The following is a 51,619-nucleotide window of genomic DNA, read 5'->3' as shown; positions in this document are numbered from 1 at the left end:
CTGCGGCTCCGCGCTCTCGGCCTGCGGCTCCGCGCTCTCGGCCTGCGGCTCCGCGCTCTCGGCCTGCGGCTCCGCGCTCTCGGCCTGCGGCTCCGCGGGCGCCTCGACCGACTCGGCGGAGGCGCCGGTGGCCTCGGCGGCCGGGGTGTCGGTGCCGGCGGCGTCCCCGCCGGTCGCCTGCACGGCAGCCTTGTCGGCCTCGCCGGCGAGGAGCTCGCGCTCCCACTCGGCGAGTGGCTCCGCGGCGGCGGAGTCGTCCTCGCCGCCCTTGGCGCCGGAGCGGGCGATCAGGCCCTCGGCCACCGCGTCGGCCACCACGCGGGTGAGCAGGCTGACCGCACGGATCGCGTCGTCGTTGCCCGGGATCGGGTAGTCCACCTCGTCGGGGTCGCAGTTGGTGTCCAGGATGCCGATGATCGGGATCCGGAGCTTGCGGGCCTCCTCGACGGCGAGGTGCTCCTTCTTGGTGTCGACGACCCACACCGCGGACGGCGTTCGGGTCATCTCCCGGATCCCGCCCAGGGTCTTCTCGAGCTTGTCGCGCTCCCGCTTCATGTGCAGGAGCTCCTTCTTCGTGCGGCCGCTGCCGGCCACGTTGTCGAAGTCGATCTCGTCGAGCTCCTTGAGGCGGTTGATCCGCTGGTGCACCGTCTGGAAGTTGGTGAGCATGCCGCCCAGCCAGCGCTGGTTGACGTAGGGCATGCCGACCCGGGTCGCCTGCTCGGCGATCGCCTCCTGGGCCTGCTTCTTCGTGCCCACGAAGAGGATGCTGCCGCCCTCCGCGACCGTGTTGCGCACGAAGTCGTACGTCTTCTCGATGTAGTCGAGGGTCTGCCGCAGGTCGATGATGTAGATGCCGTTGCGCTCGGTCATGATGAAGCGCTTCATCTTGGGGTTCCAGCGACGGGTCTGGTGCCCGAAGTGGACGCCGCTCTCGAGGAGCTGGCGCATGGTGACGACGGCCATGCCGTGTCCTCCTTGTTTCGTGGTTGTCAGTTGGTCGTGAGGCCACCACCGCGACACCCAGCCCGACGAGCGGTCCGAGCCCAGCGGCATACACCTCACTCCTGGCGCCTGCACGCACCCCACCCAGCGGCGCTCGTGGAACTGTGCTGGGACTGCTGTGGTGCGCCCCGGGACGAAACCCGGCAGAAGACGCGCGAATTAGGTCGCGCGAGCCGGAGCACACGTGACCGTCGTCCATCGTAGGCCCTGACCCGGGGCACGGCGAAATCGCGGTGACCGACAGAATGACGGCCATGGAGAACGTGCTGGCGGGCTGGTCGAGCTGGTGGGACACCCTCGCGGCGTTCGCCGTCCTTCTCGTCGCGCTGTTTGCGCCGGGCTGGCTCGTCGTGCGAGCCCTCGGCGCTCGGGGACTTGAAGCCGTCGCCGTGTCGCCTGCTGTCTCGGTCGGCGTCATCGCAGCCTGGGCCACCATTGCCCAGCGCCTCGGCATCGGCTGGAACTGGCTCGTGCTCGCCGCCGTGACTGCAGTCACCGCCGGCCTCGGCTGGCTAGCAGTCCATGCCGTCGGAGGCCACGACCCCGTCCTGACCCCGCGACGACGCCTCCTCGGGCGACCTGATTCCCACGCGGTGGTCGCGATCGCCCTCGGCGTCGTCATCGCCCTCGTCACGATCCTGCCCGCGATCGGACGGCCCGACGAGCTGGTGGACAGCCCGGACGCCGTGTACCACCTGAACCGGATCCGCCTGTTCCTCGACACCGGCAACTTCTCCATCGCCCACCCGACCTTCTACCCCAACGGGTTCCACGCGTGGATCGCGACGGGCCTCCAGACCGGAGCCGCTCCGGTTCTTCCCGGCACGAACGTCGCGACCGTGGTCCTCGCGGCTGTCGTGTGGCCGATCGGCGTCGTCACGCTGGTCCGTCACGCCCTGGGCACGTCGCGCATCATCACGTATGCCGCTGGGCTGGCTTCCGCGGCCTTCGTGTCGTTCCCGACGATCCTCCTCGGCTGGGGGGTCCTGTGGCCCAACCTCATGGGCACGGCCCTCACGCCGGGTGCCCTGGCGATCATGCTCCAAGCTGCACGCAGCCCGAAGGGCCGGCTGCGACGGGGCCAGTGGCTCGGCTTCGCGGCCGCCGTGCCCGGGCTGGCGCTCATCCAGCCCAACTCGCTCGTGGCGCTCGTAATGTTCGCGCTCGTGTGGTTCGTCGCCGCGCGATTGCGCGCAGGGATCATCGGCCACGCCTCGTGGGCGTCCGTCATCCGGGACCTCGGCGCGGTCGCGATCGCCGGCATCATCGGGCTCGTGGCCGCTCCCCTGGTGTCCGACCGACTCGCGTTGACCCAGTCGTACGAGTGGACGGGGCACGTCTCGGTCTGGCGCGCGCTGATCGAGGTGGTCGGTGGACGTTTGCAGATCGGCGTCGTGCTCTGGGGGCTGCTCGGTCTCATCCTGCTCGGGATCGGCTGGATCGTGGTCCGGGCACGAGCCGCGATCCCGGTCGTCGCCATGTGGGGTGCCTGCGTGGCCCTTTACGTCCTGGCGGCCTCGTCCACGGCGTCGTGGACCGCACTGATCACGGGCTACTGGTACAACGACAAGGTGCGGCTCGCCTCGCTCGCCGCGGTGCCGGGCGTCGTACTCGTCGCGGCGGCCGCGCCCGCTGTGCGCGACCTGCTCCTCACGGTGCCCGTCCTCCGCAGCCAGGTGCCGGCGGTCACCCTCGTGGCACTGGCGGCCATCCCCCTGGCGACGGTGGTCTGGCAGGCGCCGACGCGCTCGACCATGCTCGACGGGTTCTTCCGGCCCGCTGACCCCGCCCGCGTGATCCTGTCCCGGCAGGCCCAGGCGGACCTCGCTGTCCTCGCGGGCGAGATCCCCCCCGGGGAAGGGCTCATCGGCCGACCGGAGAACGGCTCTCCGCTGATGTATGCGCTGTTCGGGACGAACACCTTCTATCGCTCCATCCCGATCCCCGACACCGGCGACGAGAACCTGCTCGGGACCGGCTTCGCCCAGCTCACGACGCGACCCGACGTCTGTCAGGCCCTGGCCCGGCACGGCATCCGCTGGGCGATCGACTCGCCCCACGTGTACTGGCTCGACCGCCCGGAGCGGTCCTCCGGGCTCGTCGACCTGGCCTCCGTGGACGGGCTGGAGAAGGTCCGCACCGTGGGCGACTACACCCTCTACCGGATCACGGGATGCCGCCCGGCCTGATCGGGTTCACCCTCGCTGAGCCGTCCGCTCCCGTGCGCGTCGGTAGGGTTCGGCCCATGAGCTCGCCGCTGATCTCGCGCATGCAGCCATTCGGGACGACGATCTTCGCGGAGATGTCCGCGCTCGCGACGCGGACGGGTGCGATCAACCTGGGTCAGGGGTTTCCGGACACGGACGGGCCACGGGAGATGCTCGAAGCCGCAAAGGCCGCGATCGACGGCGGGCGCAACCAGTACCCGCCGGGGCCCGGGGTACCGGAGCTGCTCGAGGCGATCGCACTGCACCAGAAGCGGTTCTACGGGTTGCCGCTCGACCCGGACAGCGAGGTGCTGGTGACGGTCGGCGCCACGGAGGCGATCGCGGCGGTGGTGCTCGCGCTGTGCGAGCCCGGCGACGAGGTGGTGACCTTCGAGCCGTACTACGACAGCTACGCGGCGACCATCGCGCTCGCGGGCGCGACCCGGCGGACGTCGGTCCTTCGCTTCCCGGACTTCGCGGTCGACGAGGCCTCGCTCCGGAGCGCCTTCTCGGACCGGACCCGGCTCGTCCTGCTCAACACGCCGCACAACCCGAGCGGGAAGGTCTTCACCCGCGCCGAGCTGGACCTGGTGGCGGCGCTGGCTCGCGAGCACGACGCCTGGGTCGTCACCGACGAGGTCTACGAGCACCTCGTCTTCGACGACGCCGAGCACATTCCCATGGCCACCCTGCCGGGGATGGCGGAGCGGACCATCACGATCTCGTCCGCGGGCAAGACGTTCTCCGCGACCGGCTGGAAGGTCGGCTGGCTCACCGGGCCGGCCGCTGCCGTGGCCGCCGCCCGGACGGTCAAGCAGTTCCTCACCTACGTCGGGTCCGGGCCCTTCCAGCCGGCCGTCGCCGTCGCGCTCGGACTGGGGGACGAGGTGTATCGCGACCTCGCGTCATCGCTGCAGGCAAAGCGCGACCTGCTGTGCGACGCGTTGCGAGCCTCTGGCTTGACCGTGTCCCAGCCCCGGGGCACCTACTTCGTGATCGCCGACGCGGCGCCGCTCGGTGCGGTCGACGCACTGGAGTTCGCCCGCGCCCTGCCGGGCCTGGCCGGTGTGGTCGGAGTGCCGGTGTCCGTGTTCCACGACGACCAGGAGGCGGCCCGGACCTTGGTCAGGTTTGCGTTCTGCAAGCGCGACGAGGTGCTGAGGGAGGCGAGCCGACGACTCGCCGCAGCCGGGCGGAGCTGACCCGCCTGGTCGTCCACATCCCTTGCGACGGTGGCCCCATCGTCCCCAATCGGTTTCGCTGGACCAGCGTCTCTGTAGCTGTCGAGAGAGTCTCTGGTCATGGATCCCCGCAGCCAGCTCGTCGCTGTCCTGACCGGTCTCGGCCTCACCCTCGGGTGGTCGGCCGCCCCACCGATCGTGGGCGCCGTGAACACCGCGGGCACCGGGGGCGCCGTGGGCACTCTGGGTGCTGTGAGCGCCGTTGCCACCGGGGGACGAGGTGCGCCCTCCGCGGCAGCAGAGTCCGGCTGGGCGTGGCCGCTGACCCCGACTCCCACCATCGCGCGACCGTTCAACCCTCCGCTGCGCCGCTGGGAGCCGGGCCACCGCGGCGTGGACCTCGTCGGCTCGGTCGGCGACGAGGTACGGGCGCCCGCATCGGGCCAGGTGGTCTTTGCCTCGCAGCTCGCCGGTCGTGGGGTGGTGGTGGTGCGGCACGAGAGTGGGCTTCGCAGCACCTTCGAGCCGGTGACGGCCAGCGTCGGGCTGGGGACGGCCGTGACCAAGGCACAGGTGATCGGGCACGTGGCCGAAGGCCCGAGTCACTGCGCACCGCAGACGTGTCTCCACTGGGGAGTGCTGCGTGGGCGCGAGTACCTCGACCCGCTCGCCTTCCTGGGACGTGCGCCCACCGTCCTGCTACCGCTCGGCTGAGTCACGCGCGGGGATGCGCCTGCTCATAGCTCGTTCGAAGGCGGTCCACCGAGACATGGGTGTAGATCTGGGTCGTCGCCAGGCTGGCGTGACCCAGGACCTCCTGGACGATCCGCAGGTCCGCTCCCCCCTCGAGCAGGTGCGTGGCGGCACTGTGCCGCAGGCCATGGGGGCCGAGGTCCGGCGCATCGGGCAGGTGGCGCAACACGTCATGCACCACTGACCGGACCTGGCGGGGGTCGATTCGCGCCCCTCGACGACCGAGGAACAGCGCGGGACCGGAGCGCGGGCCGAGGAGCGCTCGGCGCGCAGCCAGCCACTCCGTGAGCGCTCGGGCAGCGGGGATGCCGAAGGGCACCATTCGTTCCTTCGCCCCCTTGCCCATCACTCGGGCGACCCGCTGGTCCAGGTCCACATCATCGACGTCGAGGGCGACCAGCTCCCCGACTCGCATCCCGCTGGCATAGAGCAGCTCGAGCACGGCCCGGTCCCGGACGTGGATCGGGTCCGCGTCGTCGGCGCGGACGGCCGCGACGTCGAGCATGGCGCTGGCCTCGCGCTGCTTGAGGACTCCGGGCAGCGCGCGACCCCGTCGCGGCGCGACCAGCCGCCGCGACGGGTCCGAGTCGATCCGCCCCGTGCGAGCCGCCCAACCCAGAAAGGTGCGTGCCGCGGCGGCTCGGCGAGCGATCGTCGAGCGCGCCGCGCCACGGTCCGCCTGCTCGCCGAGCCAGGAGCGCAGGTCCGCCAGGCGGAGCTCGCCCAGCTCGCTCACCCCACGGTCCATCGCGAAGGAGAGCAGCTGGCGGACATCGGACACGTATGCCCGCGTGGTGTGGTCCGAGCGTCCGCGCTCAGAGCGCAGGTGTCTCTCGAAGTCGGCCAGCACGGCCGAGTCCGTCCCGTCAGCTCCAGCGGCCATGGACGCACCATCGCAAACCCGGCACTGCTGGGCAAGGACCGCGGCCGAGGCCTGGTGCTCAACGACTCAGCGACGACTCAGCGACGCGGGGCACGCGCCTTGCGCCAGGTCCCGTCGCGCCGCTCGGCCAGGCCGAGCTCAACCAGCCGCGCGAGCACTGCCATGGCCTGCATCGGAGCGAGCGCGGAGACCAGCGACACCTGGGCGAGGTCCACCCAAGCCCGGTGTGGCAGCCCCTCGTGGACCCGCGTCTCCTCCGGGTCGAGCTCATCGGTCGGGAGCGTCTCGCCCCGCGGTTCGTCACAGGCATCAGCGCCGAAGTCGCCGACGAGGTCGATGACGTCGGCGGTCCCGGTGACGAGAGTCGCCCTCTCGGTTCGGACCTGCTCATGGCAGCCAGCCGACATCATCGACGTCACCGGGCCGGGGAAGACGCCCACCGGACGGCCGAGCTCGTGCGCGGTCCGCAGGGTGTTGAGTGATCCGGAGCGCAGGTCCGCCTCGACGACGATGGTCCCCCTCGTCATCGCGGCGATGAGGCGGTTGCGCTGGAGGAAGCGAGTGCGCATCGGCGCGGAGCCTGGGGCGACCTCGGACAGGACGATGCCCGCGTCCGCGATGCGCTCGATGAGTCTCGCGTGTGCGGACGGATAGGCCCGATCCACCCCACCGGCGAGAGCAGCCAACGTCTTGCCCTCGACCGCGAGGGCCCCTCGGTGAGCGGCGCCATCGATGCCGAAGGCCGCCCCCGACACGACCGTCCAGCCGCGGTTGGCCACCCCTGCGGCCACGTCTGCAGCAAGCTGCTCGCCGTAGGCGGTGCAGAGCCGCGAGCCGACGATGGCGACGGATCGGCTGGTCATCGCTGCGAGATCCGCGGGTCCGCGCAGCCAGAGGCACCACGGGGGCACCGGAAGGTCGTCGAGCCGCTCGGGCCACTCGCCATCCCCCGGGACGACGACCCGCGCACCGACCTTCGCGGCGGTCGTCAGGTCTCGGTCCACGTCGAGGCGCCTGACCCGCTCTGCGAAGCGGGCGAGCCGGCCATGCCCCGCCCGGATCCGGTCGAGCGTCTCCGGGGCGCCATGTCGATCCAGCAGCTCGTGAACCCCCTTGTCACCCGGCTCGACCAGCCGGGACAGCGCGACCCGGGCCAACCGTGCGTCGTCGAGGCCACCACTCATGCCGCCACCACTCATGCCGCTACCCCCGCCTGCCGGCGCAGGGAGAGGGCCAGCTCGACCTGGTCCCGGCCCGGACGCTGCAGCCCGGAGAGGTCGGCCACGGTCCAGGCGCACCTGAGGCTGCGGTCATAGCCGCGCAGGCTGATGTTGCCTCGCTCGAGTCTGCGGTCGAGCGGAGCCGTGGCGCTGGCCGGGAGCCGCCAGGCCGACGACCGAAGGAGGGATCCCGGCACGTGCGCATTGAGGGCCCACCCGTCGACGAGCAGGCCGCGCCATCGCTCGCGTTGCACCGCCCGGGCGGCGGCTACCCGCGCAGCGACGACGCGGCTGGTCTCCGCGGACGGCTGGGCGGCCATGGTCAGTCCTGGCGGCTGCACGTGCACCTGCAGGTCCACGCGATCGAGCAGCGGTCCTGACAGCTTGCCGAAGTAGCTGCGCCGCATCGCCACCGAGCAGGTGCAGTCGACCCCCTGCCCCCAGCCGTTGCCGCAGGGGCAGGGATTGGCTGCGAGGACGAGCTGGAACCGGGCCGGGAACGTCACCGACTCAGCCGCACGGGCGATGGTGACGGTGCCACGCTCGAGGGGTGTGCGCAGGGCCTGGAGGACGGCCTTGTCGAACTCTGGCGTCTCGTCGAGGAAGAGCACGCCGCAGTTGGCCTGAGTGATGGCACCCGGACGGATGTGGCCGCTGCCGCCACCGATGACCGCGGCCTGCGAGGCGCCGTGGTGTGGCGCCACGAACGGAGGCCTGGTGATGAGGCGCACGTCATCGAGGAGCCCGAGGACCGAGTGGATGGCCGTGACCGACATCGCCTGCTCCTCATTGAGCGGCGGCAGCACCCCGGGGAGCCGCTCGGCGAGCATCGTCTTGCCGGCACCGGGTGGTCCGGCAAGGAGCAGGTGGTGTCCGCCCGCGGCGGCGATCTCGAGCGCGATCTTCGCCTCTGACTGCCCGAGCACGTCGGACAGGTCGGTCGTCCTCATCGCCGCGGAGGGCTCGGCCTGCGGCGGCTCCGGGACGGGGTCGACGGCGCGGCCCCGGGCCAGGTCGCGGTAGCGCTGGACCAGCTCTCGCAGGTCCGCCACGGCGTGCACCTTGATGCCAGTGACCAGCCGGGCCTCGGCGGCGTTGACGGCCGGGACGACGACATGACGCACCCCGGCGAGAGCGGCGGCATGGACCGATGGGAGAACGCCGGCGACCCCGCGAACCGAGCCGTCCAGGCCGATCTCGCCGATGTGCACGACGTCCCTGACCACCGTCCGCGGGACGATCCCCATGGCCGCCGCCACGGCGACGAAGATGGCGAGGTCGAAGCCGGTGCCGACCTTGCGTCGACCCGCCGGCGAGAGGTTCAGGGTCACGCGACGCTGGTTGACGAGCATGCCCTCGACCAGCGAGGACACGGCCTTGATCCGCTCAGGCGCCTGTTTGACGGCCGAGTCGCCGAGTCCGCTGATGACGAAGCCCGGCAGTCCGCCGGCGACGTGCGCCTCGACCTCGACGATGAAGCCGTTGACCCCGCTCAGGCCGACCGCCCGGGTCCTCCCGAGACTCACTGGACGCCCCTCAGGTGAGTGATGCGCGCGGTGTCCGTCCCGCGCTTGACGATCGACACGACGTCGATCCGGATGGTGAGGACCGAGAGCCCGCTGCGCTCCACGGGTGGCAGCGCATCGAGCCAGAGCATCGCCAAGCGGCGCAACCGTCGCAGCTTCTGGCGGGTCACGGCCTCGAACGGCGCCCCGAACTGAGCGCCGGAACGCGTCTTGACCTCGCACACGACGAGGTCGGCATCCTCCCGGGCGACGATGTCTATCTCGCCGCGAGCGCAGCGCCAGTTCCGATCGAGGATGCCAAAGCCGGCGTCCGAGAGGTAGCGGCACGCCAGCTGCTCGCCGTACCTCCCGAGGGCTCGGGTCGCTGGGATGTCCATGCGACCACCCTTGCGGCGAGAGCCTTCTCGCGGCCCCGACACCTCATCGGCTGTGTACGACGGAGGCTGGTCCGAGAGGATGTGGACAGCCCCCGAACCGAGCCGAGCCGACGCGGGACTCTGGCGATCAACAGCTCAGGGCGTCACGTGAACTCTCCGGAGTCCGGCAGCTTGATGTCCGGCTTGGGCAGCTCCTCGATGTTGACGTCCTTGAACGTCACGACCCGCACGTTCTTGACGAACCGCGCCGGTCGGTAGATGTCCCAGACCCAGGCATCGGCCATGGCCACGTCGAAGAAGACCTCTCCCCCATCGGTGCGCACCTTGAGGTCGACGGAGTTGGCCAGGTAGAAACGGCGCTCGGTCTCGACGACGTGGCTGAACAGACCGACGACATCGCGGTACTCCTTGTAGAGCTGCAGCTCCATCTCGGTCTCGTACTTCTCGAGGTCTTCCGAACTCACCGAACCGCCGTTTCTGTCTGGTCCGCCGTCACGAAGGGCGTTGCGAGGTCATCCGTCACTTCATTCAACACCTCTTCGGGGAGCAGGACCGTGTCCTCTGCGTAGACCCCGGGTAGCCGCCACGAGCGGCGGTGCAGGTCGCACGGCCCGTGCCGGGCCAGCGCGTCCATGTGCTCGGGCGCCGCATAGCCCTTGTTCAGGCTCCAGGCGTATGCCGGGTGCTCGGCTCCCAGCCGGATCATCAGCTCGTCCCGCTCCACCTTCGCAAGCACGCTCGCGGCGGCGACGGACGAGCACTTGAGATCGGCCTTGATCATCGTCGTCACCGGCGGCGTGGCCGGCGTCGCGCCGTCGGCAAAGGCGAGGAGCCCCACGTCGTAGGGAGCGGTCAGCCAGTCATGGTTGCCGTCGAGGATGACGAGGTCGGGGACGACGTCGATCGCCGCGAGCGCCCGCAGGCCGGCCAGACGGAGGGCGGCCATGATGCCGATCGAGTCGATCTCCTCGGGACCTGCGTGTCCCACGGCATGACTGACCGACCAGCGTTGGATACGCGGCACGAGTCCCTTGCGAGCGCGCTCGGTGAGCAGCTTGGAGTCCTTGACCCCGGTCGGCGCGGACCGCACGGTCTCGTCGATGACGACGACACCGACACTCACCGGCCCGGCGAGAGCGCCACGGCCGACCTCGTCCATGCCGGCGAGGAGCCGGTGACCGGCACGCTGGAGCTGCCGCTCGACCCTGAGCGATGGCTTCTTGGATGGAGTCGCACCAGCCATGACGACTCTCAGGAGGACGCAGCCAGGCGCAGCTCGGCGGAGGCGGCTGCGCCAGCGGAGGTTGCCGAGGCCGCCGAGGCCGCGGAGGATCTGACCGAGCCGGGAGCCGGAGCCAACGCCCCCTCGGTGGGCGTGGTCGCCCCGGGGACCGGAGTCTTGTGGGAAGGCGCCGGCACGTCCTGGAAGGTCCGCTCCGGCACCCCGAGCCACGTCACGTGGTCGACGGGCCAGATGATGAACAACGCGCGCCCGACGATCTTGTCGATGGGCACGGAGCCGTCCGTCCCATTGTTGGCCGGGGCGTCGTGATACCTCGAGTCGGCCGAGTCGGAGCGGTGGTCGCCCATCACCCAGACGTGGTCCGGCGGCACGACGATGTCGAAGGGCTTGCCCTCGCTCGGCGCGTCGCCGGGCTTGAGGTAGGTCTCGTCCACGGGCTCGCCGTTGATGGTGATGGGTCCGGTGCCGCCGTCGGAGACGACATGGTCACCGGGCAGCCCGATGACACGCTTGATGAGGTGGTTCTCGGCGTCCTCGGGAAGCAGTCCGACAAAGACCAGCAGGTCGTGCAGCGGCCCACCGACGTCGGAGGTCCCGTTCGTGCTCGCCCCGCTCAGCCAGGGGACGGGATCCGCCGGGTCCTCGAACACGACCACGTCTCCCCGACGCAGGTCGAAGGGCCCAGGTGTCAGCTTGCTGACGATGACCCGGTCATCCTTGACGAGCGTGTCCTCCATCGACCCGGACGGGATGTAGAACGCCTGGAAGAGCCAGGTCTTGACGACGAACGAGAGTGCCATCGCCAACACGACGACGATGACCAGCTCCTTCAGCGCGCTGACCAGACCGGCTCCGAAGCCGCGTCGCTCCTCGTCGTCGTCCCCCATGTCCTCCCCCAAGTCATCACCCAGGTCGTCCCCGGCACGGTCGAGGTTCTCGTTCCTCGAGATCTCGCCAGGGTCACCAACACGATCGGGGTTCTGGCCCGATGAGTCGGGACGGCCTGGGACTTTCGACATCACTCACCGTTCTTCTCGGGGGCGGACTGGATCGAGCCCAGCCGATCGAGCGGCCAGTATCGCACCCACACCTTTCCGATGATGTCCTCCCCCGGAACCATCCCGCCACCCGGCTCGCCGAGGTGCGCCCGCGAGTCCGAGGAGCCGCCCCGGTTGTCCCCCATGACCCAGAACCGGTCCGGCGGGACGAGCACGTCGAAGGTCATCGTGCTCGGGGCCTGGCCGGGTTTGAGGTACGGCTCGTCCACTGGCTCGCCGTTGACCTCGATCCGTCCGTCGGGATCACAGCAGCGGACGCGGTCGCCGGGCAGGCCGATGACCCGCTTGACGTAGTCGGTCGGGGCTCCCTGCCCGACCAGGCCCTCCAGGGAGTCGACGACGGACTCCAGCAGACCACGGTCGGGGACCTCGAGGTTGAACGCGCGGGAGGCGTCGAAGACGACGATGTCGCCGTGCCTCAGGTCCTCGGCCTGGGTGGTGCGGGTCACGAGGAGCCGGTCGCCGACGTCAAGGGTGTCCTCCATGGACCCGCTCGGGATACTGAACGGTGCGACGAGGAACGCCCGCAGCCCGAGCACGAGCAACAGCGCCACGGCGGGTCCGATGAGCCAGCGCAGGCTGCGATCCGCGTGAGCGGGCGGCTCCGCTGCGCCCGGTCCATCGGCCCCCGCGGCCTCCCGCGGGGACGAGGAAGGCGCGGCGGAACCCGATGCCTCTGGCGTCTCCTCCATCACGTGGAGCCGCTCGACTCGGGGACCACCGCGCCTCTCGTCGCCAACGGGCTGAGAACTCTGGAGGAGGTCAGTCGGTCTTGGCCGCGGCCTTTGCCGGCACGGTCTCGCGCTTCTCGCGGATCTTGGCCGCCTTGCCGCGCAGCCCGCGCAGGTAGTAGAGCTTGGCGCGACGCACGTCACCGCGGGTGACGACCTCGATCTTGTCGATGATCGGGGTGTGGAGGGGGAAGGTGCGCTCGACGCCGACGCCGAACGAGATCTTGCGGACCGTGAAGGTCTCGCCGATGCCACCACCGTGGCGGCGGATGACGACTCCCTGGAAGACCTGGACGCGGGAGCGGGTGCCCTCGACGACCTTGACGTGAACCTTGAGCGTGTCGCCGGCGCGGAACTCGGGAATGTCCGAGCGGAGCGAGGCGGCGTCGAGCGCGTCAAACGTGTGCATGATGCTTCGCTTTCCTGGGCGCCACAGGTCACCCGTGAGATGTCTCGAGCTGCAGTCCGTCAGGCCTCGTCTGCCAACCAGCCGAGCACGCTCGGTCTTGCTGGCTCGACTCCCCCTGTGGCAGGGGCCATCGTCAGCCGGACGCAAGGACCAAGTTTGCCAGAGCAGGCCACCATTGCAGAAATCGAGCCGTATGCCGCTGTGCTTGGTCACGAGCTCACGGATCCCCCGGAGGGGCCGGGTTGACCGCCCCAAGCGGGGCGAGGGGATAGCGTCGGGCCGTGACCGTCAACCCGGGATGGCCGGTGGCCATCGCTCTGGTGGCCCTCATGGTCGTCACGGTCCTCGCGAACCAGGTCTTCCACCACGGTCTCGGCCGTCAGGCGGTCGTGGCCGGACTCCGGGCGGCCATCCAGCTGACGATCGCCGCGTCGATCATCACCGCGGTCATCGGCTCGCTCTGGCTCTCGGGCCTCGCCCTCCTCGGCATGTTCATCATGGCCGTGGTGACGACGTGCAGACGGATCGAGAGCCCGGGCGCACTGTCCTGGGCGGCGGTGGCGATGGCGTGCGGCATCGTGCCCGTCGTTGCCATTCTCCTGCTCAGCCGGACCATCCCCTTCGAGGGCATCGCCCTCATTCCTGTCGTCGGGATCGTCCTCGGCAACACGATGACGGTGCACACCCTCGTCGGCCGGCGGTCGTTCGCCGCCCTCCGCGAAGAGCACGGCCAGTACGAGGCGGCGCTGTCCTTGGGCCTGCTGCCGGCGCAGGCCATCGAGGAGATCATCGCCCGCCGCGTGCCCGAGGGGATCCTGCCGAGCCTCGACCAGGTGAAGACGTCCGGAGTCGTGACCCTGCCGGGCGCCTTCATCGGCGTGATGCTCGGCGGGGGCAGCGCGGTGCAGGCTGCCACGGCGCAGGTGCTCGTCCTCTTCGCGATCATGGCAACCCAAGCCATCACGGCCGGTGTCGAGGGCCGGCTCATCCGGGCGCGCCACATCCTCCCGGACGACCTGAGGAGCGCCCTGATCTCCTAGTCGGCCAGCCGACGCTTGACGAGACTGACCTGTCCGGGCACCTCGGGCTCACCGCGCGAGCGCCGGTAGCCGGCCTTGCGGTACCTGCGGATGACGTCGTCACTCCCGGCACGGGCAACGAGGGAGAAGGTCCGTATGCCGCTGGGTGCGCTCTGCTCGGCAAGGCCGAGCAGGTGCGACTCCAGCCCAACGCTGTCCACGTCGGGAGCCAGGAGCACCTCCGAGATACGCAGCTCGTCGCCGCACACCTCGGTGCGCACCGACCCGACGAGGCGGCCGGCCTTGCGCGCGACCCACGTGCGCGCCCCCTCCAGGCCGTCCCGGAAGTCGTCGATTGACGGGGTGAGCTCGGGCAGCTCGCGCACGTCGGCGACGAGAGCCGCGTGGGCCGCGGACGCCAGCGCCAGGGTGAACAGCTCAGGGACGTCAGCGGGCACCACGAGTGCGACATCGACGTCGGGCTCGCCTGGCACGGCAACCTGGGAGGGATGGAGCAGGTCGGGGCGCCGCTCCGCGGTCCGGGCGAGGCGCTGGGCATGCCGCCAGGTCCCGATCGCCGCATGGTTCCCGGAGAGCAGGACGTCCGGCACCGCGCGGCCGTTCCAGACTCGCGGCTTGGTGTAGATGGGGTACTCGAGCAGCCCATCCTCGTGGGACTCCTCGACGAGGGACTCGGCGTTGCCGACGACGCCGGGCAGGAGCCGGGCGACCGCCTCCACCATCGCGAGGACGGCGACCTCGCCGCCGTTGAGGACATAGTCGCCCAGGCTCAGCACGGAGACCTCGAGCCCGAGGTCCTCTCTCGCATGGTCGTAGACGCGCTCGTCGATGCCCTCGTAGCGGCCACACGCGAAGGCGAGCCAGGGCTCGGCGGCGAGCTCCCTGGCTCTGGCCTGGGTGAACGGCGCGCCCCCAGGACCCGGCACGATGAGGTGCGGACGAGTGTCGGGCACGGCCAGGGCGAGGACGTGGTCCAGGGCCTCGGCCCAGGGCTGGGGCTTCATCACCATGCCCGCACCGCCGCCATAAGGCGTGTCGTCGACGGTGTGGTGCCGGTCGTGGGTGAAGTCCCGCAGGTCGTGGCTGGCGATGGTGAGCAGGCCGTCCTGCCTGGCCTTGCCGATGAGCGACAGGTCCAGGGGCTGGAGGTACTCCGGGAAGATGGTGATGACGTCGATGCGCATCGCGACCTCACTCCCCCGATTCGCGGTACAGGTCGAAGAGGCCCGGGGGCGCGTCGACGACGACATGGTCCTCGGCGATGGTCGGCACGATGGCCTCGACGAACGGCACGTAGGCCGTGACCCCGTCGGTCAGCTCAATGACGAGCCGGTCCTGGGCGGACCCGACCTCGAGCCCGGTCACCTCGCCCAGCACCTGCCCTGCCGGGTCGCGGACCTGCAGGCCCAGCAGCTCGTCCTCGGACCATGCCTCCTCGTCCGGGTCGGTTGCGGCCTCCGCCTCGTCGAGGACCAGGCGCGCGCCGCGAAGGCCCTCGGCACCGGTGCGGTCCGGGATCTCCTCGAACGCGAGCAGCCAGACCCCGTTGTGCACGCGGGTCGATCGGATCGTGAGCTGCAGGGGCACGCCCGACCCTCGCGCCGCCTCGGTGTCGACGACCTCCCCGACGGCAAACCGTCGCTCCGGCTCGTCGGTGTGCAGCTGGACGGTGACCTCACCACGCAGCCCGTGGGGTTTGCCGATCCGCGCCAGCACGATGCTCATTCCCAAATCCTGTCAGTACCGTTACTGGATGGGCGAACCGGCGAGCTACGACGCGGTCTTCATCGGATGGGGAAAGGGCAACAAGACGCTGGCGGCGTTCCTTGCTGCCCGGGGCGAGAGCGTGCTCATGATCGAGCAGTCCGATCGCATGTACGGGGGGACCTGCATCAACATCGGTTGCGTGCCCACCAAGGCGCTCGTCGAGTCGGCGAACCATCCGTCAGGGGCAGGAGCCCCCGCGGCGCGCTACGCCGACGCGATCGAGCGCAAGAACGCGTTGACCGCCCTGCTCCGAGGCAGGAACTACACGATGGTCGACTCGCACGAGACGGCGACGGTGATCACGGGTCGCGCCCGTTTCGTGGGGAGGCGAGAGCTCGAGGTGAGTGCCGGCAACGAGACGGTCTCCGTGCGCGGCGAGAAGGTCTTCATCGGGACGGGCTCGGTCCCCGTGCTGCCGCCGATCCCCGGCCTCGACGGACCACGGGTGGTCACGTCCACCGAGCTCATCGACCTGACCGAGCTGCCACCTCGGCTCGCCGTCGTGGGCGCCGGCTCGATCGGGCTCGAGCTCGCCGCCGCCTACGCCACGTTCGGGTCGACGGTGACCGTCGTCGATGCGGTCCCCGACCTGCTTCCGAGCCAGGACCGGGACGTGGCCGACCTCGTCGCGTCCGTTCTCGCCGATTCGGGCATCGAGGTGATCCTCGGCGCCACCGTCGACCACATCTCGGACGACGGGTCGACCGCCGCCGTCCACCTGACGACAGGCAACGAGAAGCGGACCATCGAGGCCGACCTCGTGCTCGCCGCCCTCGGACGACGACCTGACACCGCCGGGCTCGACCTCGAGGCTGCTGGGGTCGCGGTCACCGAGAAGGGGGCGATCCTCGTCGACGAGCACCTGCGGACCACGGCCAACGGCGTCTGGGCGCTGGGCGACGTCAACGGCGGCCCCCAGTTCACCTATGTGTCACTGGACGACTTCCGCATCGTGCGCGAGCAGCTGGTCGCCGACGGAGCGCGCGCGACGACGGACCGCCGCGCCGTCCCGGCAACGACCTTCATCACTCCCCCGCTCGCCCAGGTCGGGCTCACCGAGCAGGAGGCGCGTGAGGAGGGCTTCGAGATCAAGGTCGCCGCGAAGCGCGTCGACACGATCGCGGCGATGCCGCGCGCACGGATCGTCGGCGACGCGCGCGGCATGATCAAGGTCGTCGTCGATGCCAAGACGGACCTCGTCCTCGGCGCCACCATCTTCTGTGTCGACAGCCAGGAGATCGTCAACCTGGTCGCCCTCGCGATGCGTCACGACGTCACCGCGACCGAGCTGCGCGACACGATCTACACCCATCCGTCCTCGACCGAGGCACTCAACGAGGTGCTGTCGACGATCTGAGCCCCCGTGGAGCCGCGCGTGACCACGCGACCGAGCTCAGCGGCATACGGCTGGAATGCGAAGGGGCGCCCCGGAAACCCGGGACGCCCCACTCACCTGAAGGTGACGCTCAGCGCAGGCGGTCCGTGTCGACGATGTCGACGCGGATGTTTCCGTTGCCCGCGAGCGCGCTGACAACGGTGCGCAGGGCGCTGGCCGTGCGGCCGGATCGACCGATGACCCGACCGAGGTCGTCGGGATGGACCCGCACCTCGAGCAGCTCGCCGCGGCGAAGCTCCTTGCGGCGCACGACGACGTCCTCGTCGTGGTCGACGATGCCCTTGACGAGGTGCTCGAGCGCCTCCTCGAGCATGCTCAGGACTCGCTCTTCTCAGAGGTCTCCGACGTGGCGGTGTCGTCGGCGACCTGCTCGGCGGTCTCCGAGGGGCCGTCGGCCTTCTTGGCGGCCTTCTTGCGCGGGGCCGGCGAATTGTCCGTGGCCTTGCCGGCGGCTGCGAGGGCGGCCTCGTAGCGCTCCTTCTTCGACGGACCCTGCTCCTTGGTCTTGAGCGTGCCGTCGTTGATGACCTTGAGGAGGGCGGCGACCGCCTCCGTGGGCTGGGCGCCCTGGCCGATCCAGTAGTTCGCGCGGTCCATGTCGATCTCGATGAGCGAGGGCTCCTCGGTCGGGTGGTACTTGCCGATCTCCTCGATCGCACGGCCATCACGCTTGGTGCGGGAGTCCATGACGACGACGCGGTAGAACGGTGCACGGATCTTGCCCATGCGCTTCAGACGAATCTTGACTGCCACTGGTGTGGTGTCTCCTGTTTCTTGGTTGTGAGCACGGCAAGACCGGGTGGGGAACACGCGGGGAGCCGACGCTCGGTGTAGGCGTCCAGATCAGGCGAGAGGGTCCTGGCCCGACGGGTACAGCCGACCATTGTGCCAGACGCGCAGCGGTGTCCCGGACGCTCGCGGGCGGGCACCGGGTCATCCTTCGGGTTCCGGAGCGCCCGTTCACCGCTCCTGCACGGCGAAGGCGGCCCGAACCCGGAGCGCCCTCTCGACGACGTCTCGCTTGCTCGCGTCCTCCATTGCCTCGAAGACGGGAGCGACGGCTGGGTCGACTCCGGCACGCGCGAGCCCCATGCGCAGCTCCGGTCCGGCCAGCTTGCCCTCCACGACTCCGCCGATGGATGAGCTGCGCAGCAGCTCGAACAGGGCCGCCGGCGGCCCCACCTTCGACGTCGAGTAGAGCGGCACGCCGAGCTCGACGGCCAGCTGGGGAGCCAGCCCGGTCGGCGCCATGGCCGGCAGTCCCGCAACCACGGCCACGAGGCGCCGGGCGACCGGGTGGCGATAGGGCACGGCTGGCCAGTCGGGCGAGAGCATGGTGTAGCGGTCGTGGTCCCGCCACGCGCGGCGGCCGTCGTGGCCGGGGAGATGGAGGAAGTCCCTGGAGAACCCCTCGTGCACGAAGCCGAGGGACCGAACGAGGCCGGCGGATCGGACGTTCGCCGGCTGGATGTTGGCCTCGATCCGGTGCAGCCCCATGCCTTGGGGTTCGTCGGCGAAGACGAGGTCGAGGATGAGCTGGAGCCCCTCGGCGAAGAGACCCTGGCCGACGTAGGGGTCATAGGCGTCATAGCCGATGCTCGCGCTGTGGAACGCCCCCCGGACGACGTTGCTGACATTGGCGCGCCCCACGAGGCCGTGATCGCCCTTCGGCTCCAGGGCATGAACCATGAAGGTGCGATAGGTCGGGGACTGGCTCGCGATGACTGCCGGCAGGTTGTGCGGGTCCGGGACGGCGAACTCCGACAGCCGAGCCGCCGACCGCGTGACCGCCGCCGCGTAGGCCGGCTGGTCCGCAGCGGACGGCGGGCGGACCTCGACCCGGTCCCCGCGGACGGCGGCGAGGACGACTGAGTCAGCGGACAAGGCGGCCTCGCAGGACGATGCCCTTGGGCTCGGCGACCACCGTCACGTCCTCGCGAGGGTCTGCTCCGTAGACGACGAAGTCGGCGTCCTCGCCCTCCTCGATGCCGGGCCGTCCGAGCCACGCCCGGGCCCCCCAGACGCCGGCATCGAGAGCCTCGATGGTCGAGAGCCCCGCCCGGGTCAGCTCAAGCATCTCCTGGGCCACGAGACCGTGCGGGAGGCTGCCGCCCGCGTCAGTGCCGACGAAGATCGGGATGCCGGCCTCGTGCGCCGTGCCGATGGTCGCGTGGCGTCGAGCATGGAGGTCGAGCATGTGCTGGTGGTAGGCCGGGAACCTCTCAGCCGCGGGCGCCGCCAAGGCCGGGAAGTTCGCGATGTTGACGAGAGTCGGGACGATGGCGATGCCCTGGCGAGCGAACTGGTCGATCGTGTCCTCCTGGAGCCCGGTCGCGTGCTCGACGCAGTCGATGCCGGCATCCGCGAGGTCCCGGAGCGACTGCTCGCCGAAGCAGTGGGCGGTGACACGGACGCCCTCCTCGTGCGCCGCGGCGACGGCGTCTGCGACGGCCCGGCGCGACCAGCTCGGAGCGAGGTCGCCGACCTCGCGGTCGATCCAGTCGCCGACGAGCTTGACCCAGCCGTCACCCCGGTGCGCCTCGAGCCGCACGTGCTCGACGAGCTCGTCCTCCTCGACCTCGTGGGCGTAGTTGCGGATGTAGCGGCGGGTCCGCGCGATGTGGCGCCCGGCGCGGATGATCTTCGGCAGGTCCTCGCGATCGTCCACCCACCGCGTGTCACCCGGCTGGCCCGCATCACGGATGAGCAGCGTGCCGGCGTCGCGGTCGGTGAGCGCCTGCTCCTCGGCAACCTCCCGAGGAACCGCGCCGTGGGGGTCGAGGCCGACGTGACAGTGCGCGTCGACGAGTCCGGGCAGCACCCAACCGTCGACGGTCTGGACATCGGTGCCGGACTGGGGCGGCGTGAACGACACCTTGCCGTCGACGACCCAGACGTCGTCGCGGGTGGCGTCGGCGTCCCTCCCCACGAGGATCTGACCACGGACATGAAGTACCGGCGCACTCATGCCCAGACCCTACCCACGCCGAGCGCTTCACCATCGCGGCACCGCACGGGTCCGTGCTCAGGTCCCGACCAGGCTGCGATCCGACGCCCGACGTGCCCTTTTCGACACCCGCCCCACTCGGAACTCCGCCGAGGTGAGAGCCGACGTGGTCGTGGAACCCAGCTCAGCGGCATACGGCCCGATGGTCCGTATGCCGCTGATCCTCGGTCAGGGGTAGCGAATGATCAGCCGTGATCGAGCCCGGACAGTGCCGGTTCCGTCGACCTGCCCGGCCCGGCATGGGCCGTCCGGCCGTCGACCGGAGACCCGATCCCCCGAAGCCCGACGAACCCTGCGAGCAGCAGGACGAAGGTCGGCACCCCGGAGACCGCCTCGGGTGCGACGAAGTCGCTGATCATCGCCAGCACGAGGCTGGCGGCGGCCCAGATCGGCGCGTGACCGGCGCGCCACAGGGTGATGCCGGTTCCGATCGTGCCGACCACGCTCAGCGCCAGCATCGGCACGAGCAGGCCCAGGAAGACCGGCCCGGCATAGATCTGCGTTTTGAGGTCGGTCGCGGCCGCGCGGTCGGGCAGCAAGGCCAGCTCGTACGACACCGCGTTGTGCGCGATCAGCGCCGTGTGGAGCAACCAGCCGACGCCGGCGATCCGTGAGAAGGCGGCGGATGCCCGGTGGCCGTGACGAGCGCAGTGGTGCCCGATGACGAGCAGGCCGGCTCCGATCAGTGCCGTCCCCACGAAGGTGAGTGCGTTGCCGAGCAGGAAGCTCGTGGACGCAGCGGCGATCGCGGCGAGCGCGCTGTCGTCGGCGCTCGGCAGCGTCGTCAGGATGACGACTCCAGCGAGTCCGATGACCGAGCCGATCGCGGCCCAGCGTGTCGAGAGGGTGTTCATGGTTCTCCTGATTGAGGTCGTGCAGCCCGACCCCCTCATCGGGGTTCGGCAGATGACGTCTCGAAGGTAGGAGCGATGCACCACGCCGTCGTCGCCACCGGAGCTGAACCGGGTCCGACCTGCGATGTACGTCCAGTCAGCCGGACCGCCGATGCCCACGACGGGTTGCCGCCCTACGGTTGGCGCGTGACCCGGTTCCGACGTCCTCCGCTGCTGGATGCGGTGCTGGCTTGCGGGCTGGCCGTTCTCGGTGTCGCGCAGCTGTGGTACGAGGCGGCGGGCCTGGCGTCCGTGGTGCTGATGATCGGCATCACGCTGCCGGTGGCGCTGCGACGCATCGTCCCGCTGGCCGCGGTCGTCGTGAGCTGGACCGTCATCCTCCTCGAAGGCGGCCTGGGTGCCGACGTGACGAGTCAGGGACATGCGGCGATCCTCGCGCTCTGGATCACGGTGTACTCGGTCGCACGGTACGGGCCGGGCGCGCACCCGCGGGCCGGCCTGGTCTGGGCAATGGCCTGTGTGCTCGGCTCGGTGATCACGACCACGGGCTTCGACGTGCCCAGCATGCTGCTGACAACGGTCATCACCGTCGGCCCGTGGCTGGCCGGGTACGCCGTGCGTCGCTCGGAGTCGGGCCGGGCTCGGGCCGAGGACGACGCCGAGCTGGCGCGCGCCGAGAAGGAGCGACACGCGAGGGACGCCGTCGACGACGAGAGGACTCGGATCGCGCGCGAGGTGCACGACGTGCTGGGGCACACGCTCGGGCTGATGGTGCTTCAGCTCGGCGCCGCGGAGCAGAACCTGGATACCGACCCGGTCCGCGCCCGCGCGGCGGTCCGCTCCGCGCGGCAGTCAGGCAAGGCCGCACTGGCCGAGGTCCGCTACCTGATCGGTCTGGACGGCGACGTCATCGCCGCCTCCGCGCCGCCCACGAGCGGTCTGCTCGACATCCCGGACCTCGTCGAGCAGAACCGCAGGGCCGGCGTCGATGTGACGCTCGAGCTCGACCTGGGGGCGACGGCCGCAGGCGGGGAACCGCGGGACTCGACGCCCTCGGCGACCGATCTCGCCGCGTACCGCATCGTGCAGGAGTCGCTGACGAACGCGTTACGGCACGGCTGCGGTCCGGTGCGGGTCGATCTGCGGCGCACCCCCACCGAGGTCACCGTCGCGGTGCACAGCGCGATGCAGGAGCCTGCCGGCGTGGGGGATCGTGCGGCAGCCGATGTGGGCGGTGCCGGCCGACGGGACGCTGCGCACACGGGGCGCGGGATCATCGGGATGACCGAGCGAGCGCGGTCGTGCGGCGGCACGCTGACGGCGGGCCCGGTCTCCAACGGCTTCCTGGTCGAGGCGCGGCTACCGACGTGGACCACGGACGAGAGATGACGAACGATCCACGATGACGACGAGCGGGACGTGAGCGTGACGTGAGCATGACGAGCGTGGTGATCATCGACGACCAGTCCCTCGTCCGTGCCGGGCTGCGGATGATCCTCGACCAGGCAGCGGAGGTCGAGGTCGTGGGCGAGGCTGCGGACGGCCGCCAGGCCTTGGACCTCGTGGCACGGACGCGGCCCGACGTCGCGCTGATGGACATCCGCATGCCGGTGATGGACGGGATCGAGGCCACCAGACGGATCGCCGGCACCGACGCCGGCACGCGGGTGCTCATGCTGACGACGTTCGGGGAGGACAGACAGGTGGTGGAGGCGCTGCGGGCGGGTGCCTCCGGGTTCCTCCTCAAGGAGATCGACCCGCCGGACCTGCTGCACGCCATCACCGGGGTCGCCCGCGGTGACGCGCTGCTGGCACCCACGATCGTGCGACGCCTGATCGAGAGGTTCACGGCCGCGCCGACCCGCGACCCCGCGATGCTGGCCCCGCTCACCGCTCGCGAGCGCGAGATCCTGGTCCAGCTGACCCGGGGGCTGAGCAACGACGAGATCGCTGCAAGGCTGTTCATCAGCCCGGCGACCGTCAAGACCCACGTCACGCGGATCCTGACGAAGCTCGGGCTCCGCGACCGTACTCAGGCCGTGGTCTTCGGCTACGAGACCGGGCTGGTGACGCCCGGCCACCCCGGATAGCGGTCCCTAGTTCTTGCCGAGGAACTTGTCGAAACCCTTGGGCAGCTTGGACAGGTCGAGGTCGGCCATGGGGTCGCCACCGTCCTGACCGGCGCGCGGCATGCCGAACGCCGACGCTGCGGCCTTGCTCCGACCCTCGGCGGCCCGCTGGGCGGCAGCCCGCTCCTCCGCCGCTCGCTTGGCCGGGTTGCCGCTCTTGCTCTTCTTGCGCTGCGGCTGCTGGCGACCGCGCTTGCCGGAACCGGGCACCCCCGGCAGGCCCCCACCGCCGCCGCGAGCCAGCGACTTCATCATCTTCTGCGCGTCGCGGAACCGCTCGAGCAACTGGTTGACGTCGGTCACGGTGACCCCGGAGCCCTTGGCGATGCGGGCCCGCCGTGACCCGTTGATCTGCTTCGGATGAGTGCGCTCGAACGGCGTCATCGAGCGGACCATCGCCTCGACCCGGTCGAACTCGCGGTCGTCGAAGGAGTCGAGCTGGGCGCGCATCTGCTGCATGCCCGGCATCATCTTGAGCATCGACTTGAGCGAACCCATCTTCTTGATGGCGTTCATCTGCTGGAGGAAGTCCTCGAAGGTGAAGTCCTCCTCGGCGAGGAACTTGCGCGCCATCTCGTCGGCCTGGCGCTTGTCGAACGCCTTCTCGGCCTGCTCGATGAGCGTGAGCACGTCACCCATGTCGAGGATGCGCCCGGCCATGCGGTCCGGGTGGAAGACCTCGATGTCGGTGACCTTCTCACCCACCGAGGCGAACATGATCGGCTCGCCGGTCACCTCTCGGATCGACAGGGCCGCACCACCGCGCGCGTCGCCGTCGAGCTTGGACAGGACGACGCCGGTGAAGGCAACACCCTCGTGGAAGGCCTGCGCCGTCTCGACGGCGGCCTGTCCGATCATCGCGTCGATGACGAACAGGACCTCGTCCGGCTGGATCGCCTCGCGGATGTCGGCGGCCTGCTGCATGAGGTTCGCGTCGACCGCGAGACGGCCAGCGGTGTCGACGATGACGACGTCGTGCTGCTGGGCGCGGGCGTGCTCGACGCCGGCCCGCGACACGGCGACCGGATCGCCGAAGCTTCGCGTTCCCTCCCCCGACTCCGCGACCGCGTCGTGGCCGCCGATGTTGCCCCGCTCCGGAGCGAAGACCTTCAGACCCGCCCGCTCACCGACGACCTCGAGCTGCATGACGGCGTTCGGGCGCTGGAGGTCGGCTGCGACGAGCAGCGGCGTGTGGCCCTGGTCCTTGAGCCAACGGCCCAGCTTGCCGGCGAACGTCGTCTTGCCGGAGCCCTGCAGGCCCGCGAGCATGATGACGGTCGGCGGGCTCTTGGCGAACCGGATCTGTCGCGTCTCGCCACCGAGGATCGCGACGAGCTCCTCGTTGACGATCTTGACGACCTGCTGCGCGGGGTTGAGCGCCTGGTTGACCTCTTCACCGAGCGCGCGCTCGCGAACCGCATGCGTGAACCGCTTGACGACGGGCAGCGCCACGTCGGCGTCGAGGAGCGCCAGACGGATGTCCCGGATCGCCTTGTTGACGTCGGACTCCGAGAGGCGGCCCTTGCCGCGGAGGTTCTTGAAGGTGGCGGTCAGCCGATCAGACAGGGTTGCGAACACCCGGCAACTTTAGCCGTTGGAGCGTGCAGTTCCGATTCGGCTGGGTCCCACGACCATTCGGTATGCCGCTGAGCTCGCTTCCCGACGCACGCTCGCTCCCGCGCCTCCCGCCCAGAGATGGGTCACGCTCCGTCGCAGGTGTCGATGATCATGGCCACCGCCTGGGCCGCCCTCGCCGGGGCCAACCGGCCACCGCCGAACTCGGTGACGTAGAACGTGTCGAGGGTCTGCCCGGCATAGGTCGCGATGTGTGCCGAGCGGACGACCAGTGCGGCGCGGGCCAGGGTGATGCCGATGTCTTGGAGCAGTCCCGGGCGGTCGGTCGCCCGGACCTCGATGACTGTGGCCGATGCCGAGGCGCCGCTGACCACGATGGCCCGAGTCGAGTCGGGGGCTCCCGAGCCGGGACTGCGGACCGGTCCGGTCCCGATCGCAGCGGTTGCCTTCCGCCGCTGCAGACGACCGAGAGGTGAGCGGTCACCGGAGCCGATCCGGACCAGGTCGCGGGCGATGGTGTCGGGCAGGGGCCGCTCGCCCCCTGGCGAGTCGACCCACCATTCGTTGACGGCCACGCCATCGATGGTCCGGACGAGTGCGGACCGAACGACGAAGCCGTGCGAGGCGAGCAGGCCGGCACTGTCGGCGAACAGGCCCACCCGGTCTCGGTCGACGATGTCGACGCGGTAGGCGCCGCCCATCGACGTCACGGTGACGTGGGGGTCTCCGACGGCGACCTTGTCGAGCGCATCCGGACCGAGGACCAACAACTCGACCGGCTCGACCGGCTCGACCGCGCAGGTACTTTCAGCGCCGTTCGCAGCGAGGAGAGCCGCACGGCACGCCGCGTAGAGCCGGGCGACGAGACCGGCTCGCCAGTCGGTCCAGGCCTTCGGCCCAGCGGCCGACGCGTCAGCCTCGGTCAGAGCGCGGAGCAGGTCGAGGGTCATGGCCGATCCGCCGACGGCCTCCGAGAGGACCGCGATCGTCGACGGGTCCTCCGGGTCGCGCCGCGTGGCGAGCTCGACGAGGGTGAGGTGCTCACGGACGAGCCGGACGACGACCTCCCGGTCCCGGTCGCTCGTCCCCATCCGGCGCAGGATGCGGTCGGCCAGACCGGCTCCAGTGCGGGAGTGGTCCATGGCGCCCGCAACCTTGCCGATGTCGTGGAGCAGGGCTGCGAGGACGAGCAGGTCGGGTCGGGCGACGTCCCGCACGAAGCCGCTCGCGGCCACGACGGTCTCGACGAGATGCCGGTCGACGGTGTGCCGGTGTACCGCGTTGCGCTGGGGCCGGCTCCGCACGGCGGCCCATTCGGGGATCCACCGCTCCACGATCCCGGCGAGGTCGAGCCCCTCCCACACCGTGACGAGACCAGGACCCGCCGCCAGGAGGTCGGCGAAGACACCGCGGGCAGCCTCCGGCCAGGGCTCACCCGGGCTCGGCGAGTGGGCGGCGAGATTGCGCAGCGTGGCCGGCGAGAGCGGGATGGCGTTGCGAGCCGCGACGACGGCAGCTCGAAACGGGATGACCGGGTCGGACGTGACGTCGGCAGAAGGCCCGAGGACCGCCTCGCCGTCGTGGCGGTACAACCCGAAGCCGAGGGGCACGAGCTGCGGTCGCCGCGGGCCGACCCGCAGGGTGCGAGCTCGTTGCGACTGGAGCCCCCGTCGGAGCGTGCCGTCCACCGCATAGGCGATGATGCGCGCCGACCCCGACAGCTCGGTGAGCATGGCGTCCGCGTCCGGGTGGCCGAGCAGCGCGGCGCAGGCGTCCTGGTCCTCTCGGGTGAGCCGGTCGCGGCCCCGACCGGTGACGACGTGGATGGCATCGCGGACGTCGAGGATGCGCTCGTACGCCTCGTCCACCTCGCCGTGCGGCCGGTCCGTGAGCCACGCCTCCGTCAGGGCTCGGAGGACGGTCATGTCGCGGAGGCCGCCGTGTGCCTCCTTGAGGTCCGGCTCGACGAGGTGGGCCAGATCGCCGTGCCTCGCATGTCTTGACAGGACGGACTCCTGGAGCTCCGGGAGCCGGGTCCGGGCGTTGGCCCGCCAGTCGTGCGCCACCGTGGACCGTGCGGCGTTCACCACGTCGGCGTCACCGGCGACGTGGGTGAGGTCGAGCAGGCCCATCGCAGCAGAGAGGTCGGCCGACGCCACCGCCCTGCACTCCGCGACGGTGCGGACGCTGTGGTCGAGCCGCACCCCGGCATCCCAGATCGGATACCAGAGCCGATCTGCGAACGCACCGACCTCCTTGCCCGACAGGCCCCGAGGGTGGTGAACGAGGACGAGGTCGTAGTCGCTCAACGGCCCACCGTCGCCGCGGGCGAGCGAGCCGACCGCCGCGAGGGAGACGCCCTCGTGGCGCCGGCCGGCACAGGCCTCGCGCCAGAGGTCCTGCAGCCAGCCGAAGCCGAACTCCGCGATCGCCCGTCGGCGGTCGCGCCCCGCCCCCGGGGTCGCGAAACCGCGGGTCCCGGCGAGGTCCAGTCGTCGTGTCGTCACATCGCTCATGTGGTCCTCGCCGGGCCGTTCTCTCGAAGGGTCGGGCCACTCCGGTTCGATCGGGAGCCCGCTGTCTCGGGGAGCCGCGGTCAGAGTGCGGCCGGGCCCCGCTCCCCTGTGCGGACCCGGACCACCTCGTCGACGGGGACCGACCAGATCTTCCCGTCGCCGATCCGACCGGTCTGGGCCGACTTGAGGATCACCTCGATGACGTCCGACGCGTCGATGTCGTCGACGAGCACCTCGAGCCGAACCTTCGGGACGAAGTCGACGGTGTACTCGGCGCCGCGGTAGACCTCGCTGTGGCCACGCTGGCGGCCGTAGCCGCTGGCCTCGCTGATCGTCATCCCGGTGACCCCGAAGGCCTCGAGAGCCTCCTTGGTGTCGTCGAGCTGGTGCGGCTTGATGATGGCGGTGACGAGCTTCATGCGTTGACCTCCTTGGGGACTGCCGGTGTGGCGGCCGGTGCGGCCGGTCCAGCGCCACGACCGATCGCGGCGCCGAGGCTGCCCCAGTCGTAGCCGGTCTCGGCGTGGACGTTCTGGTCGATGCCTGCCGTCTCGTCGTCCTCGGAGACGCGCCAGCCCATGGTTGCCTTCAGGCCGATGGCGACGACGGTGGTGACGAGCCCCGAGAGGGCAACCGCGACGAGTGCGATGACGGCCTGCACGACGAGCTGCCGGATGCCGCCGCCGTAGAAGAGGCCCGTGTCGGTGCCGAGGAGCCCGATCGCGACGGTTCCCCACAGACCGGCGACGAGGTGGACGCCGACGACGTCGAGCGAGTCGTCGTAGCCCAGACGGTACTTGAGGCCGACAGCGACGGCACAGAGCGCGCCGGCGACGAGCCCGAGAGCGAGCGACCCGACGGGGGAGAGCGCACCGGCAGCCGGCGTGATGGCGACGAGGCCGGCGACGACTCCCGATGCGGCGCCGAGCGAGGTGGCGTGCCCGTCACGCAGCTTCTCCGTGATGAGCCAGCCGAGCATCGCGGCACACGTCGCTGCAGTCGTGTTGATCCAGGCGAGCCCGGCCGTGCCGTTGGCGGCGAGCGCCGAGCCGGCGTTGAACCCGAACCAGCCGAACCACAGGAGGGCCGCACCCAGCATGACGAAGGGCAGGTTGTGCGGACGCATCGCGATCTTGCCGAAGCCCTTGCGCTTGCCCACGACGAGAGCGAGGACCAGGGCGGCCATGCCGGCGTTGATGTGGACGACCGTGCCGCCGGCGAAGTCGATCGGGGCCACCGCCGCCGCGGCGTCCGCGCCGGTGCCGGTGACCCCGAACAGTTTGGCCGCCAAGCCGTCGACCGAACCGGAGAGCAGGCCGCCCCCCCAGACCATGTGGGCGAGGGGGAAGTAGGCGAGCGTGACCCAGACGCCGGCGAACACGAGCCACGTGCCGAACCTGGCCCGGTCGGCGATGGCGCCGCTGATGAGTGCCACGGTGATGATGGCGAAGGTGATCTGGAAGGCGACGTTGACAATGGCCGGATAGGAGCCGGTCAGGATGTACTGCCCTGAGGAGTCGGTGATCGTGCCGTTGAGGCCGAACCAGTCGAAGGGGTTGGCGAAGAGCCCACCGATGGACGTCGGTCCGTAGGACATCGAGTAGCCCCACAGGACGTAGACGACACCGACGACGCCGATCGCGCCGAACGACATCATCATCATGTTGAGGACGGACTTCGCGCGCACCATGCCGCCGTAGAAGAAGGCGAGGCCGGGAGTCATCAGCAGCACCAGCGAGGCGCTGATGAGCATCCAGGCGGTGTCGCCGCTGTTGAGTGCGTTTTCCATGTCGAGGATCCTGTTGAGGACCCGTTTCGACGGCTCGCGCGGCGTGTTACGTCCGTGTCAACAACGCGCCCGGACTGTTAGTGCTGCGTTTCGCACGAAGGACCCGCCCACGATGTGGACGCGTGTCCTGGCTGAGCGGCCCTCCGGCTCACTCCACGATGGCGTCGACGAAGGCCTCCGGGTCGAACGGCGCCAGGTCATCCGGCCCCTCACCGAGTCCCACGAGCTTGACCGGCACGCCGAGCTGGCGCTGGACGGCGACGACGATGCCGCCCTTGGCCGTGCCGTCGAGCTTGGTCAGCACGATGCCGGTGACGTCCACGGCCTCGGCGAAGACCTTCGCCTGCTGCAGCCCGTTCTGGCCTGTCGTGGCGTCGAGCACGAGGAGCACCTCGTCGATCTCGCTCTGCTTCTCGATGACTCGCTTGACCTTGCCCAGCTCGTTCATCAGGTCGACCTTGTTGTGCAGGCGTCCCGCCGTGTCGATGATGACGACATCGACCTCCTGCTCGATGCCTGCCCTGACGGCGTCGAAGGCGACGGCGGCAGGGTCGGCGCCCTCCCTGTCGGACCGGACGGTCGGCACTCCGACGCGAGCGCCCCACGTGTCGAGCTGGTCAGCGGCCGCGGCGCGGAACGTGTCCGCGGCACCGAGCAGCACGTCCCGATCCTCGGCGACGAGGACGCGGGCCAGCTTGCCGACCGTCGTCGTCTTGCCGGTGCCGTTGACGCCGACGACGAGGATGACGGCGGGGCGCACGCCGACGCGGGACGACGCGATGCGACGGTCCATGTCGGGTTGGACGAGACGGAGCAGGTCCTCCTTGAGCCACTCGCGGGCGGTGGCCTCGTCGGTCGTCCCGTCGACCTTCACCTTGGTCCGCAGTGACGCGATGAGCTCCTCGGTCGCCTCGACGCCGAGGTCGGCCCCGATGAGCGTGTCCTCGACGTCCTCCCAGGCCTCCTCGTCGAGCCGACCGCGCGACAACAGCGCCAGCAGCCCCTTGCCGAGAGCCGTGTTGGACCGGGCCAGCCGGGCACGGAGGCGCTGGAGGCGGCCGCGCGCAGACTCCGGGCGCTCGATGGTCGGCAGCGGCTCGGAGATGGGTGGAAGGGTCTCCTCCGGGACCTCGGTCGTGACGGTCCCCGAGGGTGGCGCCTCCGTCTCCGGCTGCCGCTCGAGCTCCTCCGTGGGCAGCCCCGGCAGCCCGGCCGAGGGCGGCGCGTCGACCTCCCGCTCCGGGCGGCCTCGCCCGCGCACGAGGCCGACGACGGCGCCAACCCCCAGGGCGAGGATGACGACGCCGATGATCACGTAGAGCCAGAGGTTTTCCACGTCGTCCATCCAATCACGGCCGGCCGACGGAGCCCTCCGGTGAGAGGGGCACCCCGCCCACCCCCTGCGTCGAGTGTGCAATTGATGCCGGCGCCTGAGGGAGATCGACGGGACCAGCCGTCGTGTCTGTGCGTGGACACTCGGCGTATCCGGACTGTGGTCCCGTCATTGCTCCCACGGCGACTGGCGCGAAGTGCACAGTCGACGACGAGCGAGCGGTCAGGCCGACTGCTGGGTGGCGACGTCCCGAAGGCGCTGCGAGACCACCGTCGTCACGCCGTCCCCGCGCATGCTCACGCCGTAGAGGGCATCGGCGATCTCCATCGTCTTCTTCTGGTGGGTGATGACGATGAGCTGGGAGCTGTCGCGCAGCTCCTCGAATAGCGTGAGGAGGCGCCCGAGGTTGGCGTCGTCGAGGGCCGCCTCGACCTCGTCCATGATGTAGAAGGGCGAGGGTCGCGCCTTGAAGATCGCGACGAGCAGGGCCACCGCCACGAGGGAGCGCTCGCCACCGGAGAGCAGCGACAGGCGCTTGATCTTCTTGCCCGGCGGGCGGGCCTCGACCTCGAGCCCGGTCGTCAGCAGGTTCGACGGGTCGGTGAGGACGAGCCGTCCCTCGCCGCCGGGGAAGAGCCGCTGGAAGACTCGTTCGAACTGGACGGCCGTGTCCTCGAACGCCTGGGCGAAGACCCGCTCGACGCGCTCGTCGACCTCCTTGACGATGTCGAGCAGGTCGCGTTTCGAGCTCTTGAGGTCCTCGAGCTGCTCGGTCAGGAACTTGTGCCGCTCCTCCAGGGCGGAGTACTCCTCCAGGGCCAGTGGGTTGATCCGCCCCAGGGCGTTCAGCTTGCGCTCGGCCTGCCGGAGCCGCTTCTCCTGCGCCTCGCGGACGAACGGCCCCGGATCGGGCAGCGGCGCCTCCGGGTCGGCGTCGGGGTCCGGCACGGCGGGCACGAGCTGGTGCGGGCCGTACTCCTCGACGAGGGACTCGGGCGAGATGCCCAGCTCCTCGACGGCCCTCTGCTGGAGCTGCTCGATCCGCAGGCGCTGCTGCGCCCGGGCGACCTCATCGCGGTGGACGCTGTCGGTGAGCTCGCGCAGCTCGTTCTGCAGGGTCGTGATGTCACGCCGCACGAGAGCCAGCTCGGCGTCGCGCTCGTTGCGGGCGGCCTCGGCGGCGCGTCGGACGGTGTCCGCCTCCTCGGCCGAGTCGACGAGCAGGGCGTGTGCCCACTCGGCCGCGACGCGAACCGCCTCGGCCACCCGGGCCTCACGCTGCCGCCGGGCCCGCCGCGCCGCCAGCCGCTGCCGGGCCTCCTCCTCCTGTCGCGCGTTCCGCTCCAGGGCATCGGCACGGTCGCGCAGGGCTCGGGCACGCTCCTCGCGAGTGCGCAGCCCGAGGCGCAGCTCGGTCTCCGCTGCACGGGCCTCCCGGGCGAGGTCGTCGAGCCGTTCGCGCTCCTCCGTCGACGGCTCGGCTTGCACGTCGCCGTCGGCGCTCGCCGCGTCGAGGCGGTCGAGCAGCACGGCATGCGCGGCCTGGTCCGCCTCGAGCGCGGAGCGTGCGTCGGCGATCGCCTTCTCGGTGCGCTCCACCTCGGCGCGCGCCGCGCGCAGCGTCTGTCCGAGGGAGCCGAGCCGCTCGGCAACGGCGGACATCCGGGCGTCGCTCTCATGGAGGCGCTCGAGGCACGCCTCGACCCGTTCGCTCAGTGCGGCTCGCGACGACTCGGCGGCGGCCACCGCGAACCGCGCCTGCTCGCCGTCCCTGGTCGCGCGCGCCACCTCGGCCTGTGCCGTCTCGAGCGCAGCCTGGAGCTCGAGCAGGCTGGGTGCGCTGAGGCTGCCACCGCGCACGAGGCCGGGCGCGTAGACGTCGCCCTCGCGCGTCACCGCGGTCACCCCTGGATGGGTCCGGACGAGGCGCGTTGCCTCGGCAGCGCTGTCGACCAGAGCGACCCGCTCGAGCGCCTGGTCCACCGCTGGGCGCACCGACTCGGCACACTGCACGACGTCCCGCGCCCACCGGGCCCCGCGGTCGAGAGCCGGCCACGTGGACGGGTCGACCGACGATGCGGCCTCCGCGACGAGCAGGCTCGCGCGCCCGGCGTCGTCTGCCCGGAGGCTGTCGAGGGCCCGGGCTGCGGCGTCGAGCGAGTGGACCGCGAGCGCCTCGGCCGCCGGGCCGAGCGCGGCGGCGACCGCGTTCTCGAGTCCGGGGTCGACGCTCACGAGGGAGGCCACGGAGCCGATGATCCCGTGCGACTCGAGATCCTCCTGGGCCGCAGCGAGGAGGGCCGCGGCGCCGTCCTTGCGGCTGAGGCTGAGCTCGAGCGTCTCGACCCGTGCCGCCGCGGTCGTCCGGGCCCGGTCTGCGGCTGACTCAGCCTCCCGCCAGGTCGCGAGCCCGGCCTCGGCTGACTCGAGCTCTGCCGCCGCCTGCTCGTACGCGGTGTCAAGCCCCTCCTCACCCTCCTCTTCCCGGGCGACACCCGCCTCGAGACGCGCGAACTCCCGCTCCGCCTCCGCGGCACGTGCGAGCGCCTGCTCGGCGGTGGAGCGGAGCCGCCCGATCTCGGCCTCGCGCGCCTCGATCCGGGACGCCTTGGCGCCGACCTGCCCGCCGAGCTTGGCCAGGCCCTCACGGCGGTCGGCCGCGGCACGCGCCACCCGGGCGAGCCGGGAGGTCTCCTCCGCGTGCTGGCGCTCGGCCTCGGTGCGGGCGAGGACAGCCTCCTCGAGGGCCGCGCTGACCTCCTCCAGCTCGGCGCGCAGGACCTCCTCCTGCTCGCGAACCGCGGCGGCCTGCGCGCGCAGCTGATCCGGATCGCGGGTCGACTGGCCGGCCTCCTGTCCGTCGCCATCGTCCTCGCTGAGCAGGCGCACGCGCTCGGACGCGAGCGAGAGGGTCGACGCCATGCGCTCGACGAGGCGGCTAACGGCCACGTACTGGTCCTGCGCAACCGCCAACGCCGGGCGCGCCTCCTCTGCGGCGGCCTCGAGCGCAGCAAGCCGCTGGGCCAGGCCGGCCATGGCCTCCTCCACCTCGGTCCGCCGCTGGATGAGCGCCGTCTCGTCGGCCACCTCCTGCTCGAGGGTCGACGTGAGCTGGACGAGGTCGTCGGCGAGCAACCGCAGGCGGGCGTCGCGGGCCTCGGTCTGGATCACCGCCGCTTTGCGCGCCGTCTCCGCCTGACGTCCCAGCGGGCCGAGCTGGCGTCGGATCTCACCGGTGAGATCCTGCACGCGGGTCAGGTTGGCCTCCATCGTCTCGAGCTTGCGCAGCGCGCGTTCCTTGCGCTTGCGGTGCTTGAGGACGCCGGCCGCCTCCTCGATGAAGCCGCGACGCTCCTCCGGCGTGGCCCGGAGCACCGTGTCGAGCTGCCCCTGGCCGACGATGACGTGCATCTCACGGCCGATGCCGCTGTCGGAGAGCAGCTCCTGGATGTCGAGCAGCCGGCAGGGCGTGCCATTGATGGCGTAGTCCGAGCCGCCGTTGCGGAACATCGTCCGCGAGATCGTCACCTCGGTGTAGTCGATGGGCAGCGCGCCATCGGTGTTGTCGATGGTCAGGGCCACCTCGGCGCGCCCGAGCGGTGCGCGCCCCGCCGTGCCGGCGAAGATGACGTCCTCCATCTTGCCGCCGCGCAGGGACTTGGCACCCTGCTCCCCCATCACCCAGGCGAGCGCGTCGACGACGTTGGACTTGCCCGAGCCGTTCGGGCCGACGATGCACGTGATGCCGGGCTCGAGCCGCAGGTGGGTCGCCGATGCGAAGGACTTGAAGCCCTTCAGGGTGAGGCTCTTGACGTACACGACCCGATGGTTCCTTCGTCCGACTGTGCTGCGACTCGCGCACTCCACCTGCGCGAGATCCCGGTCAGACTACAAGCCCCCGGGAGCGGAACCGGGGAGGTTGCGCCCAGCCGGCTCAGCGGCATACGGCCGTATGGTGGCGTGCGTGAGCACGCTCGACCACCTCGTCGTCGCTGCCGATGACCTCGAAAGAGGCGCGCAGTGGGTGGCGGACCGGCTCGGGGTGGGCCTGGACGCGGGCGGCCGGCATGCCGCCTTCGGCACCCACAACCGGCTGCTCTCGCTCGGGCCGGACAGCTATCTCGAGGTCATCGCGGTGGACCCTGACGCGCTGGCGCCGGACCGGCCCCGGTGGTTCGAGCTGGACACGGCCGCGATGCGGGAGCGCGTCGCCGATGGACCCGCGCTCGTGCACTGGGTGGTGCGCGTCGACTCCGTCGACGAGATCGCCGACCCGCTCGAGCTGAGTCGGGGAGACAACCGCTGGGTCATCGGAGTCCCTCCAGATGGCCGTATGCCGCTGAGCGGGCTTGCGCCGTCGCGCATCCTCTGGCGCACTCCCCCTCCGTCGACTCTCCTACCGGACAAGGGAGTTCGGCTGCGCCAGCTGGTGCTGTCGACTGATGAGCCGGTTCTCGTGAGGGACGCGCTGGGGGGCGTCAGGGGCCCGGTGGTGGTCACGGAGGGGGCGCTCGGACTCTCCGCGACCCTCGACACCCCAACCGGGCCGGTGGAGGTGGGACACCTACAGTGATCGAGTGAACGACCTCCACACGATCACGTCCATCGAGCGACTCCTCGAGGTGTACCCCACCGAACCTGCGGCAACATCGGTCCGCAAGGAGTCGCCAGTCCTCACGCCGTCCTACGCGGCCTTCGTCACGGCCGCACCCTTCTGCGTCGTGTCGACGGTCGGCCAGGGCGGCCTCGACCAGTCCCCCCGTGGCGACGCCCCCGGGTTCGTCCGGGTGCGCGACGAACGGACCCTCGTCATCCCCGACCGGCGTGGCAACAACCGGCTCGACACGCTGCGCAACCTCGTCGCCGACCCGCGTGTCGGGCTGCTCTTCCTCGTGCCGGGCGTCGGCCACGAGCTGCGGGTGCGGGGGACGGCGATCGTGTCGACGGACCCGGACGAGCTGGCGAGGCACGAGGTGCGCGGCGCGCTGCCCGCCTCGGTCCTCGTGGTGAGCGTCGAGCGGGTCTACTTCCAGTGCGCGCGAGCGATCAAGCGGTCACACCTGTGGGAGCCCGGTGCCTGGCCGGACCCTGCGTCAGTCCCGACGGCCGGGGAGATGACGCTCGAGGCGGGCGTGTTGCGGGTCACTCGTTGCCGGAGGCGATCCGCTCGTGGTGGTGGATGACCTCGGCGATGATGAAGTTGAGGAACTTCTCGGCGAAGACCGGGTCAAGTCCCGCCTCGTCGGCGAGGGCACGCAGTCGGGCGATCTGCCGCTCCTCCCGGGCCGGGTCCGCCGGGGGCAGGTTCTGCTCGGCCTTGAGCCGGCCCACCTGCTGGGTGCACTTGAATCGCTCCGCGAGCAGGTGCACGAGGGCGGCGTCGATGTTGTCGATGCTGCTCCGGAGCCGGAGCAGCTCGGCGGGCACCTGAGGCTCCATGTCCGGCTCGGTCATCGCAACAGGCTAGGCGAGCCGGCTCCGCTCGGAGGACCGCCGACCGAGGGGCGGACGAGGCTCATCCGTTCTGCCGAGGCCCAGCACGAGCACCGTTGCGATCGCACCGTCCGCGGTCAGCGCTCGACGAAGCCAGTGAGGTCCTCGCGCGTGCTGCCCGGCTGCCCGACGACGGACTGGATGTAGCCGGGTCGCCGGGTCGTCGTCGGTTCCTCGCGCAGCAGCTCCTCGAGCCGCTGCAGCGCCTCGGGGTCCCCCTGCGCCACGACCTCGACCCGGCCGTCCGCCAAGTTGCGGGCGTGGCCGACGAGGCCGAGCTCGAGTGCGCGTGCCCGGGCCCACCACCGGAAGCCGACGCCCTGGACTCGGCCACGGACGAAGAAGGTCACACGCGACGCCTCGTTCATGCGGGACACGGTACGACCGGGCCACGTTGGTATGGCGGCCACCGCCCCCCGAAGTGAACGGGTGTCGGGAGTGAGCCCAGCGGCATACGGAATGGATGCGTCGTCCTGCGCGCCTCCGCCTCACTGTCCCCACGCGTCCCTATGCTCACAAGCGAGGCCGGCTCCGGCCGGCCACCCGTCGCTGACGCGAAGGGAGCCACGTGACGACGTCGGCCACACCCCCGGTGGCCCACCGCGATCCAGGAGCGGTCACGGCGACGAAGCCGCGGCCGGGTCCCGGTATGTCGTCGCCGCCCCCACGCGACCCACGTCAGGGCGGCCGGATCGACGGGCTCGACGGCATTCGGGCACTGGCGATCGCTGCCGTCCTCGTGTTCCACCTCAACGCCTCGTGGCTGCCCGGAGGCTTCCTCGGCGTCGACGTCTTCTTCGTCGTGTCCGGATTCCTCATCACGACGTTGCTCGTCCGCGAGCACAAGCGCAACGGCCGGATCGCGTTCAGGGACTTCTGGGCGCGCCGGGCCCGCCGGCTGCTGCCGGCGCTCGTGGTCACGGTGACCGTCAGCACCCTCATCGCCCGACTCGTGAGCGGTGACCTGCTCGTCCATGTCGGTCGACAGATCGTCGGTGCACTGACCTTCTCGACCAACTGGGTGGAGATCACGGCCGGCTCGAGCTACTTCGACCAGACGGCTCCGCAGCTGTTCATGAACTTCTGGTCGCTCGCCGTCGAGGAGCAGTTCTACCTCGTCTGGCCGGCACTCACGCTGCTGCTCGTCACCTTCGCCGCGGCCCGGACACGGGTGGCCGTGGCTCTCGGCATCGCAGCCGTCTCAACCGTGCTCATGGCGGTGCTGCTCGAGCCGGGCGCGGACGCCACGCGCGTGTACTACGGCACCGACACCCACGTCATGGGCCTGATGATCGGCGCGGCGCTCGCCTTCGGCTGGGCCAGCCCGCGCCTGTCCGCACAGATGCGGCCCTCGAGGCTCGGAGCTCCAGGGCGGTGGGTGGTCCCGATCGCCGCAGCGACCCTGATCGCCTGTCTCATGCTCCTCGACGAGAGCGACCCGACGACCTTCCGCGGGGGGATCCTGCTCGCCTCGCTGGCGTCCGGTGTGCTGGTGCTGGGCGTGCTCGACCGCCCACCGGGCGGGGCCACCACATGGCAGCGGCTCACCGGCCACCCCGCCGCCCGGTGGGCCGGCGAACGGTCCTACGCCATCTACCTCTGGCACTGGCCAGTCATCCTGCTCGTCGCCCGTGACAACCCATCGGCCCCCGGAACCCTGAGCCATCTGCTCACCCGCGGGTGGTGCGTGCTCGTCACCCTCGCCCTGGCAGACCTGACCCATCGTGCAGTCGAGACGCCCTTCCGTCGGCACGGGTTCGGTGGGGTGCTGCGGATGACCGGCGTCTTTGTCCTGTCGTGGTCCCGGCGGACCCGGCAGGCCGTCGCGGGTACCGCCCTCACCGCCATGCTCGTCCTGACCACCGTGGTGCTGACCGCACCCGACCAGTCCGAGACGGCACGGATGCTCCAGGCCAATGAGGCCGCGGCGCTGGCCCAGGACGCTGCCGGGACCCCACCCGCGGCCGCCCCGACCACGTCCATCACGGCCACCAGGGCCACCACGCCGACGGCCGGGACGACGCAGTCGGATCCCCGACGGCAGGGCTCCACCGGTACGCCCGCCGTCGTCGCTCCAGCGGCGACCACGTCCGCCGCCCCGGCGGCCGTGAAGGCCGCCTTCACCATGCCCACTGGCAACCAGATCGACGGCTACGGCGACTCCATGATGGTCGGCAGCATCCACGCGCTCGACTACTACTTCCCCGGCATCAGGATGGACGCGAGGTCCAACCGACGCTGGTCAGATGGCCTTGCTGCGATCAAGGCGCGCGGCGAGGGGAACCGTCGGGCGGTGGTCCTGGCCTTCGGCACGAACGCCGGAGTCGACGCGCAAGCGGTCGCGGCCGCCCTCGACGCGCTCGGTCCCGAGCGCATGGTCGTTCTTGTCAACCTCATGGGGCCCTTTGCCCGTATCGACGATGACAACGCCGCCCTCGAAGCTGCCGCCGCGTCGCGGCCCAACGTCGTCGTGGCCGACTGGGCTGCAGCGGTGCGAGACCACCCCGATCAGCTCCAGTCCGACCGGATCCACCCCAGCCTCAAGGGATCGCATCTGTTCGCCAAGACGGTGCGCCAGGCGCTGGCGACGCTGAGCGAGCGCCACACCGGAGAGAAGGTCGTGCTCAAGGACCTCCCGATTCCCTGACGTCGTCACCGACTCGCAGCCGCGCACCAGCCGGGAGCGGCAGGTCAGGCGCGAGCCGGATGCCGAACCAGGTCGCACCGTCCCACTTCCGGTGTCGTGCGAGCGTGCGGATCGGCTCCTTGGTCGTCCGGAGCGTCTGGCGGTCGATGGTCGTCATGACACAGCGGTCGCAGACCATCGTCCGGTGGAAGGTCGCGTCGCCGATGCGGATCCGGTCCCAGCCGTCCTCGGCGAACGGCTCCGTCCCGTCGACCACGACGTTGGGCCGGAAGCGCGCGTGGTCGATCGGTGCGGCCCCAGCCTCCGCGAGCCACTCGTTGAGTCGGCCAAGGGATGAGCCGGTCGTCAGCAGGATCGGGGCCGCATCAGCAAGGGAGTTCGTGTCCCCGTCCCGTCCGCCGCGATCCCGCCGGACAGGACGGTGGGATGTGTCGTCCTGCCACACCAGCCGCAGCTCGGCCCCGACGCGGTGCGAGATCCACTCGTGCACCTCCGGAGCGGCCGGCCGGGCGGTCCCCTGTCCGCTGTGGTCGACGAGGATGGGCGTCGCATGGCGTGGTTCCGCGACGACGATGGAGTCGCCGGCCCGGTCCCTCAGCCGGATTGCACCCCCGACACCGGCCCGCTGGGCTGGGTCGGCCTGCTGGGCTGGGTGGGCCGGCTCGGCCTGCTGGGCCCGGTCGGCCGGCTCGGCCGTCAGACCGAGCAGCGCCGTGACCTCACGCGCCGTGACCTTGCTGCCCGACGCATCGACGAGGCCCCAGCGGCGGTCGCCGCGCAGACCGCGCGCATCGAGCGATGACGCCTCCAGCGCGACACCCTCGAGCGACTTGACGGGGTAGAGCGTCAGCGCCGTGACGCGCATCCCGGCCCTCACTCGGCGAGCCAGGCCGCATACGCGTCGAACGTGTAGGGGCGTCCGAGGAAGTCCTCGACGAGGTCGGCGGCGTCGCGCCGCCCCCCAGGGGCGAGGACCTTATCGCGGTACGCACCGGCGATCTCGGGGTCGAACAGGTTCGCCCGGTCGAAGGCGGAGAACATGTCCTTCGCGATGACCAGGGACCACATGTAGGTGTAGTAGCCGGAGCTGTAGCCGTCGAGGTGTCCGAAGTGGCACTGCATGTGCGTGCCCTCGATGTAGGGGAACACCGAGTACCGGCCCATGAGCTCCCTGAGGCGCGCGGTGAGGTCATCGGACGTGTTGACGTGGAAGTCGTAGGAGAGAGCGGCGTAGAACATCTGCGTCCGCGCGTCGTAGCCCTTGCCGAAGTCGTCGGCGCGCCGCATCGCCGCCACGAGCTCCGCCGGAATGGTCTCCCCATCGGCGTTGCGCGCGAACGTCGCGAGCACGTCCGCGTCCCAGGCCCATTCCTCCAGCATCTGGCTCGGTGCCTCGACGAAGTCCCACTCCGTGGCCACGCCCGAGAAACGGACCCATTCCTGGTCACCGCCGATGACGTGGTGGACCAGATGTCCGAACTCGTGGAAGAGCGTGACGACCTCGTCGTGCTCCATGAGGCCCCGGTTGAAGTTGCACACGAGGACGCCTTCGGGCAGCTGCACCCCGCGCACACCGCGAACGAGGTCGAACTGCGCCGCATGCTTGTACTTGCCATCACGCGGATGCAGGTCGAGATGGATGCGACCGATCCGCCGACCCCGGAACCCGACGTCGTAGGTCGCAACCTCCGGGTGCCAGGCTGGGTCATCGGTGACCGGCGTCCAGTCGAGCCCGAAGAGGCGCCCGGTGACGTCGAGCAGACCGCGACGGACCGACTCGAAGGGGAAGTACGTCCGCACGCGCTGCGCGTCGACAGCGAGCTGCTCCTTCCGGACCAGCTCGGCGTAGTAGGCGACGTCCGCCCCGTCGATGTCCGTGGCATCGGGACGATCCTGTTGCAGGCGCCTGAGCAGGACGGCCTTGTCTCGGGCCGCGCTGTCCGCGGAGAGGACGGTGATCCGGTCGATGAACTCGGCGATCGCCGTGCCCTTGCCAATCATCTTGACCTCGGCGTCGTAGTCGGCCCAGGAGTCGTAGCCGAGCAGCCCTGCGGTCTCCCGACGCACGGCGAAGATGTCCTGCAGCACCTGGTCGTTGGCTGGCCAGCCGATCGTGAGGAACTGCGTCACCAGGTCCCTTCGGGCGGTCGCGTCCTTGGCAAACGTCCGGAACGGCACGACGTCCGGGTAGTCGGTCGTCACGGTGACGAGGCCGTCGTCACCCGCCGGGTGGGCATCGATCCAGTCCTGCGGCATCCCGTCGAGCTGCTCCGGACGGATCCGGATCGAGCGGACGTTCTCACGAATGTTCTTGCTGAAGTCCTGGCTGAGCAGCAGCCCCTTCTCGCTCAGCTCGCGCAGGCGGGCCCGAGTCGGCTCGTCACGGTCCACGCCCGAACGACGGAAGTCGCGCAGTGTTCGCTCGAGCAGGCGAGCGGCCGTGGTGTCGAGGGTGGCGCCATCGACTGCGGCGAAGACGGCATACAGGTCCGGGTCGAGCCCGAGATCGGTGTCCAGCTTCTGGACCTCTTGGGCCACCGTCTCGGCACGGTCCCGGACCGCCTTGTCGGGATGGACCTCGGCGAAGAACGACCCGACCGAGGCCGCGTTGGACAAGGCGACCTGTGCGTCGTTCCACCGGCGGAGGGCATCGATCGCCTCCGTCGGAGGGCTTGCCTTGAGCTCGTCGACGAGCGTGCGGCACCGCTCCACCTCGTCGTCACCACGGCGGGCCACCCAGTCGAGCCAGTCGGGCCCCGAGTCGTCTGTCGGCAGGGTGAGGGGCATTGGCTCAGTCGTCACGACGGCACTGTATGCCGCTGAGCTCGCTCCGCGCCCGGTGTTTCCTTCCGCTGTGCTCAGTCCCAGAGCCGCAGGGACCGGCGGAAGATCCCCGCCAGATCCTCCTCGGTGACGGCCTTGGGGCTGGTGGCCAGGAGTCGCTGCTGCTTGAGCGAGCCGTCCACCAGGGCGTCCACATCCGTCTCGTCGTATCCCACCGCGCCCAGACCCGAGGGCAGGCCGATGTCACGCATGAGGTCGAGCAACAGCCCGGGCAGCACGTCCCTCGGCTCCCCCTCCCATTGCCCGCGACGGGCGGGGTCGAGGAACCCGGCCGCCGCGAGGTGCCGCTCGGGGTTCGCGTCGAAGGTCCACCGGAAGGCCTCGGGAGCGGTCAGGGCAACGGCCATGCCGTGCGGCACCATCGGCTCGTCCTGTGGGTAGTCGCGGGGGCGGAAGTCACGGACCCGACCCGCGACTGGATAGGCGTTGGCGTGCGGCACGTGGACCCCCGCGTTCCCGAAACCTAGGCCGGCAAAGGTCGCCGCCAAGGCCATGTCGGCGCGGGCCGCCTCGTCCTGCCCATCACGGACGACGACGCGGAAGGCACGGGCGAGCAGGGTCAGGGCACGCTCGGACCAGAGGTCCGCGATGGGGTTGGCCCCGCAGTAGGGCACCCGCTGGTCCGGGGTCTTGCGCGGGACGGCCGAGTAGGGACGCGCCGTCCAGCTCTCCAGTGCGTGGCAGAGGATGTCCATGCCGGCGCTGGCGGTGACTCCTCGCGGTTGGGTCACCATCAGGCTCGGGTCGACCACGGCCAAGGTGGGCCGAAGTCGCTCGTGGCTGATGCCCGTCTTGACCTCGAGGGCGAGGACGTCGAGGACGCAGATCGTCGTGCTCTCTGCACCGGTGCCCGAGGTCGTCGGCACCGCGATGAGTGGGAGCAGTGGATGCTGCGGAGGCCGGCCGGCACCGATCGGCACGTTGACGTAGTCCATGAGGTCCCCCGGATTGGTCAGCATCAGGTCGACGGCCTTCGCCGTGTCGATCGACGACCCGCCGCCGATGGCGACGACCGCATCGAACGGCCCAGCTGCTCGGGCTCGGCTCACCGCAGCCGCCAGGCTGGCATCCGTCGGCTCGACGTGCGCGGTGTCGTGCACCACCGCCTCGATGCCGTGGGTCCGCAGCTGGTCTGCCACCCGGTCGGGCCCGCCGGCGGCGTGCACGCCGGGGTCGGTCACGACGAGCACCCGTCGGGCGCCGAGCTGGGTGAGGTCGTGCCAGACCTCGTCCGCCGCTCCCGGACCGAAGCGCAGACGTGGGGAGGCGTAGGTGAAGACCGTCTCGCTGCTGTCGCTCATCCGCCCAGCCTCGCAGCAAGCGCGGCGCGTGCGCACGAAGCCCTCTCCCAGCCCATCAGACCTGCAACACGCCCGGGACCTCGAAGCTCCCCACGGTTGCTTCAGGGTGACTTTCGAGGTCCCGGGCGTGTTGGGGTGGTCGGGGCTGGGCGCGCACGGCTGCACGCGGCTCGGTTCAGCCGAGGCGCCGGACCCTGGGCCGTGGTCGGGGCTGGCACACCGGGCAGGAGTAGGAGGACCGGTTCATGAACTGCTCGCGGCGCATCGGGGTGCCGCAGCGGTCGCACGGCGTACCCGCACGGCCGTAGGCGTGCAGTGAACGGTCGAAGTACCCGCTGGCACCGTTGACGTTGACGTAGAGCGCGTCGAAGCTCGTGCCGCCCTGGCCCAAGGCCTCGGACATGACGTCGCGGGCGTGGTCGAGAATGCGGCTCAGCGTGGGTTTGGTGAGGGTCGCGCAGACCCGCTCGCCGTGGACCTTGGCCCTCCACAACGCCTCGTCGGCGTAGATGTTGCCGATCCCGGAGACGAGCGACTGGTCGAGCAGCGCCCGTTTCACGGCACTGTCACGGGTCTTCATGCGGCGCACGACGGCGGCCTGGTCGAAGCTCGCCTCGAATGGGTCGGGGGCGATGTGGGCGACGGAAGCGGGAACGCCATCACGGGTGAGCGGCGAGAGGGCCAGTCCCCCGAAGGTGCGTTGGTCGACGAAGTGCAGCTGGGGGCCGTCGTCCATGAAGTCGAAGACGGCGTGGCAGTGCCTGTCGCGAGGCAGAGCGGCCGGTTTGACGAGCATCTGGCCACTCATGCCGAGGTGGACGACGAGTGCTTCGTCGGCGTCCAGGACGAGCCACAGGTACTTCCCTCGCCGGGCCGCCGAGGTGACCGTGGCACCCCTGATCCGGTCGGCCAGATCCTCCGGCCCGGCGACGTGGCGCCGCGCGACCCGCAGGCCGGTGATCTCTGCGCGGGCGATGCGACGCCCGACGACGTGCTCCGCCAGGCCACGGCGGACCACCTCGACCTCGGGCAGCTCGGGCATCAGGCCCGGCCGCGGCGATCCGACGCCGTCTCGACCTCCGCTTCGGCGCGGGCGGAGCGGCGCGCGTCCAAGGTGTGCCATGCCTCCTTGGCGGCCTTCTGCTCCGCTTCCTTCTTGCTGCGGCCACGCCCCTCGCCGAGAACCTCCTGACCGAGGACGACGCGGGCGTGGAACTCCTTCTCATGGTCGGGGCCCTGCTCACCGACGCGATACTCAGGGGCGCCCTGACCGACGGCCGCGGCAACCTCCTGAAGGCTCGTCTTCCAGTCCAGCCCCGCACCCAGCGTCGCCGCCTCCTCGATGAGCGCGTCGAAGTGGTGGTGGATGAACTGCGCGGCTCGCTCGATGTCGGTCGACAGGAACACCGTCCCGATGAGGGCCTCCATGGTGTCGGCCAGGATCGATGCCTTGTCCCGACCGCCAGTCGCCTCTTCGCCCTTGCCCAGCATGACGTACTCGCCGAGGTCGAAGCTGCGTGCGACATCAGCGAGCGCTCGCATGTTGACGACGGCAGCCCGCAGCTTGGCGAGCTGCCCCTCGGCGAGGTCTGGATGTCCGCGGTAGAGGGTCTCGGTCACGACGAGCCCGAGCACCGAGTCCCCCAGGAACTCGAGGCGCTCATTGTTCGGAACCCCGCCGTTCTCGTAGGCAAACGAGCGGTGGGTGAGGGCACGCAACAGCAGCGGCTCGTCGATGTCGTCCCCGACCACCTCTTGAAGGTGGCCGAGCAAGGCATCGACGGGCCGCTGCGGGACCGCCAGAACACCCGCTTCGCCGTCGCTCACGGGGATGCCCACGGGCAGATCAGGCCTGGTGCTCGGTGCGCTCAGCGGCGGCGTAGTAGCGGCCCTTGTAGGTGCCACAGGACGGGCACGCGATGTGCGGCTGGGCTGCCGCACCGCACTGCGGGCACGTGGTGAGAGTGGTCGGCGCAGCCTTCCAGTTCGCGCGGCGCGAACGGGTGTTGGACCGCGACATCTTCCGCTTCGGGACAGCCACGTCAATTCCTCTTCTCTTGCGGGTCGTCCTGCAGCAGTCCGCTGAGGGCCGACCATCGGGGGTCGATCACTTCATGATGGTGGTCCGGGTCCTCGGCGAGGTGGAAACCGCACTGGGCACACAGCCCCGGGCAGTCGTCCCGGCACACGGGTTGGAACGGGAGCGTGGGAACCAACGCATCCCGCAGCACGGTCTCGAGGTCGACGAGGTCGTCCACCAGCTCGTACACGTCGTCCTCGTCCGAGTCGCCCGCCACCTCGTGGTGGTGCGCCGCCCGATCGGTGTAGGCGAACAGCTCCTGGAATCGCGCGTCGACGTCGAGCTCGACGGGATCCAGGCACCGCACGCAGGCACCGGTCGCCGTGCCGGAGACCGAACCCGTCACCAGCACTCCCTCGACGACCGACTCGAGCCGCACGTCGATCTCCACCGGCGAGCCGGCCTTGATCGCGATGACCTCGGTGCCGAGGTCCTCGGAGAGCACCGCAGTGCGCTGGAGCTCCTGCATCGTCCCGGGTCGCCTGCCCAGCTTCCGGGTGTCGAGCACCAGGGGCGAACGGGGATCGGGACGGTCCATGACTCCTGCACAGCGATAGGTGTGGGTTCGGCCCGCGTCAAGGCAGACGTGGACCGACGTCCAAGGTTACCGGAGGGGTCGGCGGGTCCCAAATCAGCGCATCCGCTCCTCCAGCGCGGTGAGCACGACGTCCGGCACGAGGCCGGATACGTCTCCGCCGAAGCGGACCACCTCCTTGATGAGCGAGCTGGACACGTGCTGGAGGTCTGGGGCGGACGAGAGGAAGAGCGTCTCGACCCCGGTGAGATGGCGGTTCATGTGCGCCATCGGCAGCTCGTAGGCGAAGTCCGTCCCGCCGCGCAGGCCCTTGACCATGGACCGAGCCCCGACCTCGCGACAGACGTCCACGACGAGACGGTCCGCCCACGCGGCAATGCGCACGTTGTCCAGATGGGCCAGCGACTGCTTGAGCAGCTCGAGCCGCTCGTCGACGCTGAAGGTCCCCTGCTTCGCCTGGTTGTGCAGCACGGCGACGACAACCTCGTCGAAGAGGCCGGCGGCCCGCTCGATGATGTCGACGTGACCGTTGGTCACGGGGTCGTAGGAGCCGGGGCACACGCAGCGTCGCGGTTCGCTCGTCACGGTGCCAACCTACGCGACCCCGCCAGAAAGGGGCGGCTCCGCGAACCACACTGCTGTCTCGCCGTAGCGCTTCTCTCCGGAGAGCTCCAGCCCCGCAGGCCACGACGGCTGGGGGGACCGGGTCGACCGCTCCACCACGACGAACGCCTCCGGGGAGAGCCATCCGTACTGCACGAGGGCACTGAGCACCTCCGTCAGCGCCTCCTCACTGATGTCGTAGGGCGGGTCGAGGAAGACGAGGTCCACCCTCATGCCGGCGGGCGGGCCGGCCCGGAGCACGCGCTCCACCGTGTCCGTGAGGACCCGGACCCCTGCTGCGCCCACCGTCTCGATGTTGCGGGCAATGACCTTCGCAGCCTTCCGGTCCGACTCCACGAGCAGGACCCGGGACGCTCCCCGGCTCGCCGCCTCCAGTCCCAGGGCTCCAGAGCCCGCGTAGAGGTCGAGGACGTGTGTGTCGACGAGCAGGCCGCGGTGCTCGAGCCGGCTGAAGAGCGCCTCGCGGACCCTGTCCGAGGTCGGGCGCGTCATCGAGCCAGGTGGAGTGCGCAGGGTGCGGCCCCCTGCCGAGCCACTGATGATCCGCGTCATGTCAGCCCCGCTCCAACCACGCCGCCTGCTCCTCGTCGAGGCGCGTGGCCACCGCTGCGGCCAGCGCCGGATGCTGCCGAAGCTCGGGATCCGCGTCGACGAGGGCAAAGGCGTCCTCGCGCGCCTCCGCGAGGATCTGCTCGTCCTCGCGACGCGTCAGGCGCAGGTGGCGCACCGAGTTGACCCGGCCGCTCTGGCGGGCACCGAGGACGTCGCCCTCGCGGCGGAAGAACAGGTCGGCCCGGGCGAGCTCGAAGCCGTCGGAGGTGGTCGCGACCGTGTCGAGGCGTTGCTTCGCTCGCTCGCCGGGGTCCGTGCTCATGAGCAGGCAGAGGCCGGGCGCCGAGCCCCTGCCCACCCGCCCGCGCAGCTGGTGGAGCTGCGAGATGCCGAAGCGCTCGGCGTCGATGACGACCATGATCGTGGCGTTGGGCACATCGACGCCCACCTCGATGACGGTCGTGGCCACGAGGACGTCGACCTCCCCGGCCGCGAAGGCACGCATCGTGTCCTCTTTCGTCTCGGGGTCGAGCCTTCCGTGCAGCACGCCAATTCGGGTTCCAGCGAGGGCAGGGTTGCGGCTCAGCTGGTGCCACATCTCGTAGACGCCGGTGAGTTCCTTCTCGGCAGGGCCGTCCTCGCCGTCCTCGGGATCCACCGGCTCCCAGTCGTGTGCGTCCTCGTCCGAGGTGTCGGACGACAGGACGGACCCTGGGTCAGGATCGCCGATGCGCGGGCACACGACATATGCCTGGTGGCCCTTGGCCACCTCCTCCGCGACTCGTTGCCACGTTCGTTCGACCCAGTTGGGCTTGGTTGCGTCGACGCCGTGAGTCGTGATGGGAGACCGGCCCTTGGGCAGTTCCCGCAGGGTGGCGGTCTCCATGTCTCCGAAGACGGTCATCGCCACCGTGCGCGGGATCGGGGTCGCCGTCATGACAAGCACGTGCGGAGGCCGAGCCCCCTTCTCGCGGAGCGCGTCCCGCTGCTCGACGCCGAAGCGGTGCTGCTCGTCGACGACGACGAGGGCAAGATCGGCGAACTGCACGTGCTTCTGGATGAGAGCGTGCGTCCCCACGACGATCCCGGCTTCCCCCGAGGCGGCATCCAGCAAGGCAGCCCTCCGGGCGGACGTGCTCTGGCTGCCCGTCAGCAGGACGACCTTCGTCCCGATGTCGCTGCCCCCGAGCATGCCGCCCATGGCGAGGTCGCCGAGCATGGCGGTGATCGACCTGTGGTGCTGCGCGGCGAGGACCTCGGTGGGGGCCAGCAGCGCCGCTTGGCCCCCCGAGTCGATGGCGGCGAGCATGGCCCGCAGGGCCACGATGGTCTTGCCCGAGCCGACCTCGCCCTGGAGGAGACGGTGCATGGGCCGCTCGCGGCCGAGTTCCTTCTCGAGGAGCTCGCCGACGCCCCGTTGGCCGTCAGTGAGCTCGAACGGCAGGCGTGCGTCGAACGCTGCGAGCAGGCCCCCGGGTCGTGGGTGTCGCGGCGTGCCCATGACCGCCTCGGCGGCCTTTCGGCGCTGGGCCAGGATTGTCTGCAGCACGAAGGCCTCATCGAACTTGAGCCGGTGCAGGCCCGCGTGCGCAACCTGCGTCAGCAGCGGGCGATGCACCAGCTCGAGGGCCTCGCGTCGGCCAAGGAGGCCTCGGCTCTCGCGCACCTCCTGCGGCAGGGGCTCGCGGAGACGTTCGACCCGGTCGAGCGCGCTATGCACGACCCTGCGCATCCGGAACTCGTTGAGCTTGCCCGTCGTCGAGTACACCGGCACCCAATGGGTGCGATAGGCCTCCACCTGCCCCTGCGAGTCGTTCTCCTCAATGAGCTCGTAGTCGGGATGGGTGAGCTGGAGCTTCCTGCCATAGGAGCCGATCTGGCCGATGAAGAACCCACGGGCTCCCGGTTGCAGCTTGCCGACGTGACCGTAGGCGTTGAAGAACGTGAGGTTCAGCTGGTTGCCCGAGCCGTCGGCGAGCACCACATTGAGCATCTTGCCGCGACGGTTGCGCATGGGCCGGGTCGTTGCCTCGGCTACCTCGGCGACGATGAGCACGTGGTCACCCACCCGGAGCTCGGACAGGTCCGTGAGCTCGTTGGGCAGCAGGTAGCGTCGCGGCACCAGCTCGAGCAGCTCACCGACGGTGTCGACACCCTTGTTCTTGGCCAGCGCCTCCGCATCGCGCTTCGGGACAAGCTTCGTCAGTGGCGAGTCCTCGGTGAGCAGGACCATCTCACTCGACTCCGATGAGCGCGGTGTAGACCGGCTGTCCCCCGTCGAGCACGCTCACCTCGACTCCGCCGCGCTGCTCGCGCGCGGCAGCCTCGACCGCGGCCACCAAGCCATCGGGGGCCGACTCGCCGAGGACGAGGGTCACCAGCTCGCCCCCACTCGACAGCAGCCGATGAGCCACCTCCCGAGCGACGACGAGCTGGTCGGAGCCGACGATGACGATGTCGCCGTCCACGACGCCGAGGACGTCGCCCGGCTCGCACGGTCCGCCGCTCGTCAGGCCGACCCGGTTGGCGATCGTGACGGCCCCATGGCGGGTCCCGGCTGCGGCGGACTGCATCGCGACGAGGTTGGAGGTCGGCCGGGCGTCCGGATCGAACACCGCCACTGCTGCCAACCCCTGGACGGCGGTCCGGGCCCGGACCACGAAGGTCTCGATGCCCTCGTCCGCGACAGCCCGAGCCGCCGCCGCTGCTGCGAGCTCCGTGTCTGCGTCGTTCGGGAGCACGATGACACCACGGACTCCGGTCGCGTGCTGCTGACGAATGGCCTCGATGAACGAGCCGGTCGCCGCTCGATGGCCCGGCCCGGAGGATATGACGACCGCCCCGACCGCCGTGAAGATCTCAGCGATCCCGTCGCCCGCGGCACACGCGACGACCCCGGTCAGGCCGGTCTCCGGCTCGTGGCCACGCCCCTCCCCATGGCCGTGGACCTCGCCGTGGGCATGGACATGGACCTCGACGTGCCCATCCTCCGGCGTGTGGATGGCCAGTCCGTCGTCGGTGACCAGCCGGGTGATCCGGATCCGGTGCGGACGGCCGGCCTCGATGCCCGCTTCGACGGCTGCGCCCGGGTCGTCCACGTGGGCGTGGACGTTCCACTCGCCGTCGCCACCGACGACGAGAACGGAGTCGCCCAGCTCGACCAGGCGCGTGCGCAACGCGGGAATGCGCTCCTCCTCCTCGACGGAGAGCAGGTACATCACCTCGTACTCCGGCCCCAACGGCTCCCCGGACGGAACGACGTCCGCGTCGAGTGGCCGGGTCACCAGGAGTGCTCCGGACTCCGGATGGAGCCGACCGCGCCGGTCGGACGAGGACAGACCGAGGACGACTCTCCCGTCATCCCCGGCGGCAAGTCGCTCGAGGCACTCCAGGACGAGGACCAGACCGGCTCCACCTGCGTCGACGACACCCGCCCGCGCGAGGACGGGGAGCTGTTCCGGCGTCCGGGCCAGCGCTTCCTGGGCGGCCTTCAGGATGCGGACCGTCGCGTCATGGAAGGCGAGGCCGCTGGCTTCCGCGGACGCCGCGGCCGCCGCCCGCGACACGGAGAGCATGGTGCCCTCCTTCGGATCGGTCACTCCCTGCCACGCCCGCTCGTCGGCCTGGGCGAGGCCGGCGGCAAGGTTGTCGGCGTCGATGACGGTGCATCCGCCGACGCCCTCAGCGAGCCCGCGGACGATCTGGCTGAGGATGACCCCCGAGTTTCCCCGTGCGGTCCAGAGCAGGTGGCCCGCGAAGTCCTTGAGCAGCTCCGCCACACTGTCCAACGGCTGGTCGGCAGCCTCGGTCAGCATCCGCTCGATGGCTCCGTCGAAGGTGAGGTAGAGGTTGGTACCGGTGTCACCATCCGGGACGGGGAAGACGTTGAGTGCATCGATCTCCGCTCGGCGCGCGGCGAAGACGGAGCGGATGAGCACGGCCCAGCGGCGCACGGCATTGACGTCGAGGACCTCGAGCGACGCCAGCGCGCTGCGCGACCCGCGTGCCATCCGGCTCCTTCCGCCTGCGTCCACACCGATTCGTCCCGCCGAGTCCGTCCGGCCGATTGCCGTCCGCTGGAGCTGATGTCCGGCAGGCTACTGCGTCGCTCCGACGGCGTGCTGCCGGCCGCCGTCTACCGTTGCTCTCATGTCTACCCGACCGGACGGAGCCGTGCACCGGAAGAGCCGGGCGGACGCTCCCGAGGGCTACTTCCAGGCGGAGGCCGCCGGTCTGCGGTGGCTGGCGGAGGCGGAGGCCGACGGGGGCGCCCGCGTGGTGCAGGTGCTCGACGTGGGAGCACACCACATCGACCTGCGACGCCTGTCGCCGGCGCAGGCCACCCGGAAGGCGGCGGCGGACCTCGGCCGAGCACTGGCCATCACGCACTCCGCCGGTGCCACCGCCTTCGGGGCACCGCCGTCCGGCTGGCAGGGGGACGCCTGGATCGGCAGCCAGCCCCAGACGAACGACCCCGAGCGTTCGTGGGGCCGCTACTTCGCCGAGCAGCGGGTTCGCCCGTTCGTCCGGAAGGCGGTGGACGTGGGGCACCTGGCCGACTCCGATGCCCACGTGGTCGATGCTGTCTGCGATCGGATCTCCGCAGGTGCCTACGACGACGACAGTCCCCCTGCCCGGATCCACGGCGACCTCTGGGCGGGCAACGTCGTGTTCACGTCGGCGGGCGCCGTGCTCATCGACCCGGCCGCGCACGGCGGGCACGGCCTGACCGACCTCGCCATGCTCGACCTGTTCGGCTGCCCGTATCTCGAGCAGGTGCTCACCGCCTACGCCGACGCAACGGCTCTCCCCCCGCGATGGAGGCGCCTGATCCCGCTGCACCAGCTCCATCCCCTCGCGACCCACACGGCCTCACACGGCCCTGGCTACGCCGCCGGGCTCGTGGCGGCCGCCCGCGCGATGGCGTGACCACCTCGCCGTTTTGTTCAGGTGGCACCCCGTCGGCTACTCTTGGACGGTTCCCTTCGCGCTCTGCGGGTGACGTACGCCCCGCGGGTGTGTCGAGTGCCCGAGGCGGCCCGATCGGGAGCACCAGCACTTCCGTCCACCCCGACATTCAGGAGATACCCGTGGCTGCCAACTGCGACGTCTGCGGCAAGGGACCGAGCTTCGGTCACAACATCTCGCACTCGCACCGCCGCACCAAGCGTCGCTGGAACCCCAACATCCAGCGCGTCAAGGCGCTGGTGGGCGACGCGGGCGTGACCCCGAAGCGTCTCAACGTCTGCACCTCGTGCCTCAAGGCCGGCAAGGTCAAGCGCTGACCCTGCCGACCCGGCATACCCACTGAGGCCGATCTCCCTGCGGGAGGTCGGCCTCAGTCGTCTCCCGGGCAGCTCCGGGCGCCCCCTGCTAGGGCGTCGGGGCGAAGTGGTCCCACCCCCGCGGCTGCTGGGGAACCCCGCCGACGGTGACCCCCTGTCCGGCCTCGACCCGGCCCAGCGGCCGCCACCCGGTCGGTAGCGCCCCCGTCGCAGGGAAGGCAGCCAGCAGGCTGTGCTCCTCCCCGCCGGCGAGGACACA

Annotated in this window: 48 protein-coding genes; 12 read left to right on the top strand and 36 right to left on the bottom strand. The window is 70.7% G+C overall.

All coding sequences use genetic code 11. The annotated features are described in order from the left end of the window. Nucleotides 1–966, bottom strand: a 966-nt coding sequence (gene rpsB, locus ABF401_RS11880) for a 30S ribosomal protein S2 (RefSeq protein WP_353509774.1), incomplete at its 3' end; no start/stop codon positions are given. A gap of 293 nt (nucleotides 967–1,259) precedes the next feature. Between rpsB and ABF401_RS11875 the strand changes: the two genes are divergently transcribed. From ABF401_RS11875 to ABF401_RS11865, 3 genes are all read left to right on the top strand, one after another. Beyond that, a complete protein-coding gene (locus ABF401_RS11875; protein WP_353509773.1) occupies nucleotides 1,260–3,194 on the top strand; it encodes a DUF6541 family protein in 1,935 nt (644 codons plus the stop codon). A 56-nt stretch (nucleotides 3,195–3,250) separates the two neighbouring features. After that, the gene (locus ABF401_RS11870) at nucleotides 3,251–4,414 is read left to right on the top strand and encodes a pyridoxal phosphate-dependent aminotransferase (RefSeq protein ID WP_353509772.1); all 1,164 of its coding nucleotides are present in this window, start codon (nucleotides 3,251–3,253) and stop codon (nucleotides 4,412–4,414) included. A 99-nt stretch (nucleotides 4,415–4,513) separates the two neighbouring features. Further along, nucleotides 4,514–5,107, top strand: a complete 594-nt coding sequence (locus ABF401_RS11865) for a murein hydrolase activator EnvC family protein (RefSeq protein WP_353509771.1) — start codon at nucleotides 4,514–4,516, stop codon at nucleotides 5,105–5,107. Between the two features lies 1 nt (nucleotide 5,108). On the opposite strand, the gene ABF401_RS11860 is transcribed toward ABF401_RS11865, so the two are convergent. From ABF401_RS11860 to rplS, 9 genes are all read right to left on the bottom strand, one after another. After that, nucleotides 5,109–6,029, bottom strand: a complete 921-nt coding sequence (locus ABF401_RS11860; RefSeq protein ID WP_353509770.1) for a tyrosine recombinase XerC — start codon at nucleotides 6,027–6,029, stop codon at nucleotides 5,109–5,111. A gap of 77 nt (nucleotides 6,030–6,106) precedes the next feature. Continuing rightward, entirely contained in the window at nucleotides 6,107–7,213 is a 1,107-nt protein-coding gene (dprA, locus tag ABF401_RS11855) for a DNA-processing protein DprA (protein WP_353509769.1), read from the bottom strand. Between the two features lie 11 nt (nucleotides 7,214–7,224). After that, nucleotides 7,225–8,775: a YifB family Mg chelatase-like AAA ATPase gene (locus tag ABF401_RS11850; protein WP_353509768.1), complete on the bottom strand. Its 1,551-nt coding sequence runs from the start codon at nucleotides 8,773–8,775 to the stop codon at nucleotides 7,225–7,227. Beyond that, nucleotides 8,772–9,152, bottom strand: a complete 381-nt coding sequence (locus ABF401_RS11845) for a YraN family protein (protein WP_353509767.1) — start codon at nucleotides 9,150–9,152, stop codon at nucleotides 8,772–8,774. The genes ABF401_RS11850 and ABF401_RS11845 overlap by 4 nt, the downstream gene beginning before the upstream one ends. Nucleotides 9,153–9,295: 143 nt before the next feature. Next, nucleotides 9,296–9,616 (bottom strand): DUF2469 domain-containing protein, encoded by a 321-nt coding sequence (locus tag ABF401_RS11840; protein ID WP_353509766.1) that lies wholly within the window; start codon nucleotides 9,614–9,616, stop codon nucleotides 9,296–9,298. Beyond that, the gene (gene rnhB / locus ABF401_RS11835) at nucleotides 9,613–10,395 is read right to left on the bottom strand and encodes a ribonuclease HII (RefSeq protein ID WP_353509765.1); all 783 of its coding nucleotides are present in this window, start codon (nucleotides 10,393–10,395) and stop codon (nucleotides 9,613–9,615) included. The genes ABF401_RS11840 and rnhB overlap by 4 nt, the downstream gene beginning before the upstream one ends. Before the next feature lie 8 nt (nucleotides 10,396–10,403). Then, nucleotides 10,404–11,414 (bottom strand): signal peptidase I, encoded by a 1,011-nt coding sequence (gene lepB / locus ABF401_RS11830; RefSeq protein ID WP_353509764.1) that lies wholly within the window; start codon nucleotides 11,412–11,414, stop codon nucleotides 10,404–10,406. Continuing rightward, a complete protein-coding gene (lepB, locus tag ABF401_RS11825; RefSeq protein ID WP_353509763.1) occupies nucleotides 11,414–12,145 on the bottom strand; it encodes a signal peptidase I in 732 nt (243 codons plus the stop codon). The genes lepB (ABF401_RS11830) and lepB (ABF401_RS11825) overlap by 1 nt, the downstream gene beginning before the upstream one ends. A 70-nt stretch (nucleotides 12,146–12,215) precedes the next feature. Then, on the bottom strand, nucleotides 12,216–12,593 hold the full coding sequence (rplS, locus tag ABF401_RS11820) for a 50S ribosomal protein L19 (protein ID WP_353509762.1): 378 nt from the start codon (nucleotides 12,591–12,593) through the stop codon (nucleotides 12,216–12,218). Nucleotides 12,594–12,874: 281 nt separating this feature from the next. Between rplS and ABF401_RS11815 the strand changes: the two genes are divergently transcribed. Continuing rightward, the gene (locus ABF401_RS11815; protein ID WP_353509761.1) at nucleotides 12,875–13,633 is read left to right on the top strand and encodes an ABC transporter permease; all 759 of its coding nucleotides are present in this window, start codon (nucleotides 12,875–12,877) and stop codon (nucleotides 13,631–13,633) included. Here ABF401_RS11815 and trmD read toward each other — a convergent pair. Both trmD and rimM read right to left on the bottom strand, forming a co-directional pair. Then, nucleotides 13,630–14,817, bottom strand: a complete 1,188-nt coding sequence (gene trmD / locus ABF401_RS11810) for a tRNA (guanosine(37)-N1)-methyltransferase TrmD (protein WP_353509760.1) — start codon at nucleotides 14,815–14,817, stop codon at nucleotides 13,630–13,632. The two genes, ABF401_RS11815 and trmD, sit on opposite strands and share 4 nt — an antisense overlap. A gap of 7 nt (nucleotides 14,818–14,824) precedes the next feature. After that, on the bottom strand, nucleotides 14,825–15,358 hold the full coding sequence (rimM, locus tag ABF401_RS11805; protein ID WP_353509759.1) for a ribosome maturation factor RimM: 534 nt from the start codon (nucleotides 15,356–15,358) through the stop codon (nucleotides 14,825–14,827). 28 nt (nucleotides 15,359–15,386) lie between these two features. Between rimM and ABF401_RS11800 the strand changes: the two genes are divergently transcribed. Continuing rightward, on the top strand, nucleotides 15,387–16,757 hold the full coding sequence (locus ABF401_RS11800) for an FAD-dependent oxidoreductase (protein ID WP_353509758.1): 1,371 nt from the start codon (nucleotides 15,387–15,389) through the stop codon (nucleotides 16,755–16,757). A 109-nt stretch (nucleotides 16,758–16,866) separates the two neighbouring features. On the opposite strand, the gene ABF401_RS11795 is transcribed toward ABF401_RS11800, so the two are convergent. The 5 genes from ABF401_RS11795 to ABF401_RS11775 all read right to left on the bottom strand — a co-directional run bounded on the left by ABF401_RS11795 (nucleotide 16,867) and on the right by ABF401_RS11775 (nucleotide 20,657). After that, nucleotides 16,867–17,109: an RNA-binding protein gene (locus ABF401_RS11795; RefSeq protein ID WP_353509757.1), complete on the bottom strand. Its 243-nt coding sequence runs from the start codon at nucleotides 17,107–17,109 to the stop codon at nucleotides 16,867–16,869. 2 nt (nucleotides 17,110–17,111) lie between these two features. Continuing rightward, on the bottom strand, nucleotides 17,112–17,549 hold the full coding sequence (gene rpsP, locus ABF401_RS11790; RefSeq protein WP_353509756.1) for a 30S ribosomal protein S16: 438 nt from the start codon (nucleotides 17,547–17,549) through the stop codon (nucleotides 17,112–17,114). A gap of 207 nt (nucleotides 17,550–17,756) precedes the next feature. Further along, nucleotides 17,757–18,680 (bottom strand): GNAT family N-acetyltransferase, encoded by a 924-nt coding sequence (locus ABF401_RS11785; protein ID WP_353509755.1) that lies wholly within the window; start codon nucleotides 18,678–18,680, stop codon nucleotides 17,757–17,759. Continuing rightward, complete coding sequence (locus ABF401_RS11780) at nucleotides 18,670–19,764, bottom strand: amidohydrolase family protein (RefSeq protein ID WP_353509754.1); 1,095 nt, start codon at nucleotides 19,762–19,764, stop codon at nucleotides 18,670–18,672. Before ABF401_RS11780 ends, ABF401_RS11785 begins: the two co-directional genes overlap by 11 nt. 224 nt (nucleotides 19,765–19,988) lie before the next feature. Then, nucleotides 19,989–20,657, bottom strand: coding sequence for a hypothetical protein (locus tag ABF401_RS11775; protein WP_353509753.1), 669 nt, complete (start codon nucleotides 20,655–20,657; stop codon nucleotides 19,989–19,991). 186 nt (nucleotides 20,658–20,843) lie between these two features. Here ABF401_RS11775 and ABF401_RS11770 point away from each other — a divergent pair, with 186 nt between their 5' ends. Together ABF401_RS11770 and ABF401_RS11765 are read left to right on the top strand one after the other, a co-directional pair. After that, the gene (locus tag ABF401_RS11770; RefSeq protein ID WP_353509752.1) at nucleotides 20,844–22,046 is read left to right on the top strand and encodes a sensor histidine kinase; all 1,203 of its coding nucleotides are present in this window, start codon (nucleotides 20,844–20,846) and stop codon (nucleotides 22,044–22,046) included. A 47-nt stretch (nucleotides 22,047–22,093) separates the two neighbouring features. Continuing rightward, nucleotides 22,094–22,747: a response regulator gene (locus ABF401_RS11765; protein WP_353509751.1), complete on the top strand. Its 654-nt coding sequence runs from the start codon at nucleotides 22,094–22,096 to the stop codon at nucleotides 22,745–22,747. A 6-nt stretch (nucleotides 22,748–22,753) separates the two neighbouring features. On the opposite strand, the gene ffh is transcribed toward ABF401_RS11765, so the two are convergent. From ffh to smc, 6 genes are all read right to left on the bottom strand, one after another. Further along, a complete protein-coding gene (gene ffh, locus ABF401_RS11760; protein ID WP_353509750.1) occupies nucleotides 22,754–24,364 on the bottom strand; it encodes a signal recognition particle protein in 1,611 nt (536 codons plus the stop codon). A gap of 122 nt (nucleotides 24,365–24,486) precedes the next feature. Continuing rightward, on the bottom strand, nucleotides 24,487–26,877 hold the full coding sequence (locus ABF401_RS11755; RefSeq protein ID WP_353509749.1) for a [protein-PII] uridylyltransferase: 2,391 nt from the start codon (nucleotides 26,875–26,877) through the stop codon (nucleotides 24,487–24,489). An 80-nt stretch (nucleotides 26,878–26,957) separates the two neighbouring features. Continuing rightward, nucleotides 26,958–27,296 (bottom strand): P-II family nitrogen regulator, encoded by a 339-nt coding sequence (locus tag ABF401_RS11750; protein WP_353509748.1) that lies wholly within the window; start codon nucleotides 27,294–27,296, stop codon nucleotides 26,958–26,960. Then, nucleotides 27,293–28,666 (bottom strand): ammonium transporter, encoded by a 1,374-nt coding sequence (locus tag ABF401_RS11745; RefSeq protein ID WP_353509747.1) that lies wholly within the window; start codon nucleotides 28,664–28,666, stop codon nucleotides 27,293–27,295. Before ABF401_RS11745 ends, ABF401_RS11750 begins: the two co-directional genes overlap by 4 nt. Nucleotides 28,667–28,814: 148 nt before the next feature. Continuing rightward, nucleotides 28,815–30,011: a signal recognition particle-docking protein FtsY gene (gene ftsY, locus ABF401_RS11740; RefSeq protein ID WP_353509746.1), complete on the bottom strand. Its 1,197-nt coding sequence runs from the start codon at nucleotides 30,009–30,011 to the stop codon at nucleotides 28,815–28,817. Nucleotides 30,012–30,221: 210 nt separating this feature from the next. Beyond that, a complete protein-coding gene (smc, locus tag ABF401_RS11735; protein WP_353509745.1) occupies nucleotides 30,222–33,818 on the bottom strand; it encodes a chromosome segregation protein SMC in 3,597 nt (1,198 codons plus the stop codon). Nucleotides 33,819–33,963: 145 nt separating this feature from the next. Between smc and ABF401_RS11730 the strand changes: the two genes are divergently transcribed. Together ABF401_RS11730 and ABF401_RS11725 are read left to right on the top strand one after the other, a co-directional pair. After that, nucleotides 33,964–34,572, top strand: coding sequence for a VOC family protein (locus tag ABF401_RS11730; protein ID WP_353509744.1), 609 nt, complete (start codon nucleotides 33,964–33,966; stop codon nucleotides 34,570–34,572). 4 nt (nucleotides 34,573–34,576) lie between these two features. Beyond that, entirely contained in the window at nucleotides 34,577–35,182 is a 606-nt protein-coding gene (locus ABF401_RS11725; protein ID WP_353509743.1) for an MSMEG_1061 family FMN-dependent PPOX-type flavoprotein, read from the top strand. On the opposite strand, the gene ABF401_RS11720 is transcribed toward ABF401_RS11725, so the two are convergent. Together ABF401_RS11720 and ABF401_RS11715 are read right to left on the bottom strand one after the other, a co-directional pair. Further along, complete coding sequence (locus ABF401_RS11720; RefSeq protein ID WP_353509742.1) at nucleotides 35,142–35,453, bottom strand: chorismate mutase; 312 nt, start codon at nucleotides 35,451–35,453, stop codon at nucleotides 35,142–35,144. The genes ABF401_RS11725 and ABF401_RS11720 overlap by 41 nt on opposite strands. Nucleotides 35,454–35,569: 116 nt before the next feature. Further along, nucleotides 35,570–35,860 carry an acylphosphatase gene (locus ABF401_RS11715; RefSeq protein ID WP_353509741.1) on the bottom strand — a complete coding sequence of 97 codons (291 nt, stop codon included), beginning with the start codon at nucleotides 35,858–35,860 and terminating at the stop codon, nucleotides 35,570–35,572. 200 nt (nucleotides 35,861–36,060) lie between these two features. Here ABF401_RS11715 and ABF401_RS11710 point away from each other — a divergent pair, with 200 nt between their 5' ends. Continuing rightward, on the top strand, nucleotides 36,061–38,139 hold the full coding sequence (locus ABF401_RS11710) for an acyltransferase family protein (protein ID WP_353509740.1): 2,079 nt from the start codon (nucleotides 36,061–36,063) through the stop codon (nucleotides 38,137–38,139). On the opposite strand, the gene ABF401_RS11705 is transcribed toward ABF401_RS11710, so the two are convergent. From ABF401_RS11705 to ABF401_RS11655, 11 genes are all read right to left on the bottom strand, one after another. Continuing rightward, nucleotides 38,117–39,004 carry an MOSC domain-containing protein gene (locus tag ABF401_RS11705; protein ID WP_353509739.1) on the bottom strand — a complete coding sequence of 296 codons (888 nt, stop codon included), beginning with the start codon at nucleotides 39,002–39,004 and terminating at the stop codon, nucleotides 38,117–38,119. The two genes, ABF401_RS11710 and ABF401_RS11705, sit on opposite strands and share 23 nt — an antisense overlap. An 8-nt stretch (nucleotides 39,005–39,012) precedes the next feature. Continuing rightward, nucleotides 39,013–40,941: a M3 family metallopeptidase gene (locus ABF401_RS11700; RefSeq protein ID WP_353509738.1), complete on the bottom strand. Its 1,929-nt coding sequence runs from the start codon at nucleotides 40,939–40,941 to the stop codon at nucleotides 39,013–39,015. 56 nt (nucleotides 40,942–40,997) lie between these two features. Further along, complete coding sequence (locus ABF401_RS11695; RefSeq protein ID WP_353509737.1) at nucleotides 40,998–42,284, bottom strand: hydroxyacid-oxoacid transhydrogenase; 1,287 nt, start codon at nucleotides 42,282–42,284, stop codon at nucleotides 40,998–41,000. 175 nt (nucleotides 42,285–42,459) lie between these two features. After that, nucleotides 42,460–43,326, bottom strand: coding sequence for a bifunctional DNA-formamidopyrimidine glycosylase/DNA-(apurinic or apyrimidinic site) lyase (gene mutM, locus ABF401_RS11690; RefSeq protein ID WP_353509775.1), 867 nt, complete (start codon nucleotides 43,324–43,326; stop codon nucleotides 42,460–42,462). Next, nucleotides 43,326–44,111, bottom strand: a complete 786-nt coding sequence (gene rnc / locus ABF401_RS11685; RefSeq protein WP_353509736.1) for a ribonuclease III — start codon at nucleotides 44,109–44,111, stop codon at nucleotides 43,326–43,328. The genes mutM and rnc overlap by 1 nt, the downstream gene beginning before the upstream one ends. A gap of 19 nt (nucleotides 44,112–44,130) precedes the next feature. Beyond that, nucleotides 44,131–44,325: a 50S ribosomal protein L32 gene (rpmF, locus tag ABF401_RS11680; protein ID WP_324143154.1), complete on the bottom strand. Its 195-nt coding sequence runs from the start codon at nucleotides 44,323–44,325 to the stop codon at nucleotides 44,131–44,133. Between the two features lies 1 nt (nucleotide 44,326). Continuing rightward, nucleotides 44,327–44,902 (bottom strand): YceD family protein, encoded by a 576-nt coding sequence (locus ABF401_RS11675; protein WP_353509735.1) that lies wholly within the window; start codon nucleotides 44,900–44,902, stop codon nucleotides 44,327–44,329. Between the two features lie 93 nt (nucleotides 44,903–44,995). Then, nucleotides 44,996–45,484: a pantetheine-phosphate adenylyltransferase gene (gene coaD / locus ABF401_RS11670; RefSeq protein WP_353509734.1), complete on the bottom strand. Its 489-nt coding sequence runs from the start codon at nucleotides 45,482–45,484 to the stop codon at nucleotides 44,996–44,998. A gap of 9 nt (nucleotides 45,485–45,493) precedes the next feature. Then, nucleotides 45,494–46,075 carry a 16S rRNA (guanine(966)-N(2))-methyltransferase RsmD gene (rsmD, locus tag ABF401_RS11665; protein ID WP_353509733.1) on the bottom strand — a complete coding sequence of 194 codons (582 nt, stop codon included), beginning with the start codon at nucleotides 46,073–46,075 and terminating at the stop codon, nucleotides 45,494–45,496. Between the two features lies 1 nt (nucleotide 46,076). After that, nucleotides 46,077–48,308, bottom strand: a complete 2,232-nt coding sequence (locus ABF401_RS11660) for an ATP-dependent DNA helicase RecG (protein WP_353509732.1) — start codon at nucleotides 48,306–48,308, stop codon at nucleotides 46,077–46,079. Nucleotide 48,309: 1 nt separating this feature from the next. Beyond that, nucleotides 48,310–50,085, bottom strand: a complete 1,776-nt coding sequence (locus ABF401_RS11655; RefSeq protein ID WP_353509731.1) for a DAK2 domain-containing protein — start codon at nucleotides 50,083–50,085, stop codon at nucleotides 48,310–48,312. Between the two features lie 139 nt (nucleotides 50,086–50,224). Between ABF401_RS11655 and ABF401_RS11650 the strand changes: the two genes are divergently transcribed. Both ABF401_RS11650 and rpmB read left to right on the top strand, forming a co-directional pair. Then, a complete protein-coding gene (locus ABF401_RS11650; protein WP_353509730.1) occupies nucleotides 50,225–51,004 on the top strand; it encodes a fructosamine kinase family protein in 780 nt (259 codons plus the stop codon). Nucleotides 51,005–51,165: 161 nt separating this feature from the next. Further along, nucleotides 51,166–51,360 (top strand): 50S ribosomal protein L28, encoded by a 195-nt coding sequence (gene rpmB / locus ABF401_RS11645; RefSeq protein ID WP_055814433.1) that lies wholly within the window; start codon nucleotides 51,166–51,168, stop codon nucleotides 51,358–51,360. The last annotated feature ends 259 nt before the right edge of the window (nucleotides 51,361–51,619 follow it).

Origin of the sequence: Intrasporangium sp. (assembly GCF_040414665.1) — a bacterium.
GTDB lineage: Bacteria > Actinomycetota > Actinomycetes > Actinomycetales > Dermatophilaceae > Intrasporangium.
Note: the sequence above shows the minus strand (reverse complement) of the source record. Positions and strands in the feature narration are given on the sequence as shown.

Coding starts and splice junctions, on each gene's coding strand:
- ABF401_RS11875 (WP_353509773.1), top strand. CDS start 1,260: ATGGAGAACGTGCTGGCGGGCTGGTCGAGCTGGTGGGACACCCTCGCG.
- ABF401_RS11870 (WP_353509772.1), top strand. CDS start 3,251: ATGAGCTCGCCGCTGATCTCGCGCATGCAGCCATTCGGGACGACGATC.
- ABF401_RS11865 (WP_353509771.1), top strand. CDS start 4,514: ATGGATCCCCGCAGCCAGCTCGTCGCTGTCCTGACCGGTCTCGGCCTC.
- ABF401_RS11860 (WP_353509770.1), bottom strand. CDS start 6,029: ATGGCCGCTGGAGCTGACGGGACGGACTCGGCCGTGCTGGCCGACTTC.
- dprA (WP_353509769.1), bottom strand. CDS start 7,213: ATGAGTGGTGGCCTCGACGACGCACGGTTGGCCCGGGTCGCGCTGTCC.
- ABF401_RS11845 (WP_353509767.1), bottom strand. CDS start 9,152: ATGGACATCCCAGCGACCCGAGCCCTCGGGAGGTACGGCGAGCAGCTG.
- rnhB (WP_353509765.1), bottom strand. CDS start 10,395: ATGGCTGGTGCGACTCCATCCAAGAAGCCATCGCTCAGGGTCGAGCGG.
- lepB (WP_353509764.1), bottom strand. CDS start 11,414: ATGTCGAAAGTCCCAGGCCGTCCCGACTCATCGGGCCAGAACCCCGAT.
- lepB (WP_353509763.1), bottom strand. CDS start 12,145: ATGGAGGAGACGCCAGAGGCATCGGGTTCCGCCGCGCCTTCCTCGTCC.
- rplS (WP_353509762.1), bottom strand. CDS start 12,593: ATGCACACGTTTGACGCGCTCGACGCCGCCTCGCTCCGCTCGGACATT.
- trmD (WP_353509760.1), bottom strand. CDS start 14,817: ATGCGCATCGACGTCATCACCATCTTCCCGGAGTACCTCCAGCCCCTG.
- rimM (WP_353509759.1), bottom strand. CDS start 15,358: ATGAGCATCGTGCTGGCGCGGATCGGCAAACCCCACGGGCTGCGTGGT.
- ABF401_RS11800 (WP_353509758.1), top strand. CDS start 15,387: ATGGGCGAACCGGCGAGCTACGACGCGGTCTTCATCGGATGGGGAAAG.
- ABF401_RS11795 (WP_353509757.1), bottom strand. CDS start 17,109: ATGCTCGAGGAGGCGCTCGAGCACCTCGTCAAGGGCATCGTCGACCAC.
- ABF401_RS11780 (WP_353509754.1), bottom strand. CDS start 19,764: ATGAGTGCGCCGGTACTTCATGTCCGTGGTCAGATCCTCGTGGGGAGG.
- ABF401_RS11775 (WP_353509753.1), bottom strand. CDS start 20,657: ATGAACACCCTCTCGACACGCTGGGCCGCGATCGGCTCGGTCATCGGA.
- ABF401_RS11765 (WP_353509751.1), top strand. CDS start 22,094: ATGACGAGCGTGGTGATCATCGACGACCAGTCCCTCGTCCGTGCCGGG.
- ABF401_RS11755 (WP_353509749.1), bottom strand. CDS start 26,877: ATGAGCGATGTGACGACACGACGACTGGACCTCGCCGGGACCCGCGGT.
- ABF401_RS11750 (WP_353509748.1), bottom strand. CDS start 27,296: ATGAAGCTCGTCACCGCCATCATCAAGCCGCACCAGCTCGACGACACC.
- ABF401_RS11745 (WP_353509747.1), bottom strand. CDS start 28,666: ATGGAAAACGCACTCAACAGCGGCGACACCGCCTGGATGCTCATCAGC.
- ftsY (WP_353509746.1), bottom strand. CDS start 30,011: ATGGACGACGTGGAAAACCTCTGGCTCTACGTGATCATCGGCGTCGTC.
- ABF401_RS11720 (WP_353509742.1), bottom strand. CDS start 35,453: ATGACCGAGCCGGACATGGAGCCTCAGGTGCCCGCCGAGCTGCTCCGG.
- ABF401_RS11715 (WP_353509741.1), bottom strand. CDS start 35,860: ATGAACGAGGCGTCGCGTGTGACCTTCTTCGTCCGTGGCCGAGTCCAG.
- ABF401_RS11705 (WP_353509739.1), bottom strand. CDS start 39,004: ATGCGCGTCACGGCGCTGACGCTCTACCCCGTCAAGTCGCTCGAGGGT.
- ABF401_RS11695 (WP_353509737.1), bottom strand. CDS start 42,284: ATGAGCGACAGCAGCGAGACGGTCTTCACCTACGCCTCCCCACGTCTG.
- mutM (WP_353509775.1), bottom strand. CDS start 43,326: ATGCCCGAGCTGCCCGAGGTCGAGGTGGTCCGCCGTGGCCTGGCGGAG.
- ABF401_RS11675 (WP_353509735.1), bottom strand. CDS start 44,902: ATGGACCGTCCCGATCCCCGTTCGCCCCTGGTGCTCGACACCCGGAAG.
- rsmD (WP_353509733.1), bottom strand. CDS start 46,075: ATGACGCGGATCATCAGTGGCTCGGCAGGGGGCCGCACCCTGCGCACT.
- ABF401_RS11660 (WP_353509732.1), bottom strand. CDS start 48,308: ATGGTCCTGCTCACCGAGGACTCGCCACTGACGAAGCTTGTCCCGAAG.
- ABF401_RS11655 (WP_353509731.1), bottom strand. CDS start 50,085: ATGGCACGCGGGTCGCGCAGCGCGCTGGCGTCGCTCGAGGTCCTCGAC.
- ABF401_RS11650 (WP_353509730.1), top strand. CDS start 50,225: ATGTCTACCCGACCGGACGGAGCCGTGCACCGGAAGAGCCGGGCGGAC.